This is a genomic window from Mesorhizobium ciceri biovar biserrulae, assembly GCF_001618845.1.
In the GTDB taxonomy this organism is placed as follows: domain Bacteria; phylum Pseudomonadota; class Alphaproteobacteria; order Rhizobiales; family Rhizobiaceae; genus Mesorhizobium; species Mesorhizobium ciceri.
Map to the genome: position 1 here is coordinate 4414146 of NZ_CP015064.1, position 56470 is coordinate 4470615.

General features: G+C 64.2%; 54 protein-coding genes (2 of these 54 only partly in view). 22 read left to right on the forward strand and 32 right to left on the reverse strand.

Going from position 1 to position 56470, the window contains the following annotated elements:
- Positions 1–466, reverse strand: partial view of an ATP phosphoribosyltransferase regulatory subunit gene (locus A4R29_RS20730; protein ID WP_027160985.1) — the beginning only. The gene continues 656 nt to the left of window position 1, outside the view; 466 of the gene's 1122 nt are visible here — the first part of the coding sequence; the start codon lies at positions 464–466; its stop codon lies beyond the left edge, outside the window.
- 60 nt (positions 467–526) lie between these two features.
- Positions 527–2029 carry a histidine--tRNA ligase gene (hisS, locus tag A4R29_RS20735; protein WP_027160986.1) on the reverse strand — a complete coding sequence of 501 codons (1503 nt, stop codon included), beginning with the start codon at positions 2027–2029 and terminating at the stop codon, positions 527–529.
- Positions 2030–2276: 247 nt separating this feature from the next.
- Here hisS and A4R29_RS20740 point away from each other — a divergent pair, with 247 nt between their 5' ends.
- Positions 2277–2528 (forward strand): hypothetical protein, encoded by a 252-nt coding sequence (locus tag A4R29_RS20740; protein WP_024502332.1) that lies wholly within the window; start codon positions 2277–2279, stop codon positions 2526–2528.
- Between the two features lie 2 nt (positions 2529–2530).
- On the opposite strand, the gene A4R29_RS20745 is transcribed toward A4R29_RS20740, so the two are convergent.
- A complete protein-coding gene (locus tag A4R29_RS20745; RefSeq protein ID WP_063172767.1) occupies positions 2531–3169 on the reverse strand; it encodes a DNA-3-methyladenine glycosylase I in 639 nt (212 codons plus the stop codon).
- A 214-nt stretch (positions 3170–3383) separates the two neighbouring features.
- Between A4R29_RS20745 and A4R29_RS20750 the strand changes: the two genes are divergently transcribed.
- Both A4R29_RS20750 and A4R29_RS20755 read left to right on the forward strand, forming a co-directional pair.
- The gene (locus A4R29_RS20750; protein ID WP_032808011.1) at positions 3384–4121 is read left to right on the forward strand and encodes a L,D-transpeptidase; all 738 of its coding nucleotides are present in this window, start codon (positions 3384–3386) and stop codon (positions 4119–4121) included.
- Between the two features lie 260 nt (positions 4122–4381).
- Complete coding sequence (locus A4R29_RS20755) at positions 4382–5302, forward strand: bifunctional 5,10-methylenetetrahydrofolate dehydrogenase/5,10-methenyltetrahydrofolate cyclohydrolase (RefSeq protein ID WP_013530353.1); 921 nt, start codon at positions 4382–4384, stop codon at positions 5300–5302.
- Positions 5303–5320: 18 nt separating this feature from the next.
- On the opposite strand, the gene glcF is transcribed toward A4R29_RS20755, so the two are convergent.
- The 4 genes from glcF to A4R29_RS20775 all read right to left on the reverse strand — a co-directional run bounded on the left by glcF (position 5321) and on the right by A4R29_RS20775 (position 11033).
- A complete protein-coding gene (gene glcF / locus A4R29_RS20760) occupies positions 5321–6646 on the reverse strand; it encodes a glycolate oxidase subunit GlcF (protein ID WP_063172768.1) in 1326 nt (441 codons plus the stop codon).
- Between the two features lie 10 nt (positions 6647–6656).
- A complete protein-coding gene (locus A4R29_RS20765) occupies positions 6657–7862 on the reverse strand; it encodes an FAD-binding protein (RefSeq protein ID WP_063172769.1) in 1206 nt (401 codons plus the stop codon).
- Positions 7863–8085: 223 nt separating this feature from the next.
- The gene (locus tag A4R29_RS20770; protein ID WP_013530350.1) at positions 8086–9582 is read right to left on the reverse strand and encodes an FAD-linked oxidase C-terminal domain-containing protein; all 1497 of its coding nucleotides are present in this window, start codon (positions 9580–9582) and stop codon (positions 8086–8088) included.
- Between the two features lie 128 nt (positions 9583–9710).
- Positions 9711–11033, reverse strand: coding sequence for a DUF3422 family protein (locus tag A4R29_RS20775; protein ID WP_013530349.1), 1323 nt, complete (start codon positions 11031–11033; stop codon positions 9711–9713).
- A gap of 206 nt (positions 11034–11239) precedes the next feature.
- Here A4R29_RS20775 and A4R29_RS20780 point away from each other — a divergent pair, with 206 nt between their 5' ends.
- From A4R29_RS20780 to A4R29_RS20790, 3 genes are read left to right on the forward strand one after another with little or no spacing between them, the layout of a single operon-like run.
- Complete coding sequence (locus A4R29_RS20780) at positions 11240–12043, forward strand: FCD domain-containing protein (RefSeq protein ID WP_063172770.1); 804 nt, start codon at positions 11240–11242, stop codon at positions 12041–12043.
- Positions 12044–12062: 19 nt separating this feature from the next.
- The gene (locus A4R29_RS20785; protein WP_013530347.1) at positions 12063–13208 is read left to right on the forward strand and encodes an alpha-hydroxy acid oxidase; all 1146 of its coding nucleotides are present in this window, start codon (positions 12063–12065) and stop codon (positions 13206–13208) included.
- Positions 13209–13235: 27 nt separating this feature from the next.
- Entirely contained in the window at positions 13236–14009 is a 774-nt protein-coding gene (locus A4R29_RS20790; RefSeq protein WP_063172771.1) for a metallophosphoesterase, read from the forward strand.
- A gap of 38 nt (positions 14010–14047) precedes the next feature.
- On the opposite strand, the gene A4R29_RS35390 is transcribed toward A4R29_RS20790, so the two are convergent.
- Together A4R29_RS35390 and A4R29_RS20795 are read right to left on the reverse strand one after the other, a co-directional pair.
- Positions 14048–14179 carry a hypothetical protein gene (locus A4R29_RS35390; RefSeq protein WP_013893872.1) on the reverse strand — a complete coding sequence of 44 codons (132 nt, stop codon included), beginning with the start codon at positions 14177–14179 and terminating at the stop codon, positions 14048–14050.
- Between the two features lie 293 nt (positions 14180–14472).
- On the reverse strand, positions 14473–15171 hold the full coding sequence (locus A4R29_RS20795; RefSeq protein WP_027162214.1) for a type 1 glutamine amidotransferase: 699 nt from the start codon (positions 15169–15171) through the stop codon (positions 14473–14475).
- Positions 15172–15259: 88 nt separating this feature from the next.
- Between A4R29_RS20795 and A4R29_RS20800 the strand changes: the two genes are divergently transcribed.
- From A4R29_RS20800 to A4R29_RS20815, 4 genes are all read left to right on the forward strand, one after another.
- Positions 15260–15907 (forward strand): hypothetical protein, encoded by a 648-nt coding sequence (locus A4R29_RS20800; RefSeq protein ID WP_063172772.1) that lies wholly within the window; start codon positions 15260–15262, stop codon positions 15905–15907.
- Positions 15908–15938: 31 nt separating this feature from the next.
- Complete coding sequence (locus A4R29_RS20805) at positions 15939–16673, forward strand: 16S rRNA (uracil(1498)-N(3))-methyltransferase (RefSeq protein ID WP_013530342.1); 735 nt, start codon at positions 15939–15941, stop codon at positions 16671–16673.
- A 244-nt stretch (positions 16674–16917) separates the two neighbouring features.
- A complete protein-coding gene (locus A4R29_RS20810) occupies positions 16918–18291 on the forward strand; it encodes a glutamate--cysteine ligase (RefSeq protein ID WP_063172773.1) in 1374 nt (457 codons plus the stop codon).
- A 100-nt stretch (positions 18292–18391) separates the two neighbouring features.
- The gene (locus A4R29_RS20815) at positions 18392–19438 is read left to right on the forward strand and encodes a DUF937 domain-containing protein (protein ID WP_063172774.1); all 1047 of its coding nucleotides are present in this window, start codon (positions 18392–18394) and stop codon (positions 19436–19438) included.
- 160 nt (positions 19439–19598) lie between these two features.
- On the opposite strand, the gene A4R29_RS20820 is transcribed toward A4R29_RS20815, so the two are convergent.
- Entirely contained in the window at positions 19599–19889 is a 291-nt protein-coding gene (locus tag A4R29_RS20820) for a DUF1127 domain-containing protein (protein ID WP_013530339.1), read from the reverse strand.
- 178 nt (positions 19890–20067) lie between these two features.
- Between A4R29_RS20820 and A4R29_RS20825 the strand changes: the two genes are divergently transcribed.
- The 3 genes from A4R29_RS20825 (at position 20068) to A4R29_RS20835 (ending at position 23862) form a co-directional block, all read left to right on the forward strand.
- A complete protein-coding gene (locus A4R29_RS20825) occupies positions 20068–21024 on the forward strand; it encodes a LysR substrate-binding domain-containing protein (protein ID WP_013530338.1) in 957 nt (318 codons plus the stop codon).
- Between the two features lie 83 nt (positions 21025–21107).
- Positions 21108–22739 (forward strand): exodeoxyribonuclease VII large subunit, encoded by a 1632-nt coding sequence (gene xseA, locus A4R29_RS20830; RefSeq protein WP_063172775.1) that lies wholly within the window; start codon positions 21108–21110, stop codon positions 22737–22739.
- Between the two features lie 4 nt (positions 22740–22743).
- Positions 22744–23862, forward strand: a complete 1119-nt coding sequence (locus tag A4R29_RS20835) for a DmpA family aminopeptidase (RefSeq protein ID WP_063172776.1) — start codon at positions 22744–22746, stop codon at positions 23860–23862.
- A 70-nt stretch (positions 23863–23932) separates the two neighbouring features.
- Here the strand turns inward: A4R29_RS20835 and A4R29_RS20840 are convergent, their stop codons facing one another.
- From A4R29_RS20840 to ehuR, 11 genes are all read right to left on the reverse strand, one after another.
- Positions 23933–24187: a DUF768 domain-containing protein gene (locus A4R29_RS20840; RefSeq protein ID WP_013530335.1), complete on the reverse strand. Its 255-nt coding sequence runs from the start codon at positions 24185–24187 to the stop codon at positions 23933–23935.
- Between the two features lie 471 nt (positions 24188–24658).
- Complete coding sequence (gene doeB, locus A4R29_RS20845; RefSeq protein ID WP_024502317.1) at positions 24659–25657, reverse strand: N(2)-acetyl-L-2,4-diaminobutanoate deacetylase DoeB; 999 nt, start codon at positions 25655–25657, stop codon at positions 24659–24661.
- Positions 25658–25662: 5 nt separating this feature from the next.
- Entirely contained in the window at positions 25663–26841 is a 1179-nt protein-coding gene (doeA, locus tag A4R29_RS20850; protein ID WP_063172777.1) for an ectoine hydrolase DoeA, read from the reverse strand.
- A 129-nt stretch (positions 26842–26970) separates the two neighbouring features.
- Positions 26971–27963, reverse strand: coding sequence for an ectoine utilization protein EutC (gene eutC / locus A4R29_RS20855; protein WP_063172778.1), 993 nt, complete (start codon positions 27961–27963; stop codon positions 26971–26973).
- Positions 27960–28952, reverse strand: coding sequence for a hydroxyectoine utilization dehydratase EutB (gene eutB / locus A4R29_RS20860; protein ID WP_167355184.1), 993 nt, complete (start codon positions 28950–28952; stop codon positions 27960–27962). The genes eutC and eutB overlap by 4 nt, the downstream gene beginning before the upstream one ends.
- A gap of 9 nt (positions 28953–28961) precedes the next feature.
- Entirely contained in the window at positions 28962–29738 is a 777-nt protein-coding gene (gene eutA / locus A4R29_RS20865; RefSeq protein WP_063170120.1) for an ectoine utilization protein EutA, read from the reverse strand.
- Between the two features lie 3 nt (positions 29739–29741).
- Positions 29742–30401: an ectoine/hydroxyectoine ABC transporter permease subunit EhuD gene (gene ehuD, locus A4R29_RS20870; protein WP_024502312.1), complete on the reverse strand. Its 660-nt coding sequence runs from the start codon at positions 30399–30401 to the stop codon at positions 29742–29744.
- 34 nt (positions 30402–30435) lie between these two features.
- Entirely contained in the window at positions 30436–31095 is a 660-nt protein-coding gene (ehuC, locus tag A4R29_RS20875; protein WP_013530328.1) for an ectoine/hydroxyectoine ABC transporter permease subunit EhuC, read from the reverse strand.
- Between the two features lie 157 nt (positions 31096–31252).
- Positions 31253–32104 (reverse strand): ectoine/hydroxyectoine ABC transporter substrate-binding protein EhuB, encoded by an 852-nt coding sequence (gene ehuB, locus A4R29_RS20880; RefSeq protein WP_013530327.1) that lies wholly within the window; start codon positions 32102–32104, stop codon positions 31253–31255.
- A gap of 86 nt (positions 32105–32190) precedes the next feature.
- On the reverse strand, positions 32191–32982 hold the full coding sequence (ehuA, locus tag A4R29_RS20885) for an ectoine/hydroxyectoine ABC transporter ATP-binding protein EhuA (protein ID WP_013530326.1): 792 nt from the start codon (positions 32980–32982) through the stop codon (positions 32191–32193).
- Positions 32983–33108: 126 nt separating this feature from the next.
- Positions 33109–34494 carry a MocR-like ectoine utilization transcription factor EhuR gene (ehuR, locus tag A4R29_RS20890; protein ID WP_063172779.1) on the reverse strand — a complete coding sequence of 462 codons (1386 nt, stop codon included), beginning with the start codon at positions 34492–34494 and terminating at the stop codon, positions 33109–33111.
- A gap of 81 nt (positions 34495–34575) precedes the next feature.
- On the opposite strand from ehuR, the gene A4R29_RS20895 reads away from it, so the two are divergent.
- The 4 genes from A4R29_RS20895 (at position 34576) to A4R29_RS20910 (ending at position 39215) form a co-directional block, all read left to right on the forward strand.
- Entirely contained in the window at positions 34576–35067 is a 492-nt protein-coding gene (locus A4R29_RS20895; protein WP_013530324.1) for an Lrp/AsnC family transcriptional regulator, read from the forward strand.
- A 130-nt stretch (positions 35068–35197) separates the two neighbouring features.
- Entirely contained in the window at positions 35198–36691 is a 1494-nt protein-coding gene (locus A4R29_RS20900) for an NAD-dependent succinate-semialdehyde dehydrogenase (RefSeq protein WP_027162226.1), read from the forward strand.
- Between the two features lie 32 nt (positions 36692–36723).
- The gene (locus A4R29_RS20905) at positions 36724–38103 is read left to right on the forward strand and encodes an aspartate aminotransferase family protein (protein WP_027162227.1); all 1380 of its coding nucleotides are present in this window, start codon (positions 36724–36726) and stop codon (positions 38101–38103) included.
- 8 nt (positions 38104–38111) lie between these two features.
- Entirely contained in the window at positions 38112–39215 is a 1104-nt protein-coding gene (locus tag A4R29_RS20910) for an alcohol dehydrogenase family protein (protein WP_013530321.1), read from the forward strand.
- 12 nt (positions 39216–39227) lie between these two features.
- Here A4R29_RS20910 and A4R29_RS20915 read toward each other — a convergent pair whose 3' ends face one another.
- Genes A4R29_RS20915 through A4R29_RS20945 form a run of 7 tightly spaced genes read right to left on the reverse strand, consistent with a single transcriptional unit; the run spans position 39228 to position 46763 of the window.
- Positions 39228–40274, reverse strand: coding sequence for an ornithine cyclodeaminase (locus tag A4R29_RS20915; RefSeq protein ID WP_063172780.1), 1047 nt, complete (start codon positions 40272–40274; stop codon positions 39228–39230).
- Positions 40275–40302: 28 nt separating this feature from the next.
- The gene (locus tag A4R29_RS20920; RefSeq protein ID WP_063172781.1) at positions 40303–40932 is read right to left on the reverse strand and encodes an FMN-binding negative transcriptional regulator; all 630 of its coding nucleotides are present in this window, start codon (positions 40930–40932) and stop codon (positions 40303–40305) included.
- A 4-nt stretch (positions 40933–40936) separates the two neighbouring features.
- Positions 40937–41818: a branched-chain amino acid ABC transporter permease gene (locus A4R29_RS20925; protein ID WP_063172782.1), complete on the reverse strand. Its 882-nt coding sequence runs from the start codon at positions 41816–41818 to the stop codon at positions 40937–40939.
- Between the two features lie 5 nt (positions 41819–41823).
- Positions 41824–42528 carry an ABC transporter ATP-binding protein gene (locus A4R29_RS20930; protein ID WP_063172783.1) on the reverse strand — a complete coding sequence of 235 codons (705 nt, stop codon included), beginning with the start codon at positions 42526–42528 and terminating at the stop codon, positions 41824–41826.
- 4 nt (positions 42529–42532) lie between these two features.
- Positions 42533–43699, reverse strand: coding sequence for an ABC transporter substrate-binding protein (locus tag A4R29_RS20935; protein ID WP_063172784.1), 1167 nt, complete (start codon positions 43697–43699; stop codon positions 42533–42535).
- A gap of 41 nt (positions 43700–43740) precedes the next feature.
- Positions 43741–45597: a branched-chain amino acid ABC transporter ATP-binding protein/permease gene (locus A4R29_RS20940; RefSeq protein ID WP_063172785.1), complete on the reverse strand. Its 1857-nt coding sequence runs from the start codon at positions 45595–45597 to the stop codon at positions 43741–43743.
- Positions 45597–46763, reverse strand: coding sequence for an NAD(P)/FAD-dependent oxidoreductase (locus A4R29_RS20945; protein ID WP_063172786.1), 1167 nt, complete (start codon positions 46761–46763; stop codon positions 45597–45599). Before A4R29_RS20945 ends, A4R29_RS20940 begins: the two co-directional genes overlap by 1 nt.
- Positions 46764–46908: 145 nt before the next feature.
- Here A4R29_RS20945 and A4R29_RS20950 point away from each other — a divergent pair, with 145 nt between their 5' ends.
- The 4 genes from A4R29_RS20950 to A4R29_RS20965 are packed head-to-tail and all read left to right on the forward strand — an operon-like array spanning position 46909 to position 50577.
- A complete protein-coding gene (locus A4R29_RS20950) occupies positions 46909–47847 on the forward strand; it encodes a MurR/RpiR family transcriptional regulator (protein WP_063172787.1) in 939 nt (312 codons plus the stop codon).
- The gene (locus A4R29_RS20955; protein WP_063172788.1) at positions 47844–48491 is read left to right on the forward strand and encodes a cysteine hydrolase family protein; all 648 of its coding nucleotides are present in this window, start codon (positions 47844–47846) and stop codon (positions 48489–48491) included. Before A4R29_RS20950 ends, A4R29_RS20955 begins: the two co-directional genes overlap by 4 nt.
- Entirely contained in the window at positions 48488–49810 is a 1323-nt protein-coding gene (locus A4R29_RS20960) for a type I glutamate--ammonia ligase (RefSeq protein ID WP_063172789.1), read from the forward strand. The genes A4R29_RS20955 and A4R29_RS20960 overlap by 4 nt, the downstream gene beginning before the upstream one ends.
- Positions 49810–50577: an N-formylglutamate amidohydrolase gene (locus A4R29_RS20965; RefSeq protein ID WP_024502302.1), complete on the forward strand. Its 768-nt coding sequence runs from the start codon at positions 49810–49812 to the stop codon at positions 50575–50577. Before A4R29_RS20960 ends, A4R29_RS20965 begins: the two co-directional genes overlap by 1 nt.
- Positions 50578–50763: 186 nt before the next feature.
- Here the strand turns inward: A4R29_RS20965 and A4R29_RS20970 are convergent, their stop codons facing one another.
- The 4 genes from A4R29_RS20970 to uxuA all read right to left on the reverse strand — a co-directional run bounded on the left by A4R29_RS20970 (position 50764) and on the right by uxuA (position 55987).
- Entirely contained in the window at positions 50764–51783 is a 1020-nt protein-coding gene (locus A4R29_RS20970; protein WP_063172790.1) for an NADP-dependent oxidoreductase, read from the reverse strand.
- A 25-nt stretch (positions 51784–51808) separates the two neighbouring features.
- Positions 51809–53131, reverse strand: coding sequence for an LLM class flavin-dependent oxidoreductase (locus A4R29_RS20975; RefSeq protein WP_063172791.1), 1323 nt, complete (start codon positions 53129–53131; stop codon positions 51809–51811).
- A gap of 335 nt (positions 53132–53466) precedes the next feature.
- A complete protein-coding gene (locus tag A4R29_RS20980; protein WP_063172792.1) occupies positions 53467–54486 on the reverse strand; it encodes an isopenicillin N synthase family dioxygenase in 1020 nt (339 codons plus the stop codon).
- 316 nt (positions 54487–54802) lie between these two features.
- Positions 54803–55987 (reverse strand): mannonate dehydratase, encoded by a 1185-nt coding sequence (uxuA, locus tag A4R29_RS20985; protein ID WP_063172793.1) that lies wholly within the window; start codon positions 55985–55987, stop codon positions 54803–54805.
- A 99-nt stretch (positions 55988–56086) separates the two neighbouring features.
- On the opposite strand from uxuA, the gene A4R29_RS20990 reads away from it, so the two are divergent.
- Positions 56087–56470: the start of an SDR family NAD(P)-dependent oxidoreductase gene (locus A4R29_RS20990; RefSeq protein ID WP_063172794.1), read on the forward strand. The gene runs 402 nt beyond the window's last position; 384 of the gene's 786 nt are visible here — the first part of the coding sequence; it begins with the start codon at positions 56087–56089; the stop codon falls past the right edge of the window.

The window sequence follows — 56470 nt, forward strand, 5'->3', positions numbered from 1 at the left end:
GCCCAAGGGCGGCCAGCACCGCCTCGAAAATGGTCTGGTCGCCAAGCGTGATCGCCAATGCCTGGCCAGGCAGCACCAGCGACAGCAGCGCATGCGCGTCGGCCACCGAGCGGGCATCCGCTTGCGCGGTATCGCGGTCGCCGAGATCCTCGATGCCGGCCTGGAAGAACTCGTTGCCGCCTTCGCGGCGCTGGCGAAACACCTCGCCCAGATAGGAATAACGGCGCGGCGTGCCGGCCTGCGAGCTGATGTGGTCGAGACAGACCGGGATGGTGAATTCCGGCCGCAGGCACAATGTCTGGCCGGTCTCGCTTTCGGTCAGGAAAATCCGGCGGCGCAGATCCTCGCCGGCCATGTCGAGGAACGGGTCCGCCGGCTGCAATATGGCGACCTCGACCGCATGCGTGTTGCGCGTGGCGAAAAGGTTGGTGATGTCGGTGGAGATGGCGGGGGTGCGGGAGGTCAACTTGCTGACCTCAGTGCTGCACGACCCTCTGGTCCCAAACCAGAGGCGCCAACGCGGCCTCTACTTGCCACGCGCCCTCTCCTCAGCCTGCGCCGCCAATATCTTCCTCACCTCGACGACCAGCTCGCCCTCCGCCACCGTCACCTGCGCCGGGCGTGCGGCGCGCCATTCGGCGTTGTCTGATATTTCGGCAGACATGCGCGCGCCTTCGATCAAATCCTTGATCTGCAGCTCGCCCTTGGCGCGCTCGTCGCCGCCCTGGATGATGGCGACCGGACAGCCGCGGCGGTCGGCATATTTGAGCTGCGCCTTCATGCCGGCGCCGCCGAGATACATTTCGGACCGAATGCCGGCGGCGCGCAGCTCCGCCACCATCTTCTGGTAGCGGCCGAGGCTGTCGGTGTCCTTGTCCATCACCAGCACGACGACCGGCGCAATCACGTCCGAGGCATCAAGCTTGCCGAGGTTCTTCAGCGCGGTCATCAGCCTGGAGACGCCGATGGAAAAACCGGTTGCCGGCACCGGCTCGCCACGGAAGCGCGAGACGAGGCCATCATAGCGCCCGCCGCCACCGACCGAACCGAAGCGCACGATCTGGCCGTCTTCGTTGGGGATTTCGGCCAGAAGCTCGGCTTCGAAGACAGGGCCGGTGTAGTATTCGAGGCCGCGCACGACCGAGCGGTCCATGGCAATCCGGTCTTCGTCATATCCGGCCGCCCTGACCAGCGCTTCAATCGTGGCGAGTTCGCCGACGCCTTCCTGGTAGATCGCGTTCGAACTGACCATGGAATCCTGGCCGGCCTGTATAGTCCTCGCAGTCGCGAGAAGAACCGCCTCGGCTTGCCCGTTGTTCAACCCGGCGCCCTTGGCGAAGTCGCCTTCGCCCTCCTTGCCGCCGTCCCAGCGGCCCGGGCCAAGCAAAAGCTTCACGCCTTCCGGCCCGAGCTTGTCGAGCTTGTCGATCGCACGCAACACCGTCAGCCGGCGGCCGGCATTCTCCTCGCCGCCAAGGCCGATCGCCTCCAGCACGCCATCCAGCACCTTGCGGTTGTTGACGCGGATGACGTAGTCGCCGCGCTTGATGCCCAGCGCTTCCATGACGTCGGCCATCATCATGGCCATTTCGGCGTCGGCGGCCACACCCGGCGTGCCGATCGTGTCGGCATCGAACTGCATGAACTGGCGGAAGCGGCCGGGGCCGGGCTTCTCGTTGCGGAACACCCAGCCTGAGCGATAGCTGCGGTAAGGTTTTGGCAGCCGCTCGTAATTCTCGGCGACATAACGCGCCGTCGGCGCGGTCAGGTCGTAGCGCAGCGACAGCCACTGATCGTCGTCATCCTGGAAGGAGAACACGCCTTCGTTCGGCCGGTCCTGGTCGGGGAGGAATTTTCCGAGCGCATCGGTGTATTCGATCAGCGGCTGGTCGGCCGGCTCAAAGCCGTAAAGCTCATAGACCGAGCGGATCGTCGCCATCATCTTCTCGACGGCGCGGATGTCCTCGGCGCTGCGGTCGGCAAAGCCGCGCGGCAGTCGCGCTTTCGTCTTTTCCGATTTATCGGCCATGGGGTGTTTGCTCGGCGTTTTATGATGCTTGCAGGTCGGCAATGTTGCGATTTTCGCAACGCGGGTGTCCTAACCGAAGAGGTCGGATGCGGCAAGGGTCAGACCTCTGGCGCTGCCGATGAGAGAAGGCGACGCCGCACCTCCTTGAAACCAATCCGGACCGCAAATGAAACAATCCCGCCATGCGTGCGGCATCGTGCCGACACAATCGCCGCTGATAAAGCGCGGGAAATGAGGGTTCGCGGCCATGACCAGCACAGCAAGATTCCATGCCATCGACAGCGATGCCGGATTGTCCGCACGCTTGCGCCCGGCCGACATCAACGTCCCGAAAATGGTCAGCCAGGCTGCCGGACCGTTCGAAGTACCCGCCGACACCGGCAAGGGACCATCCATGCGCGACGCGTTGATGACCGGCCTGCTGGTGATCTATCCGACCCTGGCCACGGTGGTGGCGATCGTCGCCGGCCTGGTGCTGGCCAGCGCCAACGGCACCTGAGCCTATTTCGGCCGCCTGAAAGCCTTCCGCTGCTTCTCGACCTCTTGGCGGCAGACGCAGCCCTCGAGGTGATCGTTGACCAGGCCCATGGCCTGCATGAAAGCGTAGACCGTGGTCGGGCCGACAAAGCTCCAGCCGCGCTTCTTCAGCTCCTTCGAGATCCGCACCGAGACAGCCGTTGTCGGGTTCGCGCGCAGATGGGCGAGGTCGACGATTTGCGGCCGCTCGTCCTTGCCGGGTTCGAACTTCCAGAACCAGGCGGCCAGTGAGCCGAATTCGTCCACCATTTCGCGGGCGCGCCTGGCGTTGTTGATGGTCGAGACGATCTTGCCGCGATGGCGGATGATGCCGGCATTGCCGAGCAGGCGCTCGACATCCTTGTCGGTGAAGCTTGCTACCTTGTCGAATTCGAAATTGGCGAAGGCTTCGCGAAAATTCTCCCGCTTGCGCAGTATGGTCAGCCACGACAGGCCCGACTGAAAGCCTTCCAGGCAGATCTTTTCGAACAGCCTGCGGTCGTCGGCCACAGGCCGGCCCCATTCATGATCGTGGTAGTGCAGATAGTCGGGCAGATTGCCGTGCCAGAAGCAGCGCGCGACACCGTCGGGGCCGGCGAGCAGGCCGGTGTGTTCCTTGTCCATAGGCCAAAATCCGTTCGTTAACGCGCTTTTGCGCGGCATTTACTGCGGCTTTACCAGATTCCTGAACCCGGCGGTAACCACACCGAAAGGTTTACTGACAAAGCCGCATTTTACGCATTCCGATTCATGTTTCGGTTGCTGCTTGCGCGCCAATGATCGCCGAACCGGGAGGACGTTTCCACCCGTTTGTATCAGACGATCAAGGTGCGTTACGATGAAGACAGTGTTGTTTCCCGTGCTCGGCGCCGTGGCTGTGTTTGCCGCCGGCGTCACACCCTCAACCGCCGGCGACCGCTATGCCGACAGGCCGCCGGTGATGGTGAGCCCCGACCTTTCCGCACCCTGGGTGCTGCAGCTTGGCCATGCGCCCGGCATCGTGCGCCAGAACCGGCAGGTGGTGCAGCAGCAGCGACGCCTGCGCCCGGCGCAGCCCGACCGGGTGCAGACGGCGGCGGTGCAGCCGCCGGCCAAGCGCATGGTCGCGCGTCCCCAGATCAACCCGATCTACCTGCCGCAGGAAGTCGACTATGACGGAGGCCAGAAGCCGGGCACGATCGTCATCGACACCACGCAGAATTTCCTCTTCCTGGTCGAGAAGAACGGCAAGGCAAGGCGCTATGGCGTCGGCACCGGCAAGCCGGGCTTCGAATGGTCGGGTACGCACAAGATCACCAACAAGCGCGAGTGGCCGGACTGGCGCCCGCCGGCGCAGATGATCAAGCGCGAAGCCGCCAAGGGCCGCTATTTGCCGACCTATCTTGCCGGCGGCATGGAGAACCCGCTTGGTGCCCGTGCGCTCTACCTCGGCACCACCGAATACCGCATCCATGGCACCAACCAGCCGTGGACGATCGGCGGCGCGGTGTCGTCGGGCTGCATCCGCATGCGCAATGAGGACGTCGTCGATCTCTATGAGCGGGTCAATGTCGGAACCACGGTCGAGGTGATATAATAGTCCTTGCGAATCACCTGGCCGGCAAAGCAGTCCGCTTTTCGAGGCCAGTTTAGGGATACGGGGGACGGGCCGTATGGGGATGCGGCCGGTCAGGAAGGGCAGCACGGGAAACCGCGCTGCCCTTTCCGTTTTGAGCAGAAATCGAGGGCAAAAGGTCACCCACGCGTCGCGCAACGGGCATAGCGGTTCGCTTTCATGCTGCCCTTTGCCGCATTCTTTTGCTATCTGGGTGGCAAGTTCCACAAAAGAGTTCACCCATGCCTCTGTCCGAAGACAGCCGTTATCTCAAGGGCGGCCCGGTCGCCCAGCGCATCATCGCCGCCGTTCGCGAGGACGCAGCGATCGCCAAAGCCGAGGGTTTTCCGCCCAAGCTGATCTCGATCACCGTCGGCGACACCGATGCGGTGGACGTCTATGTGCGCAACCAGCGCGCCAAGGCTGAGCTCGCCGGCATCGATTTCGAGGAACGGCGCTTTCCCGCCACCATCACAGCAGGCGAGTTGGAAGCTGCGATCCACGGCCTGAATGCCGATCCGCGCGTTACCGGCATCATCATCCAGCGGCCCGTGCCAGCGCATATCCCGATCAAGACGCTGCAAGCGGCGGTGCATCCGCTGAAGGATGTCGAAGGCATGCATCCGGCCTCAATCGGCAACATCGTCTACAACCAGCTCGATCTCGCGCCTTGCACGGCGGCCGCCTCGGTCGAGCTGCTGAAGGAAACCGGCCTCGACCTCAAGGGACTGGAAGTCGTCATCGTCGGCCATTCGGAAATCGTCGGCAAGCCGATCGCCTTCCTGTTGATGAGCGAGGGCGCGACGGTGACGGTCTGCCATCACATGACGCGATCGGTCGCCGCCCATGCAAGGCGCGCCGATGCGCTGTTCGTCGCCGTCGGCAAGCCGCGGCTGATCAAGGCCGACATGGTCAAGCCGGGCGCTGCCGTCATCGACATCGGCATCAATTCCGAAATCGCCCCCGACGGCTCCAGCCGCATCGTCGGCGACGTCGACACTGAAAGCGTGCGCGAGGTCGCCTCCTGGATCACCCCGGTGCCGGGCGGCGTCGGTCCGATCACGGTCGCCATCCTGCTGCGCAACACCATGGTCGCGCTCAGCCGCCAGCGCGCGCTCTACGAGGCGACTTACGGCACGGCGGACAGGCTCGCGGCGGAGTAAGCGCCCGCCAAGGTCGTCCTATTCCGCCGCGATCAGGGTCTCTGCCAGAACACCTTCCGGCCTCGGCCCGCCATAAGCCCAGTCGAGCAGCTTGATCGTGTGCACCACCGGCATCTTCGCGGCGGAAGCAATTTGCGTGATGCAGCCGATGTTGCCGGTGGCGACGATCGAGGCCCCCGTCGCCTCGATGTTTTTCACCTTGCGGTCGCGCAGTTTGGCCGAGATCTCGGGCTGCAGGATGTTGTAGGTGCCGGCAGAGCCGCAGCAGAGATGCCCTTCGCGCGGCTCGCGCACGATGAAGCCGGCCTTGGCCAGCAGTTCTTTCGGCTGGCGGGTGATCTTCTGGCCGTGCTGCATCGAGCAGGCCGAGTGATAGGCAACGACAGTGCCCGGCTTGCGAACCGGTTCGGGTAGGTCGAGGGTCGAGAGATATTCGGTAACGTCCTTGGCCAGTGCCGAGACGCGCGCGGCCTCGTCGGCATAGGCCGGGTCGAGCCGCAGCATGAAACCGTAGTCCTTGATCGTCGTGCCGCAGCCCGAGGCGGTGATGACGATGGCATCGAGCCCGCCCTGGTCGAGGGCGCGTGTCCATGCGTCGACATTCTGCCTCGCCGAGGCAAGCGCGGCCTGTTCGCGCCCCATATGATGGACCAGCGCACCGCAACAGCCTTCGCCCGGCGGCACCAAGACCTCGACGCCGAGCCGTGTCAGCAGCGAAATCGTCGCCTCGTTGATGGCGGGATCGAGCACCGATTGCGCGCAGCCGGTGAGGATGGCGACGCGGCCCCTTTTGGTCCCCTGCCCGGCATGGATGCCCGGCGAGCCCATCGGCGACGCTGCCGGGATCGACGCCGGCGCGAGCTTGAGCATCGCACTGAGCGGCTTCAGCGCCGGAACCTTGTCGAACAGGCCGATGAACGGTTTGCCCAGCTTCGCCAGCTTGAGCGCGGCGCGAAAGCGCTGGGGATAGGGCAGCACGAAGGCCAGCATGGCGCGGGTCAGGCGGTCGAGCAGTGGCCGCTTGTAGGTCTCCTGGATATGGGCGCGGGCATGGTCGACCAGATGCATGTAGTTGACGCCCGACGGGCAGGTGGTCATGCAGGCAAGGCACGACAGGCAGCGATCGATATGAGTGACGATCTGCTTGTCGGCCGGACGGCCGTTTTCCAGCATGTCCTTGATCAGATAGATGCGCCCGCGCGGTGAATCGAGCTCGTTGCCGAGTGTCACATAGGTCGGGCACGTCGCGGTGCAGAAGCCGCAATGCACGCATTTGCGCAGGATCTTTTCCGATTCCGCGACATGCGGATCGGCAAGCTGGGCAAGCGAAAAATTGGTCTGCATCGCTGATGTCCTAGGCCATGCGGCCGGGATTGAAGATATTCTTGGGGTCGAATTCCTGTTTCAGGCGCGCCGATAGTGCAGCAAGAGCGGGCGGCTGCGGCTCGAACACCGGTAGAGCGGCGCGATGCGAGGGTGCGGCGCGCACCAGCGTCGCATGGCCGCCGCCATGTTTCCTCAACAGCCCGCGCAGCAGAGCGGCTTCCGGATCGCCCTGTTCCATGCGCAGCCAAACCAGTCCGCCCTGCCAGTCATAAAAGGCGCTGACGGCGGCCTGCATGCGCAGCGTCAGGACCATCTGGTGGCTCTGAGAAGGCGTCATCGAGATGCGCCAGACCGGCTTCTCGCTGCCGTCGGCGAAAGGCCTGCAATCGCGAACGTCGCGCCAGATCAGCCGTGAAGCCTCGCCGCCAATCTCCTCCAGCGGGCCGGCATTGCCGAGCAGCGTTTTCAGCGCGGCGATGCGGTAGGCGACCGACGGGCCGAAACCCTCGACGCGCAGCAGCGTGGCGGCCTCGCTGCCGAGACTGCCGCTGGCGACGCGCGCGGCGATCCGCTCCGGCAGGTGGGCGGCACTCGATACTTCAGCACTCGAGCCAAGCGCCAGGGCCATGGCGGCGGCCGCGGCATCGTCGAGCAGGCTACGGATGGCGAGCGTGACTTCGGTCTCGGCTGCCGGGAGCACCTTGAAGGTGACGTCGGTGAAGACGGCCAGCGTGCCCCAGCTGTTGGCCATCAGCTTCGACATGTCATAGCCGGTGACGTTCTTGACCACGCGACCGCCCGACTTGAAGGCCTCGCCACGACCGGACACCACATTGATGCCCAGGACATGGTCGCGCGCGGCCCCCGCCTTGAGCCGGCGCGGACCGGAGAGGTTAGCGCCGAGCACACCGCCGATCGTACCTTTGCCCGGTTCGCCACCAAGCAGCGGGCCGTAATCCATCGGCTCGAAAGCGAGCTGCTGGCCGTTTTCCGCCAGCAGTTTTTCGATCTCGGCCAACGGTGTGCCTGCCTTGGCCGACAGCACCAGTTCAGCCGGTTCATAGAGCGTGACGTCAGATAATTTCGACAGGTCGAGCGTGTGTTCGGTTTGCAGCGGCCGGCCGATGCCACGCTTGGAGCCATGGCCGAGGAGTTCGAGCGGCGCCTCTTCCGCCACGGCCCAGGCTATGGTGGAGAGGACTTCGGATGGGGTGGTCGGGGTGAAGGTGGTCATGAAGAGACCGCGCCAGATGCGAGTTCGGATATGCCGAGTTCCCTGGCGCCCCCCTCTGTCCTGCCGGACATCTCCCCCTCAAGGGGGGAGATCGGATGTCGCATATGGCTTCGCCAATCTTCAATGATGACGGAAGGGCGAGGCGCGCAAGCAGCCAATCTCCCCCCTTGAGGGGGAGATGTCCGGCAGGACAGAGGGGGGTGTTCACGCGCCGTCATCACCCTCAAAACCTCGGAATGTCCGGAAACGCCACCTGCCCGCGGTGCACATGCATCCGCCCAAGCTCGGCGCATCGCCGCAGCTGCGGGAACACCTTTCCCGGGTTGAGCAGATGGTTGGGATCGAAGGCGCATTTGACCCGCATCTGCTGGTCGAGATCGATCTGGGTGAACATCTCCGGCATCAGGTCGCGTTTCTCCACGCCCACACCGTGTTCGCCGGTCAAGACGCCGCCGACCTTGACGCAGAGCCGCAATATATCGGCGCCGAAACTTTCGGCCTTGTCGAGTTCGCCCGGTACGTTGGCGTCGTAGAGGATCAGCGGATGCAGATTGCCGTCACCGGCATGAAAGACATTGGCGACGCCGAGACCGTATTTTTCCGACAGCTCGCGCATGCCGGCGAGCACGCGCGGCAACTCCTTGCGCGGGATGGTGCCGTCCATGCAGTAGTAGTCGGGCGAGATGCGGCCGACGGCCGGAAACGCCGCCTTGCGGCCGGCCCAGAAGCTCAGCCGTTCCTGTTCGGACTGCGAAATGCGGCAGGTGGTCGAGCCGTTCTTGTAGGCGATCGCCTCGACCAGCCCGATCAGATGATCGACCTCGACGCCCGGCCCGTCGAGCTCGACGATCAGCAGCGCCTCGACATCGAGGGGATAGCCGGCATGAACGAAATCTTCCGCCGCATGGATCGCCGGCCGGTCCATCATCTCCATGCCGCCCGGGATGATGCCGGCGCCGATGATGTCGGCAACGCACTGGCCGCCCTGCTCGCTGGTCGGGAAGCCGATCAGCAGTGCACGTGCCGTCTCCGGCTTCTTCAGGATGCGCACGGTGACCTCGGTGACGACGCCGAGCAGCCCTTCGGACCCGGTCATGACGCCGAGCAGGTCGTAGCCTTCCGCATCGAGGTGACTGCCGCCCAGCCGCACCACCTCGCCATTCATCAGCACCATCTCGATGCCGAGCACATTGTTGGCTGTGAGGCCGTATTTCAGGCAGTGCACGCCGCCGGAATTCTCCGCGACATTGCCGCCGATCGAGCAGGCGATCTGGGAGGATGGATCGGGGGCGTAGTAAAAGCCCTCCTGCTCGACGGCGGTGGTGATGCCGAGATTGGTGACGCCCGGCTGGGCAACGACGACGCGATTGGGAAAATCGATCCCGAGGATACGGTTGAAACGGCTCATGACCAGCAGCACCGCGTCCTCGAGCGGCAGCGCCCCGCCCGACAGCGAGGTGCCGGAGCCGCGCGGCACGACGCGGATGTTGCGGTCGTTGCAGTATTTCAGCACGCGCGAAACCTGCGCCACCGTTTGCGGCAGCACGACGACCAGCGGCAGCTGCCGATAGGCGGTCAGGCCGTCGCTCTCGAAGGCGCGCATGGAATTGGCGGCGTCGACAACGCCCTCACCCGGCACGATGATGCGCATGTCGGCGACGATCTCGTCGCGCCGGCGCATCGTGGCATCGTCTGGTTTCGGCATGGCCAGGCCGGACATCAGCAGCCTCATTTCGCTTGACTGGTCAAAATCTTTTACCAGTGAAGCGCGTTGGGTGCAAATCCTGTAATGGCGGCGAATCCAACTTCAAGGCAGAGACAGGCTTACGCAGCGGCAATCTGCCGCTGCTATTCGCCGGGCGGCTTGCCGGGTTCGGAGTGCATCCGGCGCACGCGGCGCACGCCCCACCAGACCAGCAGGATGGCGACAGGCACCGAAGCAGCGGTAATGATCTCCGGGGCGAAGGCATGGCCGAAGATCGAGGCGCCCTTGGCGACATAGCCGACAAGGCCGACCACATAATAGGAGACGGCGGCGACCGAGAGCCCCTCGACGGTCTGCTGCAGGCGCAATTGCAGGCGGGCGCGGTTGTTCATCGAGGCAAGCAGGTCGCGGTTCTGCTTCTCGACCTCGACATCGACCCAGGTGCGCAGCAGCGTCGTGGCGCGGGTCAGTTTTCGCGATAGATTTTCCTGCCGCTCCTCGACCGAGCGGCAGGTGCGCATTGCGGGCGCCACACGGCGCTGCAGGAACCCGCGCCATGTGTCATAGCCGGGCACAGCCTCTTCCTCGAGTGCGTCCAGCCGTTCGCCGACGATGCCGTCATAGGCGCGGCTGGCGCCGAAACGGTAAAGGCTCGACGCCGCGTCCGCCTCCAGCTCCGCCGCAAGTTCGGTCAGATCGGCCAGCAAGGTCTGGCTGTCCCGTGTCCCGGCGACCTTCATCTCCAGCGTGGTCTGCGCCAGCCGATCCTCGATGCGGCGGGCGCGGCCGGACAAGGTCAACGCCAGCGGCAGGCCGAGCATGGCCAGCGTCCGATAGGTTTCGATGTCGATAAGCCGCTGCGACAACGCGCCGGTGCGCGCCGGGGTCAAGCCGCGATCGAGCAGCAGCATGCGCGTCAAGCCATCGCCATCCTGGCGAAAATCGGTAACGATGGCGGCGTTTCCGCGCTCGACCAGCGAGTAGCACAGGCTGGTCGGATCGAAACCGGCTATCAGTTGCTCGCTCGCTTGCGTCCATTTGCGGATTTCGAGCCTGATGCCGGAGATGCAGGTTCCCGGCGGGGAAAACCCGTTGCCGAAGGGTGAGTCCTCCTGCGTCCTGCCGCTTTCGGAAAGCGGCCCTTCCCACAAATAGGTCGAGAATTCGGTGTGCCGCTCCCAGCGCAGCGAGCCCTTGCCCCATTTCATGGCATGGTGGCGGGCCTGGCGGTCGGGCGCGGCGATGCCGAGGCGCCGCGACAGTTCGGAAAGCACCGCGTGGTCGACGCCGGAGCCGCCCTCCGTCATGAACGCGAGTTGCATCAGGACGCGTGGCTTTTCGATCAGCGGATGCGGCCGGGCATGAACCTCGCCGAGTGCGCCGGGCCGGCCCTCATGCGCGGGAAAGCCCATGACGCTGCCCTTGGCGCGCGGCTGGAATTCGAGATCGGACGGGTCGTCTGACACGGCTTGTTCCCCGGGGGTTTCCTTGAACCCGCTTGCACTCGCGTCCCTCTAGTGCCAATGGCCTGACGACGCAAACGGCAAAGTTAGCCGAAGATCACGGGATCGGGCGGGAAATCGGCCTGCTTTTTGTCAATTGGATAAATAATTTGACCAGTTGGCGAGGCAGGCTCTATCCTGCGGCACCGGTTCACCTTCCAGGCATTCTGTTGAGCGACATTTTTTCCAAGATCGAGCATTCGCGCACCGCCGACGAGGTGGTGCAGCAGATCGAGAGCCTCATCCTCGAAGGCGTGCTGCGCACCGGCGACCGGCTGCCGGGCGAGCGCGAGCTTGCACGCCAGTTCGACGTATCGCGGCCGATCCTGCGTGACGCCCTGAAGGCACTGGAAGGACGCGGCCTTTTGACGACAAGGCCCGGCGGCGGCACGCATGTCGCCGATGTCATCGGCCAGCTCTTCACCAAACCGGTGACGGACCTGATCTCGATGCACCGCAAGGCAGTGACCGACTATCTGGAATACCGCCGCGAGATCGAAGGGGTTGCGGCTGAATATGCGGCACGGCGCGCCACCCCAGACGACATGGCGCTGCTCGACAAGATCATGGCACGCATGGACGATGCGCACCGGACCGGCGACTTCGACGACGAGGCCGAGATCGACGTCGAGTTCCACCACGCGATCTGCGAATGCGCACACAACATCATCCTTTTGCACACGCTGCGCTCCTGTTATCGGCTGCTGTCGGAGGGCGTGTTCCAGAACCGGCTGCTGGTGTTCACCGTACCCGGCGCGCGCGACGCCCTGCTCGCGCAGCACCGGGCGATCCATGCGGCGGTGAAGGCCGGCGACCCGGCCACCGCCCGCCAGGCGGCGATGGACCACATCACCTATGTCGAACGGTCGATGGCGGAGGCCGAGCGCAGCGGCGACTGGCAGCGCGTCTCGCGGCTGAGGTTGAAACAGCGCGTTGACGCCACCGATACAGAACCAGCACGCAAACGCTCCTAGCTATCGAAACGGGAAGCCCATGAGCCAGATCCTGACCATCGCCGACCTCAAGGACCTCGCACGCCGGCGTGTGCCGAAGATGTTCTTCGACTATGCCGATTCCGGTTCGTGGACCGAAAGCACGTATCGGGCCAACGAGGAGGATTTCCAGAAGATCAAGTTCCGCCAGCGCGTCCTCGTCGACATGGACAACCGTTCGCTGGCATCGACGATGATCGGCGAAAAAGTGTCTATGCCGGTGGCATTGGCGCCAACCGGCATGACCGGCATGCAGCACGCCAATGGCGAGATGCTGGCGGCGCAGGCGGCGGAGGAATTCGGCGTGCCGTTTACCTTGTCGACGATGAGCATCTGCTCGATCGAGGATGTCGCCTCGGTTACCACGAAGCCGTTCTGGTTTCAGCTCTATGTGCTGCGTGACAAGGATTTCGTGCTCAACCTGATCGACAGGGCAAAGGCGGCGAAATGCTCGGCGCTCGTGCTGACGCTCGACCTGCAGATTCTCGGTCAGCGTCACAAGGACATCCGCAACGGGCTTTCGGCGCCACCCAAGCTGACGCTGACCAACATCGTCGACATGGCCATCCGCCCGCGCTGGTGCGCCGCCATGGCCGGCACCAAGCGGCGGACCTTCCGCAACATTGTCGGCCACGCCAAGGGCGTCGGCAACATGGCCTCGCTGGCATCGTGGACGACGGAGCAGTTCGACCTGCATCTGTCGTGGAAGGACGTCGCCTGGATCAAGGAGCGCTGGGGCGGCAAGCTGATCCTCAAGGGCATTCTCGACAAGGAGGACGCGCTGATGGCGGCCAAGACCGGCGCCGACGCGATCATCGTTTCCAACCATGGCGGGCGCCAGCTCGATGGTGCGTCGTCGTCGATCGGCGTGCTGGAAGAGATTGCCGACGCGGTCGGCGACACGATCGAAGTGCATATGGATGGCGGCATACGCTCCGGCCAGGATGTCCTGAAGGCGCTTTGCCTCGGTGCCAAGGGAACCTATATAGGCCGGCCGTTTCTTTACGGCCTGGGGGCGCTTGGCAAGGAAGGGGTTACCAAGGCGTTGGAAATCATCCGCAAGGAGATGGACATCACGCTGGCGCTGTGCGGAAAGCGTCTTGTCACCGACATGGGCAAGGACCAGCTCCGGCGCCAGGTCCCGTGACCGCCTGACCACGGAGACACCGAAAAGTTGGCAGAATCCGGCATCCATTTTCTCGACGCGCATGGGCCGGACGGCATCCGTCTCTATGCGATCGGCGACGTCCACGGCCGGCTCGACCTGCTGGCCGCCATGCATCTGCGCATCAGGGCCGAGATCGAGCAGGAGGCGCCTGCCGACTGGCGCGTCATCCATCTTGGCGACTATGTCGACCGCGGGCCGGACTCGAAGGGCGTCATCGATTTCCTGATCGAAGCGCAAGAGCGAGACCCTCGTCACCTGATGCTGGCCGGCAACCACGACATCGGCTTTCTCGATTTTCTCAAGACCCCTGACCCGGAAGGGCTTTTCATCCGGTTCGGCGGCATCCAGACGGCACAGTCTTACGGCGTAACGATCAGTGAAGGCACAAGCGTGTGGTTCGGCAAGGCCGAATCGGCCGTGCGCAGAGGACATCAGGCACTGGTCGAGGCCGTGCCGCAAAGCCACATCGACTTCCTGCGATCGCTGCCGTTTTCCGTGACTTTCGGGGACTTCTTCTTCTGCCATGCCGGCATCAGGCCGGGCATTCCTCTGGAGAAGCAAAACCCGCAGGATCTGATCTGGATCCGCGACGTCTTCCACAACCACCCCGACCTCTATCCGAAGATCGTGGTGCACGGCCACACGCCGGTACCGGAGGCGGAAGTGATGGCAAACCGCGTCAATGTCGACACGCTTGCCTGGCAATCAGGCATGCTGAGCGCGCTCGTCGTCGACGGCGCGGACAAACGCATCCTGACAATGACGATCAAGGAAGCTTGAGCGCCGCGCGTCGGAGGACGCGAAAGACGCTTCCCGCTTTAGCGCAGCGAGGCGGTGACGCCGTAACCGTCGACGGCGTTGTGGTTGTTGGCTGCGTCGGCGGCATAGATGCCGAGACCGCACAGCACGATGGCGGACAACATGGCAAAGGACAGAAGCGCTGCTTTCACGGAGGTCATCTCTTGTTGAGCTTTCTGCATCTGTGCACCAGGCGGTTACCAATGCGTTGAAACGGAGAATTCGCTTCAAAGTTTCGACGATTTTGCGCTTCTAGGCATGTTCTGTATCAACGGTGTGTCGCGCGGGTCACACAAAAGGTTCATAGCCGTTGCACAGAAGATGCAGAGCGCGCGCCTTCTAGGATGGCGGGCGGACACAAGCCAAGAATGAAACCGTTTTCCCCAGGCGGTTTCACCGCCGCGTGCCAATTATGTCACGCTGGAGGGTACGGAGAGACCAACGCTCAGATGGTCGCTACCCAGGCCCGGGCAATGGCGAGGCCAGCGGCATCCGCATCGGGCCCGTTGCGGGCCATTTCGCCATCGAGCTTGCCGGCCCAGTCGGGATGGCGCGCAGCGATGGTCGGGGCAAAGGACGCGCTCCAGTCCTTGACCATCGGCCGGTCGGCCTCGAAATGAAACTGGAAACCGTACACGGCGCGGCCGACGCGAAACGCCTGGTTCTCGGCGACATCGTTGCCGGCAAGCCGCACGGCGTTTTCGGGCAACACGAAGGTGTCGTCGTGCCATTGGAAGATCGGGAACTTTGCCGGCAGAGCGCCCAGCACCGGATCGGCCTTGGCGTCAGGCGTCAGCGACACGCCGTGCCAACCGAACTCATTGGCGCCGCCGATACGGTTCTCGCCACCAAAGGCACGAGCGACGAGCTGGCTGCCCAGGCAGATGCCGAGCACGGCGCGATCCTTGTCGGCAAAGTCGCGGGTCAGTTCGAGCAGTGCCGGGAAATAGGGATACTCATCATCGGCCAGCGCATTCTGGCCCCCGCCGAGCACCACCATGGCATCATGCCCGGCCGCGTCATCCGGCAGGGGATCGCCCCTGTAAGGGAGACGCAGGTCGAGATCGGCGCCCGCTTCCGCAAGTGCTGCGCCGACCTGGCCGAGGCCGGTATTGTCGTAGTTCTGGACCACCAGCACCCGCATCGCAAAACCCTGCTGACATGAAAAAGCTGCGACGAGCGATATCATGCCGCTCGCATTGCAGCCAAGATGCGTGTCCGGAGAGAAAACTATGCCACTGCAGAACCGGGTCGATCCGTTCGGTATCATCCACGCGGTGCCCGATCGCGGCATGTTCACCGGCAATCGCGGCATCATCCACGACCCCGAGACGAAGACGCTCAAGAAAAAGCGCTGGGCGCTTCAAGCCTGGATCGTCTGCGTCTGCCAATTCCGAAATGTGCAGCGCGAACCGATGGGCCGCAACCGGAAGGGCGGTAAAGCGGGCTGGACCGAGCTGTTCTTCCTCGACGAGGTGACCGCATTGGCGGCCGGGCATCGCCCCTGCTTCTTTTGCCAGCGCGAACGGGCCAGGGATTTCGTCGGCCGCTTCGGCGAAGCCTTCGGCATCGCCGAACCGCGCGCGCCGATGGTCGACAAGCGGCTGCACAAGGAGCGGCTGGCGTCAGGCGGCAAGCCGCCGGTGATTGCGGTTGAAGACCTTGCCGGCCTGCCGGACGGCGTCGTGGTTGCGGATGGCGGCACTGTTTATGCCTTGCGTAGCGGCAAGGCACTGCGCTGGTCCTTTGCGGGATATGAGCACCCCAACGATTTCGACATGCTCAAAAGCAAGACACTCTCGCTACTGACGCCGGCCACGACGCTCTGCGTGCTGCGGCACGGCTTTCGGCCGGTGTGGCATCCGACCGCCGAGGCTTGACGCCGGCGGCCGGCTCGCTCATTCCTCGGCGATGCGCGCCAATTACAAAATGCAACGTCTGTTCGTGACCGACGATCTCGCGCCGGACATCGAATTCGAGGCCGGCCAACAGCAGAGCCACTATCTCCTGCATGTGCTGCGGCTTGGCGAAGGCGCCGAAATCCTGGTGTTCAATGGCCGCGACGGCGAGTGGTCGGCGGCCATATCGGCGAAGACGAAAAGGGCGGTGCGGCTGAAGGTGTCGGCGCTGCAGCGGCCGCAGCCGCCTCTGCCCGATCTCGTCTACTGCTTTGCGCCGCTGAAGCAGGGCCGGCTCGATTATCTCGTGCAGAAGGCGGTCGAGATGGGCGCCGGCATCCTGCAGCCGGTCATTACCCAGCACACGCAAGTGGCCAAGCCGTCGATCGATCGCCTGCGCGCCAATGTCGTCGAAGCCGCCGAGCAATGCGGCATCCTGGCGGTGCCTCAGGTGCGCGAAGCCGAAAAATTCGACCGCCTGTTGACCGGCTGGGACACAGAGCGACGGCTGATCTTCTGCGACGAGGATGCTTCGACCAACAATCCGCTGGCCGCGCTGCAGGCGGTCAAGGAAAAGAAGCTTGGGCTGCTGGTCGGGCCGGAGGGTGGCTTTTCCGACGATGAGCGCAAGATGCTGCGCGCCCTGCCCTTCGTCACCGCCATTCCGCTCGGCCCGCGTATCCTGCGCGCCGATACGGCGGCGGTGGCCGCATTCGCGGTCATGCAGGCGACAGTCGGAGACTGGTGAGACGTCATCCCTTGCAAGGGACGGAGAGCGGAGTAACGTTCAATTCCTGTTGACCTCTGGCTCAGGATTTTTCGCTTGATCGTATGCTGACATTTCGTCCATTTAGCGCCGGCGATCGTCCGATCGTCCTACAGCGCCCGCCTCCTTTCGGACGTGCAAAGGACACTGTAGCATTCCATTGGGGCACATGATCCCGGCGAAAGTCGAAAGCCGATTTTCGGGGTCATGTGCAGAGGGTTCATAAATGGCGCGCGATACGACCGATTTCCGCCCGATCGAAGGTGTCGACGAACTCGTCGAGCACCTGGCCGAAGGCAACAAGCCGCGCGACAAATGGCGCATCGGCACCGAGCACGAGAAATTCCCCTTCTATGTCGACGGCAATGCACCGGTCCCCTATGGCGGCGAGCGTGGCATCCGCGCCATCCTCGAAGGCATGCAGGAAAAGCTCGGCTGGGATCCGATCGTCGATGACGGCCGCATCATCGGCCTGGTCGAACCGACCGGCCAGGGTGCGATTTCGCTGGAACCCGGCGGCCAGTTCGAGCTTTCCGGCGCACCGCTGGAGACGATCCACCAGACCTGTCGCGAGGGCAACGCCCATCTGGCGCAGGTGCGCGAGATCGCCGAGCCGATGGGCATCCGCTTCCTCGGCCTCGGCGGCAGCCCGAAATGGTCGCTAGCCGAGACGCCGAAAATGCCGAAATCGCGCTACGAGATCATGACGCGCTACATGCCCAAGGTCGGCACCAAGGGCCTCGACATGATGTACCGCACCTGCACGATCCAGGTGAATCTCGACTTCGAGAGCGAGGCCGACATGCGCCGCAAGATGCAGGTGTCGTTGAAGCTGCAGCCGCTGTCGACGGCCTTGTTCGCCAATTCGCCTTTCACCGAAAGCCACCCGAACGGCTTGCAGAGCTGGCGCGGCGACATATGGCGTGACACCGACAACCAGCGCTCGGGCCTGCTCGAATTCTGCTTCTTGCCCGATTTCGGTTTCGCCGACTATGTCGAATGGGCGCTCGACGTGCCGATGTATTTCGTCATCCGCGACGACCGCTATCACGACATGACCCACATCACCTTCCGCCAGTTCATGGCCGGGGCCGCGCGCAATGAAGTGCCGGACGGGCTGCCGACAATGGGCGACTGGGCGAACCATCTGTCAACGCTGTTCCCGGATGTGCGGCTGAAGCGCTTCCTCGAGATGCGCGGCGCCGATGGCGGGCCATGGCGGCGCATCTGCGCGCTGCCGGCCTTCTGGGTCGGATTGCTTTATGATGAGGCCGCACTCGATGCCGCCGAGGCGCTGACCTCGAGCTGGACGTATGAAGAAACGCTGGCGATGCGCAATGCCGTGCCGGAACAAGGCATCTCCGCACCGTTCCGCAACACCACGCTGCGCGAGATCGCGCGTGACGTGATGGTCATTTCCCGCATGGGACTGAAGAACCGTGGCAAGAAGAACCGCGACGGCTACGACGAGACCTCCTTCCTCAACACGTTGGACGAAGTGGTGGCGCGGGGCACCACCAGCGCCGAGGAGATGCTGTCGGCCTATCACACGCGCTGGGGCGGCTCGATCGAGCCGGTTTTCATGGAATACGCCTATTAACCCTCGGATTTGGCAAAGCTGACCGGCCGGCAAAAGTCGCTTCAATCGGAAGTGGAAACAAACTAGGCTTCTTCGGCGAGGATTTCCGGAGGAGACGCCGATGCCCACCTTGTTCGACATGCTGACGCAGGCCCAGAACGGCAATGGCATGCAGGCCCTTGCCCAGCAATACGGGCTTTCGATGCAGCAGACGCAAGCCGCGGTCGCTGCATTGCTGCCGGCCTTTTCGCAGGGGCTGCAACGCAACACCGCCGACCCCTATGGGCTCGGCGCCTTCATGACGGCGATGGCCAGCGGCCAGCACGCCAAGTATTTCGAGGACGCAACCCGGGCCTTCTCGCCGCAAGGCGTCGATGAGGGCAACGGCATTCTCGGGCACCTGTTCGGTTCGAAGGATCTGTCTCGCGCCGTGGCCAGCCAGGCGGCGCAAGCCAGCGGCGTCAATCAGCAGATCCTGCAGCAGATGCTGCCGGCGATCGCCTCGATGGTCATGGGCGGGCTGTTCAAGCAGACGGCAAACCAGATGCAGGCCGCCGGTGGTTTTGGCGGCGGCGGCAACAATCCGCTCGGCGAGATCATCGAGCAGATGATGCGGCAAGGCGGCAGCATGCAGGCCCCGGCGCCGCAGCCGCGCCAGGCGCCGCCGCCCCAGAACCCGATGGACAACCCGCTCGGCAAGGTGTTGCAGGACATGTTCGGCGGCGGCGCGGCTCAGCCACAGCCGCAAAGCCAGACGCAGCCGGCACCCAATCCCTACGGCGACAATCCGCTCGGCAAGGTGCTGCAGGACATGTTCGGCGGTGGCGCGCCTCAGCCGCAGCCGCAGGGGCGGGCGCAGCCGCAGCCCCAGCAGACGCAAAGCCCCTACGGAGACAATCCGCTGGGGAAAATCTTCGAGGAGATGCTGCGGCAAGGTGGCGGTGGCTTAGGCGGCATCCCCGGCGGACAGCCGGCGCCGCAACAGCCTCAAGCGCCCCCGCAACGTCAGGCACCGCAGCCACAGGCCAATCCGAACGGCCGTCCGAAAAACCCGTTCGACGACCTGTTCGGCAAGATGTTCGAAACCGGCGCCCAGCAGCGTGATGACTACCAGAAGGGCGTGGAGACAATCTTCGACCAGTTTAAGCGGGACATGGACCGGCGGTAGGCGGTCTTCGCTGAGGTAGAAAGAGAAAAGCCCGGTCCTGGGAGGACCGGGCAGAGTGCAGGCGGGCCGGGGGGATCCGGCAGGGAGTGGGAGCCTGCATACTCGTCAGTCGCGTCGAACCCTGAAAAGGTTCACGGCAACCCAAACAACAAGCAACCGATCAGGCCACCTTGCGGGCGAAATCCTCGATCGTTTCGATGCGATCACTGGCGATCTCGCGCAACATCGCCGTCGGGTCGCGGCCAAACGGCACGTCGATGGCGACATGCAGGTCGGCGCGCGTCAGGCCGATATCGGCGAGTTCGGCGTCCGACATCTCGCCAAGGCGATAAAAGGCGCGGCGGTTTTTCCAGGCGCGGTAGATGTTGGAGACGGTGTTGGCCACGCGCGTCGCAACGGCCGGACGCGAGGTGATGCGCGAGGTCTCGGTGGCGAAATCGAACGTGGTCATTGTCGGTCTCCTTCAGACTCGAACGGGCAAAGCCTTGCGATCGGCGCTGGCGACAGCGGCCGTTCCGGCTTCGATTCACATGCCTTCATGTGGACAATGCCAATTTGCCATCGGCCGATTGATTAATCCAACGAATGTTTCTAATCTTTACCATCAACACCAGTGATGGATCATATCGATGAAATCGCCGCTCGATCTCGATCAATTGCAGACCTTCATCTCGATCGCCGATACCGGCAGCTTCACGCGGGCAGCCGAAGAGGTGCACCGGACCCAGTCGGCGGTGTCGATGCAGATGCGCCGGCTGGAGGAGCGGATCGGCAAGCCGCTGTTCGAAAAGGACGGGCGCACCAACAGGCTGACCGAGGAAGGCGACAAGCTGCTCTCCTATGCGCGGCGGCTGCTCTATCTCAACCGCGAGACCCTGGCGGCCTTCGACGACCGGCGGCTCGAAGGCACGATCCGCATCGGCACGCCCGACGACTACGCCGACCGTTTCCTGCCCGAGATCATGGCACGGTTCACCCGCTCCAATCCGCGCGTCGAACTCACCGTCATCTGCGAGCCGACGCCGGGGCTGGTCGAGCATATCAAGCGCGGCAATCTCGATCTAGCGCTGGTGACGCACAACGACGTGCGCGGCCAGTCGGAGGTGGTGCGGCGCGAACCGCTGCTGTGGGTCACCTCGGCCAACCATGCAACGCATGAGCAGGAAACGCTGCCGATGGCCTTCGGCCGGCCGAACTGCATCTGGCGGCGCGCCGCCGTCGATGTGCTCGACCAGCAGAACCGCGACTATCGTATCCTGTTCACCAGTTTCTCGGCCACCGTCATCACCGCCGCGGTGCTTTCCGGGCTGGCAATCTCGGTGCTGCCGGAATGCGCGCTCAGACCCGGTATGCGGGTGCTGGGCGAAGCCGACGGCTTCGGCGCCCTGCCCGATTGCCGCATCGGCATCATGCGCGGCCAGACGTCGCGGCCGGAGATCGTCGATGCGCTCGCCCGCCATATTTCGGAAAGCCTGGACAACATCTCGGTGCCGGTCGGCGAAGACCCCGGAACGTTCGATTTCGCAGCGCTCGCCTTCACCAAGCTGCGGCGAACCAAGCCGAACCAGATCCTGCCCGGCTGGTAGGCAGGGCCAGGTGTGCGGGTTATGAACGGCTGGCCCGACGCAACCGCCTTGACGCGGGCGCCCAACCGTTCCCCAATCGGCCGATGAGCGAAGCAGCATCCGAATCACGCACCAACGCCGCCGAATATACGGTGAGCGAGATTTCCGGCGCGCTGAAGCGCACGGTCGAGGACGTTTTCGGCAATGTGCGGGTGCGTGGCGAGATATCAGGCTATCGCGGGCCGCATTCCTCAGGTCATGCCTATTTCGCGCTGAAGGACGACCGCGCGCGGCTCGACGCCGTGGTGTGGAAAGGCACGATGAGCCGGCTGAAGTTCCGTCCCGAAGAGGGCATGGAGGTGATCGCCACCGGCAAGCTCACCACCTATCCCGGCAAATCCAACTACCAGATCGTCATCGACAATCTGGAGCCTGCCGGCGCCGGCGCCCTGATGGCGCTGCTGGAAGAGCGCAAGCGGCGGCTACAGGCCGAGGGTCTGTTCGACACCGGCCGCAAGCGACTGCTGCCGTTCATGCCGCGCGTCATCGGCGTCGTCACCTCGCCGACAGGGTCCGTCATCCGCGACATCATCCACCGCATCAAGGACCGCTTTCCGCTGCACATCCTGGTTTGGCCGGTGCGTGTTCAGGGCGAGACGTCAGGCGCGGAAGTGACTGCCGCGGTCAACGGCTTCAACGCGCTGGCATGGGATGGCGCCATCCAGCGGCCCGATCTGTTGATCGTGGCGCGTGGCGGCGGCAGCCTCGAAGACCTCTGGGGGTTCAACGACGAGGCGCTCGCCCGCGCGGTTGCCGCTTCCGGCATTCCGGTGATCTCGGCTGTCGGCCACGAGACCGATTGGACGCTGATCGACCTCGTTGCCGACGTGCGAGCGCCGACACCGACAGGCGCGGCCGAAATCGCCGTGCCGGTGAAGGCCGACCTCGAAGCAACGCTTGCCAGCCTCGGTGCGCGGCTGAAAGCGGCGGTGCTGCGCAATTTCGAGCGCAAGCGGCAGGCCGCCCGTGCCGCCGCCCGGGCTCTGCCCTCGCCCGATCAATTGCTGGCGCTGCCGCGCCGGCGCCTCGATGAGGCGACATCCAGGCTCGGCCGGGGCCTGTTGGTCTCCACCGAACGCAAGCGTGCAAGGTTTTTTGCCGTGAAACTGACACCGGCAATGCTGTCGCAGCGCATTGCAGAGGCCCGGCGCACCAACGAACGCAATCTTTTGCGAGCACAAGGGGCACTGCGTGCGATGGCAAGAGCCCGGCGTGCGGAGCTTAACCGGGCGGCGGATCAATTGCCAAAATGTGCAAGGGCATCGCTGCAGCGGCACAAGCAGCAATTGGCCATGCTGCAAGGCCGAATCACGATCGAGCCGACGGCACGGCGGCAACGCGTGCAGAGGGATTTGCTGACAGCTTTGACAAGACGCGGCACGCAAGCAGTGGTGCTCAGGCTGGAGCGCCTGCGCGGCCGCGTCGTCCAGGCCGACAGGTTGATGGCGTCGCTGTCGCACAAGGCCGTCCTGGCCCGCGGCTTTGCGCTGGTGAGGGATGCGGACGGCGCCGTCGTCAAGCAGGCTGCCGACGTGGCGTCGGGAATGGCGCTTTCGCTCGAGTTCGCCGACGGGACCGCCGATGCGGTGGCAATCAGCGGCACGGCAAAACCGAAAGCCGTGGCCAAGCCGGCGGCCAAGGCCAAAGAGCCTGGCAATCAGGGATCCCTATTCTGACACCATGACCGACAATCCGCATCATCTGGCAACGCCCTCAGGCAAACCGCGCGCGCGAAATTTCGGCATCGGCTTCGACGGACGGCCTGGACCGTTCAACGCGATCACCGATGTGCCCGGCGTCGCGGTCGGCTATGCGACGCTGATCTCGGGCGATGGCACGCTTGTCGTCGGCAAGGGACCGGTGCGCACCGGCGTGACCGCGATCCTGCCCAGGCCGCTTGCCGACCTCGCCAACCCGGTCTTCGCCGGGATCTTCAGCCAGAACGGAAACGGCGAACTGACCGGCTCGCACATCGTCGAGGAAACCGGCGCTTTCAACTTCCCGATCACCGTCACCAACACGCATTCCTGCGGTGTTTCCCGCGACGGCACGCTGCGCTGGATGCAAAGCGTGCTGCCGGCGGCGCTCGACAGCGGCTGGGGACTGCCGGTGGCGGCGGAGACCTATGACGGCTTCCTCAACGACATCAACGGCCACCATTTGACGTCGGAGCATGTTGCGCAGGCCCTCGACGGTGCCGCCGGCGGACCGATCGAGGAAGGCAGCGTCGGCGGCGGCACCGGCATGATCACCTTCGGCTTCAAGGCCGGCTCCGGCACGGCATCGCGCATCGTCGAATGGCACGGCCGTGCCTATACGGTCGGCGCCTTCGTGCAGTCCAATTTTGGCAAACGGCGCAATATTGCCATTCGCGGCCTGCGCGCCGGGCCGCAACTCGTCGAACCGGCTGTCCGCGAAGGCACACCGCGCGCCGAAAAGGGTTCGATCATCGCCGTCATCGCCACCGACGCACCGTTCCTGCCGCATCAGATGAAGCGGCTGGCCCGACGGGTGCCGCTTGGCGTCGCCATGACCGGAGGCTTCGGGTATCACAGTTCAGGCGACATTTTCATCGCCTTCTCGACCGCCAATGCGAGCGCCGCGCGGGCGCCATCCGGCCGCATCGCCAGTGCCGATTTTATTCCCGATACCGACATCGATCCGTTTTTCGATGCGGTGATCCAGACCGTAGAGGAAGCAATCCTCAACGCGCTGGTTGCCAATGACGATATGACCGGACGCGACGGGAATTTCGTGCCGGCGCTGCCGAAGACGTGGCTGAAGGAGACGTTTGGCTGAAGACAAAAACGCGGGCCAGAAGCCCGCGCTGCAACAATGTCGCCGCTATGCGATCATTCGGCGGCTTTGATCATTCCGCGGCTTTTCTGGGGGCCTGCTGGCTTTCTTCCGCCTCGGCCGCTTCCTCAAGCCGGGATGCGATAAGTTCCTGGATATCGCCGACTTCTTCCTGGATATCCTCCAGCGGAATGCCGACCTCGGCCGCCTCGGCGGCGCACTCCTTGGCCAAGGTTTCGGCCTGCTTGTCGATCCTTGCCTGGGAGGACTGGCAATGGACTTTTTCGCCGATCCATCCCCGCAAGAATTCGATGGCGTGTTCGCTCATACTGCTGTTCCCTGGCGGCAAAGCCGGTTGGTAATCATAAACGTCGACATCCCGCAAAGGATGCATGTCCCCATTCCAGCCGAGTCGCGGTCAGCCGGCAAGCCAATGCCGTCCAAGGTCCACAGAGCCATAGGAAATCGAGGGGTCAAGGGCATTTTCTGATTCTGGAGGGGTCGGTACCGTTGGCTGGGTCACACCCAGCGCTGCGCCACTGTTTCTATTTGCTTTTTTCCGGTTTCCGAGCCGATTTCCGTCACAATAGATGGCGCAAAACACTACACATTCACAGTTGCTTCGAGGTGCTGCCCTCGGGCGCGCGGGTCGAAGCCGCCGCTATATAGTGACATCCTCCTGCAATGTCGACTCCGCCCGCCATCCTGCTTCTTTCCGCCGCGCCGAAGGGCTCCGCGACGGACGCAGAACAAGTGACGATGGACCCGAACCGGGTGGAGCAGGCCCCGGCGGAGCCGCTCAGACGTGCACAGCCACCACCGCCGCGCAGTCGCCGGCCTTAACCAGCCCGGGGAAATGCCGCGCCGCAAGCATGCCCGACATTTTTGCCCGGATCTCCTGCGGAGCGACGCCGGTGCGGCCGGTGGAATGAATGCGCGCCAGCACCGAGCCTTCTTTGACGGGCTCACCGAGATCGACCATGGTTTCGATCATGCCGTCGTCTTCGGCGAACGAGAAACAATCGCCCGACGGCATGTCGAGCCACTGGGTTCGAGTCTTCTCGACCGCACCATCTACAATGCCGGCATGACGCAGCACGTTGAGAATGCCGCGCCTCGCGATCCGCACGGTTTGCGCGCGCGACGTGCCGCCGCCGCCAAGTTCGGTGCTGACGAAGACCTTGCCCATCTCCTCGGCTGCCGTGTCGTACATGCCGACGGCGTCGATCTCGATCATGCGCATCGAGAACGGAGCGGCAAAGGCCGCGACCGCGTCAAAGGCTTTCTGTTCCAGCGCCTTGTCGGGCAAAGTGTGCGCCGCGCAGAACGGCACGAAGTCCAGCGTCTTGCCGCCGGAGTGGAAGTCGAACACGATGTCGGCGCGGGGAAGCAGCTCACGCTGGAAATAATCGGCGATCTTCTCGGTCACCGTCCCGTCCGGCCGGCCGGGAAAGCTGCGGTTCATGTTGCCCTTGTCGATCGGCGAGGTGCGCGTGCCGGCGCGGAACGCCGGATAGTTCATTGCCGGCACGATGATCACCGTGCCGCTGACTTGCCTGGGATCGAGGGTCCTGGCGAGATCGTAGAGGGCCAGCGGCCCCTCATACTCATCGCCATGGTTGGCGCCGGACAGCAGAGCTGCCGGCCCGTTGCCGTTGCGGATGACGCAGATCGGGATCATCACCGAGCCCCACGCGGAATCGTCGCGGCTGTAGGGCAAGCGCAGGAAGCCGTGCTGGACGCCGTCGCGGTCGAAATCGACGGTCGGCGCGACCGGTGATGAGCGTAGATTCGACATCGGGCTCAATCCTTCACCACCAGCTTACGCGGCACATTGGCCAGGCACTCCACACCGGTTTCGGTGATCAGGATGGACTCGGTGATCTCCAGTCCCATCGTTTCCAGCCACAGGCCGGTCATGAAATGGAAGGTCATGCCGGGCTTGAGTTCGGTGCGGTCGCCGGGACGCAAGCTCATCGTGCGCTCGCCCCAGTCCGGCGGATAGGACAGTCCGATCGAATAGCCGGTGCGGTTGTCCTTGACGATGCCATACTTCTTCAGCACGGCGAAGAAGGCGTTGGCGATGTCCTCACAGGCGTTGCCGGGTTTGGCCGCGGCCAGCCCCGCTTCCATACCTTCCAGCGTCGCCTTCTCGGCATCGAGGAATTCCTGCGTCGGCTTGCCGAGGAAGACGGTGCGCGACAGCGGGCAGTGATAGCGGTTGTAGCAGCCGGCGATCTCGAAGAAGGTGCCCTCGTCCCGCTTCATCGGTCTGTCGTCCCAAGTCAGATGCGGCGCCGAGGCATCGGCACCCGACGGCAGCAGCGGCACGATCGCCGGATAGTCGCCGCCGATGCCATCGACGCCGCGCGTGCCGGCATCATAGATTTCGGCAACGAGATCGCATTTGCGCATGCCGACCTCGATCTTGTCGAAGATGCGCTGGTGCATCGCCTCGACGATGCGAGCCGCCTTGCGCATATAGTCGATCTCGGTCGGGCTCTTGATCGCGCGCTGCCAGTTGACCAGCGCGGTGGCATCGACAAAGCGGGCATTGGGCAAATGCTTCTGCAGCGATGCGAAGGCGGCGGCCGAGAACCAGTAATTGTCCATCTCAACGCCGACTGTCAGCTTGCCCCAGCCGCGATCCGCAAGCACGCTGGCCAAAAAATCCATCGGGTGGCGCTCGGTCGACTGCACATAGTGATCGGCATAGCCGACGATGTTATCATGCGCGAGATAGGCAGTGCGCTTGGCACCGTTGGCGTCCTGGCCGCGGCCGTACCAGACCGGCTCGCCCGATGGCGGCACGATAACCGCCTGATGCACGTAGAACGACCAGCCGTCATAGCCGGTCAGCCAGGCCATATTGGACGGGTCGCTGATAACAAGAAGATCGACGCCCTTCACCTCCATGGCTTTGCGTGTCTTGGCGAGGCGATCCGCATATTCGCCGCGCGAGAATCTCAGGTTCGGTTGCATTGTTCTTGGTCCTCGTTTGTTGGGCCTTGAGCCTGTTTCAACTTCGTTGAAACCGGCCCGTCGTTCTTGTTTGGGCGTGATCTTTCGGAAAACCGGTTCCCACTTTTCCGGATCACGCCTTGGCCAGCATCAGCTTTCGAAAATGGCCCCGGAACCGGCCACCCGCGCCCGATCGCGGGCGAACGTAGCTATCGCCGTATCCTGAACGCCGGTGCCGGTCAGATCGGCGATGGTGATGTCGCTGGCCGAGCGCCGACCGTGCCGTTTACCGGCGATAATCTGGCCAAGTTCGGTCACCTCTTCCTCAGCGGCCATCACGCCCGCCGCGATGGCGTGATGCAGCTCACCCAGCCGCCGCGTCTGACGGGCGCTGTCCGCGACATAGAGATCGGCCATGCGCAGGATTGCCGGCGCGATCTCGTTCTTGTGCTCGGCGTCGGAGCCCATCGCCGTGATGTGCTGGCCGGCGGAAACGAAACCCGCCTTGATCAGCGGCTCGGTCGAAGGCGTGGTGGTGACGATGATGTCGGCGCCGACAACTGCGTTTGCCGCGTCGGGCTCGGCATGCACGAGAATGCCGAGCTTTTCGCGCAGGGCTCCGGCGGTTGCCTCGGCCTTTGCCACATCGCGCGCCCAGATGCGCGCCTCGGCAATCGGCCGCACCAGCATAAGGGCTTCCAATTGCAACCCGGCCTGGACGCCGGCGCCGAAGATCGCGGCAACTGACGAGTCCTGCCGCGACAGATGTTTGGAGGCGACGGCGCCGGCAGCAGCGGTTCGGATATCCGTGAGATAGCCGTTGTCGAGCAGCAGTGCTTCGACCAGGCCGGTTTTGGACGACAGCAGCACCATCATGCCGTTGACGCTGGGCAGGCCGAGCTTCGGATTGTCGAAGAAGCCGGGGCTGATCTTGATGGCGAAACCGTCGATATCAGGCACGTAGGCGGTCTTCACGTCGACCTCGCCGCGATGCTCGGGAATGTCGAGCCGCAGGATCGGCGGCATCGCCACCGGCAGGGTGGCAAGCGCACGGAAGGCGTTTTCGACGCAGGCGACGGCATCGAGATCGAGTGTCACGATCACGCGCAATTCTTGCTCGGTGAGGATCGTCATCCGGCTCATGCGGCGTGCTCCTTGAGCGATGGCGCCTCGCCGCAGACGATCCTGCGGTGCGCGTCCATATCGATGTTGCGGCCGGAGAGAAGCACGACCACCGGCCCGTCCGACCTGACCTTGCCGGCGAGCAGCGCGGCGATGCCGACCGCGCCGGCGCCCTCGACGATTTCGCGTTCGCGCGCATAGGCGTGACGGATGCCGGCGGCGATCTCGTCCTCGCTAAGCAGGACGATACCATCGAGCAGGTCGCGGCACATGGCGAAGGTCAGCCGGTTGTCGAGGCCGATTCCGCCGCCGAGCGAATCCGCCAGCGTTGCCAATTCTTCCACCAGCACCGGGCGGCCGGCATCGAGGCTGGCCTTCATCGCCGCGCCACGCGCCATCGAGACACCGATGATCTTTGTGCCGGGGCTGACGCCTTTGATGGCCGCGGCAACGCCTGAGGCGAGCCCGCCACCCGACAACTGCACCAGGACGAGGGCGGCATCCGGGACCTGTTCTATCATCTCAAGCCCGAGCGTGCCTTGCCCGGCGACAATGTCGGGATGGTCGAAGGGCGGCAGCATAACCAGCCCCTCTTGCGCCACCAGCCGATCGACCTCCTGCTGGGCATCGTCCTGGCTGTTGCCGATAATGCGAACCTCCGCGCCCAGCCGGCGGATCCCGTCGAGCTTGTTTTCAGGCACCAGCCGCGACATGCAGATCACGGCGCGCATGCCCTCAAGCTTCGCCGCATGCGCCAGCGCGCGGCCGTGGTTGCCGGTCGAGGCCGCGACCACGCCACGCGTCTTCTCCGCGGTGCTGAGCGAAGCGACGGCATTCGAGGCGCCGCGCAGCTTGAAGCTGCCGGTGGTCTGCCGGTGTTCGAGCTTGAGGTGGACGGGGACGCCCAGCTCTTCGGAAAGACTTTGGGACAGCACGGTCGGCGTGCGCTCGACCTTGCCGGCAATGCGCTCATGCGCGGCGCGAATGTGCTCAAGAGTGACCTGTGTCATGATCATCAATCAGGCGGCAAATGGCTGCGTCATCAGACGGCCGAATTCGGGACGCGGCGTGTCATCTCCGCACAGCCGCAGACAATTCCAGGCGGTCGCCTGGTTGCTGGTCACCACGGGACGTCCAATAGTTTTTTCCATTCCGGTGACCGCGAGGGCGCTACGCAGCGCCGTGCAGGAGACGAACAGCGCATCGGCGCTGGTGTCGGTCGCCTCACGCGCCAGTTCGACGAGGGCCGCCGGTGCGATGCGCGCCATCTCGCGGTCGTCCTCGAAACCGAGGCAGGTGAAGCTGGCGATCTCGAAGCCGTGCGCCGCGAAATAGGCGGCCATCGGCCTGGATGTCTCGACCGTGTAGGGAGTGAGGATGCTGATCTTGCTTGCGCCCAGCGCACGCAGCCCGCGCACGCCCGCCATCGGCGGGGTGATTACCGGCACGCCGGGCTTTGCGACCTGGATCGCCGCCTCGATCTCGGCATCGCCGATCACCACCGAGGCCGAAGTGCAGGAATAGCAGACGGCATCGAGTGGCTCATCCGGCAGGATCAGGGCCGCGCCCGCCGTCAGCGCCGGCTGCATCTTGCGCAGGTTTTCGGGCGTCGTCGGGTTGGCATAGGGAATGCGCGCGACATAGACGCCGACGCGTTCGCTCGCCACCATGCGGCGGAAATCCGGCTCGCTGGTGTGGTCGGTGGCCAGGATGATCAGGCCGATGCGCCGCTCCAGCGGACGCGCATCCAGTGCCGGCCGTTTCGGATACACCTTGATCTCGGGCAAGGGTTTCATCGGTTACCTCTCGATCTTGCCGTAGCGGCGTTCCAGCCAGCGCAGCAACACGACCGAAAACAGACTGATGACCAGGAAGAAAGCACCGACCAGGGTGATCGGCTCGATATAGCGATAGTAGGTGTTGGCGACGCTTTTGGCCTGGTTCATCAGTTCCAGCACGGTGATCGCCGACAGCAGCGGCGTTTCCTTGAACATGGCGATAAAGTAATTGGCGAGCGCCGGAATCATCGGTGGGATAGCCTGCGGAACGATGATGTGGGTCCAGGTCTGACTGGCGCTCAAATTGCACGCCTTGGCGGCCTCCCATTGGCCGCGCGGCACATTGTCGATGCCGGCACGATACACCTCGGCCGTATAGGTGCCGTAATGCAGCCCGAGCCCGATGACACCGGCGACCAGCGGCGGCAGCAGGATGCCGATGTCGGGCAGCACGTAGAAGATGAAATAGAGCTGCACCAGCAGCGGCGTGCCGCGGATGAATTCAGCCGCCCAGCCGACCGTGCGCGACAACGCCTTGTTGGGCGAGCGGCGCGCCAGCGCAATGCCAAGCCCGACGATCGCCGCCAGCACCGAGCCGAGCAGCGTCGCCAGGATGGTGATCTTCACGCCCTGGATCAGCGTTGGCATGATTTCCCAGACGAAATTCCAATCCCATTCCATCAGTAGGCCCAATTTATCAGAAGGGAGTTGGCCATCAGGCACGCACCCCGTCGAGGCCGCGCGCCATGCGTCGTTCCAGCGAGCGCACGCCCCACGAGATGAGCAGGGCGAGGATGAAATAGATGATCAGGATGGTGGTGAACGGCACCAGGGTGTTGCCGGTCTGGGCGCGCACCACCTGCGCCTGGAAGGTCAGGTCGGTGAGCGAGATCAGCGACACCACGGCGGTCGCCTTGAGCAATTCGATGGCATTGTTGCCAAAGGTCGGCAGCATCACCAGCAGCGCCTGTGGCAGGATGATGTGGCGCATGCCTTGCCAGCGGCCGAGATTGAGCGCTGTGCAGGCCTCATACTGTTCGCGGCCGATCGACTGGATGGCACCGCGCACCACTTCGGCGGCGTAGGCGCCGACATTGAGGCCGAGCGCCAGCACGCCGGCCTGCAACGGGGTCAGCGAAATGCCGATGAAGGGCAGCACGAAATAGGCCCAGAACAACTGCACGAAGATCGAGGTGCCGCGGAAGAACTCGATGTAGGCGGTGGCCAACCAACGCAGCGCAAAGAAGCGCGACACGCGCCCCATGCCGGCGAGGAAGGCCATGATCAGCGCCAGCACCGACCCCATCAGCGTCAGCTCGATGGTGACAAGCGCTCCCTGCAATATCAGGCCGAAATAGCCGGACCACTGGGTCATTCGGTTTCCAACGTTGGGTTTAGCTCCCTCTCCCCGTTTACGGGGAGAAGATGCCGGCAGGCAGATGAGGGGCGGCGCGAAATTGCGAAGGTATGGCGCCGCCCCTCATCCGTCACTTCGTGACACCTTCTCCGCGTTGAACGGGGAGAAGGAAGGATCACTTCGCCGCGCAGAGCTTGTCGCGGCTGGTCGACATCGCGGCTGCCGCCGAGAAGCCGTAGGGCTCGATGATCTTGGCGAACTCGCCTGATTTCTTCATCTTGGCCAGTTCCACATCGAAGGCGTCGCGCAGTGCCTCGTCGCCCTTCTTGAAAGCGGCGCCGTCGCAATAGACCGGTGCGCCCTGCACCGGAGCGATGACTTCGAGGTTCGGATCGTTGGCCTTCTTGACCAGATCATTGATCGACAGGACGGGCAGCGAATAAGCGTCGATGCGGCCATCCTGGAGCATCTTCACGCCGCTCTGGCCATCCGGCACGACGATGACGCGATCGCGTGGCACGCCGGCATTGAGCGCGAGCTTCTCCTCGGTGCCGCCGCCCGGCGCGCCGATGGTCGCAGTCGTATCCTTGGCGACATCCTCATAGCTCTTGAAACCCTTTGGATTGCCTTTCTTCACCAGCATCGCCTCGGCGTCGCACAGCACGGGTTCCGAATAGGCGACCGCAGCACAGCGCTCCGGCTTCATGAACAGGCCGGCGGTGACGACATCGAAGCGACCGGCCTGCAGGCCGGGGATCATGGCGCCATATTCGGAGATCGAAGCGGCAACGTCGGCGACGCCGAGCCGCTTGAATATCTCGCGGGCCACATCAGGCGCGGCACCCGAAACCTTGCCGTCGGCGGCGACCGCCGTATAGGGCGGCTCGTTGGCGATGGCGAGGCGGGCGAAACCTTGCGCCTTGAGCTGCTCGAGCTTGCTGTCATCGGCCGAACCGGGGATCGAGGCGGCCAGCACCGCCGTCAGTGCAAGACCGGCAACGCCGGCCAGAATGCCAAGTTTGTTCATTGTTCCCAACTCCTTGTTTCTTGTCTTGCTTTGTTGCATGGCGGCCCTCGCCGCCTCGGGACGACTTCGTCGCCCTGGCATTGCGGTCAGACCCGATGTCCGGCCGCGATGATCTTCTTCAGGAAACCTTGCGTGCGCTCCTGCTTGGGATTGCGGAAAATCTCGTCCGGTTTGCCTTCTTCGACGATCCTGCCGCGATCGAAGAACAGCACCCGGTCGGCGAAATCATGGGCAAAGCCCATCTCGTGGGTGACCAGCAGCATGGTCATGTCGGTCTCGGCGGCGAGCTTGCGCATGACGTTCATCACCTCCTCGACCAGCTCTGGATCGAGCGCCGACGTCACCTCGTCGAACAGCATGATCTTCGGCGACAGCGCCAGCGCCCGAGCGATCGCCACGCGTTGCTTCTGTCCACCGGACAGCTGCGCCGGCATGTTCTTGGCCTTGTCGGCCATGCCGACCATTTCGAGCAGTTCCATCGCCCGCTTTTCGGCGGCGGCACGCGGCGTGCCCTTGGTCAGCATCGGCGCCAGCGTGACATTGTCCATGACGCACTTGTGCGGAAACAGGTTGAACAGCTGGAACACCATGCCGATCTTCTGGCGCATCCTTGTCAGATGCCGCTCATCGGCGGGCAACAGCTGGCCATTGCGCTCCATGTGATAGAGCTGCTCGCCGTCGATCTGGATATGACCGCCATCGATGCGCTCCAGCGTCATCAGGATGCGCAGGATCGTCGTCTTGCCCGAACCCGACGGGCCGATCAGTGCCAGCTTCTCGCCGGGCATGACTTGCATCGACAGGCCGTCCAGCACCTTGAAGCTGCCGAAGCTTTTCGAGATGCTGTCGATCTTGATGATGGGCGCTGATGCGGACAAATGTATTTCCCCGTGCTGGAGAAGCCTATGCCCCTTAACGATGCGGAACGCGCCAAATCATGTCAATTGGGAAAATAATATCATGACAATTATTCTGATTCCGCACAATTTCCGGGCAAACCGGACCTAGATTGCGAGCAGCAGATGCTCCGGATCGCCAAGCAGCAGCTTGGTGACAACGCCGAGGCCGGCGCGCAGTTCCCCCTCGGTGGTCGAACCCAGCGAAATACGCACCGCCGGGTGCCAGGGCGCACCCGAAATACGGAAGGATGTTCCGGGCGCGATAGCCACGCCTTGCAGGCGGGCCTGGGCGACAAAGCTTTCCTCGGCACGGTCCGCGGGCAGTTGAAGCCAGACATGCAGCCCGTCTCGCCGGGCGCGATAGTCGACCCCCGCCAGCACCTGCGCTGCAATATCCTGCCGGCGCCGCAAAGCCGCGCGCTGCCAGTGGACAAGCTCCATCGCCGTGCCGTCGGTCACCCATTTGGTGGCGATCTCGGCCACCAGCGGCGTCGCCATCCAGTTCGAAACCAGATGCCGGTTGGCGACGGCGGCGACGTAGCGGTCGGGTGCGGCCAGATAGCCGATGCGCAGGCCGGGCACGGTGATCTTGGTGAAGGAGGTGACGTAGAGCGTGCGCTCCGGCGCGAACGCGGCAACCGGCGGCGGCCGGTCTTCGACCAGCGGACCCAGCACATCGTTCTCGATGATGGCGATATCGTGCTTGCGCGCAACCGCCGCGATCTCTTCTCGCCGCCGCGCATCCATCAGCGCCGCCGTCGGATTGATGACCGAGGGCTGCACGAAGACCGCGCGGATGTCGGAAAGCCGGCAGGCCTCGTCCAGCGCTTCCGGAATCAGGCCGTTGTCGTCGATCGGCAGGCCTTCCAGGTTGAAGCCGAGATAGCGTGCCAACGGCACCAGCGTATGGTGGCCGATCGCCTCCGTGGCGACCGTAGAGCCCGGCGGCGCGACGCTCATCAGCGCCACTGTCATGCCGGCGGTGGCGCCGTTGGTCAGGCTGACGTTCTGCGGCGATGCATCGAGGCCGCACAGTCTCAACCATTCGACCGCCACCGCGCGGTGGCGGGGAAACACCATGTTGGGCCGGAACGAAAGTGCTGAACTCGACGGCAGGTTCTCAGCCAGCCATCCCAGTGCCTGCTTCAGCCGCTCAAGATGCATCGGCTCGCAGACCGGTTTCAGGATCGAAAGGTCGATGACTTCACCGAGCCGCTCCGGCAGATAGGGCGGCTCGGGCTCGCGGCGCTGCGTCTGGACGAAGCTGCCGCGGCCGATCTCGCCCGAAATCAGGCCGCGCCGGATCAGTTCCTCATAGGCGCGGCTGACCGTCTGCACCGAAAGCTTGAGGTCGTCGGCCAGCCTGCGATGGGTCGGCAACCGCGCGCCATTGGCAAGGCGTCCGTCATGGATGGCGCGCGCGAACTGGTCGGCCAGCGACTGATAGGCCGGCCGCCGGATAAGCGCGGGATCGGGTTGCCACAATGTCATGACTTATTAGAGATCGAAATCAGTGCAATTGACAATCGAAATAATGCGCCGTCATGGTACTCGACGAAAAAGTGAGCCCTGATGACATCAGCGAAACTCGACCCGATCGACCTGAAAATCCTCGACGCCATCCAGCGCGACGGGCGCATCACCAAGCTGGCGCTGGCCGAGCAGGTCGGCCTGTCTCCGACGCCGTGCTGGATGCGGTTGCGCAAGCTGGAAAAGGCCGGCATCGTCTCGGGCTATCACGCCAGGATCGCCATGCGCGTCGTGGCACCCGTTGCCACCGTGCTGATGGAGGTGACGCTGGCCAACCACCGCCAGGCCGATTTCGACCGCTTCGAGCGCGTTATACGCGATGTTCCCGAGATCGTCGCCTGCTGGTCTGTCGGCGGCGGCGTCGACTATCTGTTGAAGGTAATGGCGCGCGACATCGACGCCTATCAGCGGCTGGTCGATGGCTTGCTGGACCGCGAGATCGGCATCGATCGTTACTTCACCTACATCGTCATCAAGACCGTGAAGGACGAGGTGGCGCTGCCCATCGCAGAGCTTTTGCCGGCGTCGTCATAGGAGCGGAGAGATTCTCTCGCCGGGCAACCCGATAGAGAGAGTCTCTCTACGCCAGGACTTCCAAACAGCCTCTCTATCTGCATCGGGCGGATAGTCTTCCCGCATCAGTCCGAACCGGGAGGCCTTGACCATGTCCGCGCATTTCGCCCGCTCGCATCGCCATGAAGCGCTCGACGGCCTCGCCGACCGCCGGCTGCTGCGCGAACTCGCCTATGTCGATGGCCACTGGACCGCAAGCGAGGCTGCCGAAAGCTTCGAGGTCACCGATCCGGCCACCGGCACGACCGTCGCTTTCGTCGCCGCGCTCGATGGCCGGCAGACGACAAAGGCGATCGATGCCGCGGCGCGCGCCTTCCCGGCCTGGCGGGCGCTGTTGCCGCAGGAGCGCTCGACAATTTTACGAAAATGGTTCGAGCTGATCGTCGGCGCCAAGGATGATCTGGCTCTGCTGATGACGCTTGAACAGGGCAAGCCACTGCAGGAATCACTGGGCGAGATCGACTACGCCGCCTCCTTCGTCGAATGGTATGCCGAAGAAGCAAAACGCCTGAACGCCGAGAGCGTCACCAGCCATCTCCCGAACGCCGAGATGATGGTGCGGCGCGAGCCGCTCGGCGTCGTCGGCGTCGTCACGCCGTGGAATTTTCCGTCGGCCATGCTGACCCGTAAGGCAGCCGCCGCCCTTGCCGCCGGCTGCACCATCGTCGCGCATCCGTCCTCGGAAACGCCGCTGTCGGCGCTGGCGCTGGCCGAACTCGGCGAACGCGCCGGCCTGCCCGTGGGCGTCTTCAACATCGTCACCGGCAAGGCTTCGACGATCGTCGGCCGGATGTGCGAAGATCCGCGCGTGCGTGCCATGAGCTTCACCGGCTCGACCGAGATCGGCCGGCTGATCGCCGCCCAGAGCGCGCCGACCATGAAGCGGCTGGTGATGGAGCTTGGCGGTCATGCCCCGCTGATCGTCTTTGCCGATGCAGATCTGGACAAAGCGGTTGATATCGCCATCGACGCCAAATTCGCCACGTCGGGCCAGGACTGCCTCGCCGCCAACCGCATCTACGTCCAGCGTCCGATCTACGATCGGTTCTGCGCCGCCTTCGCCAAGCGCATCGAGACGCTGCGGACCGGCAATGGCCTTGCCGAGAAGATCGACATCGGGCCGCTGATGCATGAGCGCGCCATCAAGAAGGTGGAGGAACAGGTCGCCGATGCCATCGCTCACGGCGCGCGCTGCCTCACCGGCGGCAAGCGGCACCAGGCCGGCCCGCTGTTCTACCAGCCGACGCTGCTGGCCGATGTCAGTGACGAAGCGCTGATCATGCGCGAGGAGACGTTTGGCCCGGTTGCCGCCGTGACGCCGTTCGACAGCGAGGATGACGTGATTGCCCGCGCCAACGCCACCGAGTATGGCCTCGTCGCCTATGTCGTGACCGAGAATGGTGGCCGGCAGCAGCGCATGGGCCGCGCGCTCGACTACGGCATGGTCGCCATCAACCGCGTCAAGATCACCGGCGCGCCGATCCCGTTCGGCGGCGTCAAGCAATCGGGCATCGGGCGCGAAGGCTCGCGCCACGGGCTCGAAGCCTTCACCGATCTGAAGTATCTCTGTCTGGACGTCGCCTAGGTTCGTCCTGCCATCCCTAAAGGAGTCAAAAAATGCTCGACCAGTCCAACGAACTCGCCGCCTGGGATCGCGACCACTTCTTCCATCCCTCGACCCATATGGGCACGCATGCGCGGGGCGAAAGCCCGACACGCATCATGGCCGGCGGTGAAGGCGTCACCGTGTGGGACAACAATGGCAGGAAGAGCCTCGATGCCTTCGCCGGGCTCTATTGCGTCAATGTCGGCTACGGCCGCCAGAAGATCGCTGACGCCATCGCCGCCCAGGCGAAGAACCTCGCCTATTACCACGCCTATGTCGGCCACGGTACCGAGGCCTCGATCACGCTGGCCAAGATGATCATCGATCGCGCGCCGCAGGGCATGTCGCGGGTCTATTTCGGCCTCTCCGGTTCGGATGCCAACGAAACCAACATCAAGCTGATCTGGTACTACAACAACGTGCTCGGCCGGCCGGAGAAGAAGAAGATCATTTCGCGCTGGCGCGGCTATCACGGCTCGGGCGTGATGACGGGATCGCTGACCGGGCTCGACCTGTTCCACAACGCCTTCGACCTGCCGCGCGCGCCGATCCTGCACACCGAGGCACCCTACTACTTCCGCCGCGCCGACCGCTCGATGAGCGAGGAGCAGTTTTCGCAGCATTGTGCCGACAAGCTCGAGGAGATGATCCTGGCCGAAGGCCCGGAAACCGTCGCTGCCTTCATCGGCGAGCCGATCCTCGGCACCGGCGGCATCGTGCCGCCGCCGGCCGGCTATTGGGAAAAGATCCAGGCGGTGTTGAAGAAGTACGACGTGCTTCTGGTCGCCGACGAAGTGGTGACGGGCTTCGGCCGACTGGGCACCATGTTCGGCTCCGACCATTACGGCATCAAGCCGGACCTGATCACCATCGCCAAGGGCCTGACATCGGCCTATGCGCCGCTGTCGGGCGTCATCGTCGCCGAAAAGATGTGGCAGGTGCTGGTTGAGGGTTCCGACAAGCTCGGTTCGCTCGGTCATGGCTGGACCTATTCGGCACATCCGATCTGCGTTGCCGCCGGTGTGGCCAATCTCGAGCTGATCGACGAGATGGATCTTGTGACAAATGCCAAGGAGACCGGCGCCTATTTCCGCGCCGAGCTGGCCAAGGCGGTCGGCGGCCACAGGAATGTCGGTGACGTCCGCGGCGACGGCATGCTGGCAGCGGTGGAATTCGTTGCCGACAAGGACGACCGGGTGTTCTTCGACGCTTCGCAGAAGATCGGACCGCAGGTGGCGACAGCGCTTGCCGCAAGCGGCGTCATCGGCCGCGCCATGCCGCAGGGCGACATTCTTGGCTTCGCGCCGCCGCTCTGCCTGACCCGCGAGGAAGCCGACATCGTCGTGTCGAAGACCGCCGATGCGGTCAAGAGCGTGTTTGCCAATCTCTGAGATCGACTATGAATGCCATGACCAGAACCCTCCCCGCCACCATGGCCGCCGTGCTGCTTGTCGGGCACGGCGGGCCGGAAAAACTCGTCTACCGTAGCGATGTGAAAGTGCCCGCGCCTGCGCCAGGTGAAGTGCTGGTCAAGGTCAGCGCTTGCGGCATGAACAACACCGATGTCTGGGTGCGCCAGGGCGCCTATGGCACGGAGGAGGACGCTGCCGCCGTGTCGACATGGCGGCGCCAGGGCAACACGCTTGTTTTCCCGCGCATCCAGGGCACCGACACCGTCGGTACCATCGCCGCCGTCGGCGAAGGCGTGTCGCCGGAGCGTATCGGCGAACGGGTGATGGTCGATTTCTCCATCTACAATCGCGACGACGATTCGCTCGCCGACATCGACTATATGGGCCACGGCCGCGACGGCGGCTACGCCGAATACCAGGCCGTGCCGGCCGAGAATGCGCATGTCGTCGATACCGACATGAGCGACGTCGAACTCGCCACCTTCTGCTGCGCTTACCTGACCGGTGAACAGATGCTGGAGCGCGCCGGCTTGAAGGCCGGCGAGCGCGTGCTGGTCACCGGCGCCTCGGGCGGCGTCGGTTCCGGCATCGTGCAACTGGCACGGGCGCGCGGCGCCATTCCCTATGCCGTCGTCGGCAAGGGCAAGGAACAGGCGGTGCTGGACATCGGCGCCGAGGCGGTCATCACCCGTGGCGTCGCAGACCTGCCGCAAGCCGTGATTGAAGCGACCGGCGGCCAACCGATCGACGTGGTGGCCGACCTGGTCGGCGGCGCGATCTTCAACGACCTCTTGCGTATTCTCAGGCCCGAAGGCCGCTACACGACCGCGGGCGCGATTGCCGGTCCGGTCGTGCAACTCGATCTCAGAACCATGTATCTCAAGCAGTTGCAGTTGCATGGTTCGAGCCAGGGCACGCGCGCGGATTTCCGTCGCATCGTTGGTTACATCGAGGCGAAGAAAATCCGGCCGCTGGTCGGTGGCGTCTACAAGCTCTCCGATTTCCACCATGCGCAGGCGGATTTCATTGCCAAGGATTTCGTCGGCAAGCTGGTGGTGGTGCCGGATGCCATGTGGGGTTCGGCTGGCTGAACACTCTATGCCTCAACCCTGCTGGGCCGCCCTCAACAGCATGCCGAACAGATCGCGCGTTTCGTCGGGGTCGGCCAGCATGTCGAGTTCCTGGTAGAGGCCGGTCGAGCGCAGTTGATCCCTGACATAGCGCAGCGCCGAAAAATCCTCGATGGCAAAGCCGACCGAATCGAACAGCGTGATCTGGCCGGAATCGCGCCGGCCTTGCACGGCGCCTGACATCACCTGCCACAGCTCGATCACCTCATGATCCGGCGCAAGCTGCTGGATCTCGCCCTCGATGCGGGTCTGCGGCGGGTATTCGACGAAGATGTCTGAGCGCAGCAGGATATCGCGATGCAATTCGGTCTTGCCGGGACAGTCGCCGCCGACCGCGTTGATGTGCACGCCGGAGCCGACCATGTTGTCGGTGAGGATGGTGGCGTACTGCTTGTCGGCGGTGACGGTGGTGATGATGTCAGCCCCCTCGACCGCCTCCTGCGCGGTGCCGCAGGCGACCATGTCCAAGCCTAGATCGGCGAGATTGCGGATGCATTTTTCGGTGGCCGTGCGGTCGATATCGTAAAGCCTCAGCCTGTCGACGCCGAGCAGCGCCTTGAAGGCCACCGCCTGGAATTCGGCCTGGGCGCCGTTGCCGATCAGCGCCATGCAGCTGGAGCCGGCCGGCGCCAGGTACTTGGCGGCCAGAGCCGACATCGCCGCCGTGCGCAGCGCCGTCAGGATGGTCATTTCGGACAGCAATACCGGGTAGCCATTGTGGACGTCGGCGAGCATGCCGAAGGCGGTCACGGTCTGGCGTCCCTCGCGCATGTTCTTGGGATGGCCGTTGACATATTTGAAGCCGTAGACCTCGCCGTCGCTGGTCGGCATCAGTTCGATGACACCCTCGGCGCTGTGCGAGGCGACGCGCGGCGTCTTGTCGAACAGCTCCCAGCGGCGGAAATCATCCTCGATGTAGTCGGCGACTTCGACGAGGAAGCGTTCGACGCCGATCTTCAGCACCAGCTTCATCATATGGTCGACGCTGACGAAGGGCACGATGTTGAGATTGGGGATCATTTTTCTTTTCCTTGCCGCATGCAGGCGGTCAGTCCTGGCGATGCGCGTTGTGTGCCTTCATCATCGTTGCCAGCGCCGGATCGTTTTGCTCCAGCACCCTGATGGCTCCGCCTGTGTCGTAGTGGCGCTCATCCTGGCCCATCTTGAACTTGGCTTCGAGCCGCCCGATCGGCAGGTCAAACCCTATGATACCAGGTATGCGCCGCTCCATGCCGCCTGGTCCGAGCTCACGCGTGCGCCAGCGATCGTCGCGATCCTTCTCCAGCACGTCGACAAGCTGCAGGAGATGCCGGGCGGTGCCGTGATCGTCGAGCGGCACCGGATGTCCATGACAATGCACGACGGCAAAGTTCCAGGTCGGCGCGCTGTCGCGCACCGGATTGCGCGGATACCAGGACGGCGAGATGTAGCCATGCGGGCCGTGGAAAACAGCGATCGTCTCCCTGCCTTCGCTGATCAAGGTGCTGTGCGGATTGGCCCGGGCGAGATGCGAGACCAGCGTTCCGTTTTCACCCCGCGCGCGATCGAGCACGAAGGGAAGATGAGAGACGACAAGGCCCTGCGGTCCCGCTGTCACCACCGTGGCAAAGGCCGCGGCCTCGATCAGGCCGAACACCTCGTCGCGCGACAGTGGCGCGAACTCGGGCTTGGTATACATCAGGTCAGCTTCGCTGGGCGCGAACCGCCGGGATCAGGCCTTGCGGACGAACCAGCAGCACGGCGATGACGCCCGACAGCACGATGGCGTCGCGATAGGGCGCGATCGCTCCCGGCAATGTCGCTTGCAGCAGCACCTCGATGATGCCGAGCAGGAAGCCGCCGGCGACAGCACCGGGCAAGCTGCCGAGCCCGCCGACGACGGCGGCGATAAACGCCTTCAGCACCGGCGTGAAACCCATCAGCGGGTCGACCGAGGCACGCTGCGCCACCCACAGCATGGCCGCCACCCCGGCGAGCAGGCCGGAGAGCAGGAAGGCGGTGGCGATGATGCGGCTGGCCGGAATGCCCATCAGGCGCACGACGTCGAAATCCTCCGCTGCGGCACGCATCGCCGTCCCGGTCACCGAGCGGCGCAGGAAGACTTCCAGCGCAATCAGCGCCAGTGCGGAGACGACGATGGAGATGCTGGGACCGACGCCGATGGTGAAATCGCCGAAGGAGAAAGCGCCGGTCATCCAGCCAGGCATGGCGACAGCCTGCGGCCGCGCCGAGATGCCGTTCTGGAAGACGACCTTCAGCAGGCTGGAGACAGCGAAGCTGGTCAGCAACAGACTGGTGACGCTGGCGCCGCGCATCGGCCTGAACGCGATGCGCTCCATGGCGACAGCGGCGAGCGCGCCGCAGGACACGGCGACAAGCACGGCTACGGGGAACGGAAAGCCAAGCACCAGCGAGGCGAGCAGCGCATAGCCCGACAGCGTCATCAGTTCGCCATGGGCGAAGTTGATGAGGCCGACGATGGAAAAGACGATCGCCAGCCCGAGCGCCAGCAGCGCATAGACGCCGCCGAGGCTTACCGCATTGATGATCTGCTGCGCGATCATGCTTCTTAAGCTCCCAGATAGGCCTGGCGGACGAGGTCCGAAGAGGCGAGTTCTTTTGCCGTGCCCGACAGCACCACCCCGCCATTGGCGAGCACGACGGCGCGGTCGGCGATTTCGAGCGCCAGCGCCACATTCTGTTCGACCAGAAGGATGGTCAGGCCCTTGCGGCGCAGTTCGGCGATCAGATCGAAGACGGTGTCGATCAGTTGCGGGGCGAGGCCGAGCGAGGGCTCGTCGAGCAGGATCATGCGCGGCTTGCCCATCAGCGCGCGGGCGATGGCCAGCATCTGCTGTTCGCCGCCCGACAGATTGCCGCCCTTGACGCGGTGGTAGCGGCGCAGGATCGGGAACAGCTCCAGCATCTCCTCTTCGCGCAGCCGCGCCTCGGCCGCCGGCTGATGCACCGCGCCGCCGAGACGCAGATTGTCGGCCACCGTCAGGCTGGCGAAGATGCGGCGGCCTTCCGGAACCAGCGCGACGCCCTTGCGGGCGATCGCCTCCGGCGCCAGGCCGGTGATGTCGACACCGTCGAAGACCACCTTGCCGGATGCCGCCGGCACCAGCCCGGCGACGGCGCCGAGCGTCGAGCTCTTGCCGGCGCCGTTGGCGCCGACCAGGGCGATGATCTCGCCGCTGTCGACGGCGAGGTCGACGCGGCGCACCGCCTCGACCTCGCCGTACCGGATTTTCAGGGCTTCGACGCTCAGCATGACATCACGGCGCCGGAACGTCGGCGGCTTCGGGGATCAGGGTCTCGACATGCTTGCCTTCGCCGCCCTCGTAGCGCATCAGCGCCACTGGCCGCAGCGGCATGCGGTCCGTGCCGGCATAGGTGATCTTGCCGGTGATGCCCTCGAAATCCTTGAGGCCGGCGATGGCGTCGCGGATCGCCTTCGGGTCGTCGGAGCCGGCCGTCTTGACCGCCTGGTCGAGGATCAGGCCGATCTCGTAGCCATTGACCTCATAGGTCGATTCCGGCGCATGGCCGGCATATTTGGTGAAGGCGGCGTTGAAGGCTTCGAGCTTGCTGCCCGGCTCGGCATAGCCGGCCGCGGTGTAGACGACGCCGTCGACCAATTTGCCGAGCGCCTTGATGGTCGGCGTACCGATGGCATCGGCTCCATAGACCGGGATGGTGACGCCGGCGCCGCGCAATTGCTGGATGAAGGCTGGGAAATCGGGCTCATAGGCCGCCGTCATGATCAGGTCGGGCTTATCGGCCAAGCCCTTGATGTTGGTGATCTCGGCGGAAAAGTCGGGCTGGCCCATGCTGAAAGTGCCGCGGCCGACAATGGTGCCGCCCTTCTTCTCGAACACCTTGCCGAAATATTCCGGCAGATTGGCGGTGTAGGTGGAGTCCGGCGAGGTCAGCAGGAACACCTTCTTCTTGCCTTCGGAGAGGGCGAAGTCGGCAACCGCCGTCGCCTGTACATTGTCGGCGGGATAGGTGCCGAACATGACATCGCCGACCGCGCCGGTGAGCACCGGGGCGGAGCCGCACAGCGTCAGGGTCGGAATGCCGAGAGGCTGGGTCAGCTGGCCGGCGGAAATCGAGGGATCGGCATCGCACGGCGTGATCATGATCTTGGCGCCGGCATCGATCAGCTCCTGCGCGACCGTGGCGGTCTGCGCGGTGTCGGAGCGGGTGTCCTTGATCAGCAGCTTGACGGTGTATTTGCCGCCGAACCCGCCCTTGGCGTTGAGTTCGTCGAGCGACATGCGCAGGCCGGCAAGTGCCGGCTGGTCGTAAGGGGCAAGACCGCCTGTCTGCGCGGTCGCGGCACCGATGATGATCTCCTCGGCGCTGGCCGTCGAAATGGTGGCGATGCCGAACACGGCAGCGCAGAAGGCGGCGCGATGGAGGCGATAGAGGCTTGGCATGTCGGTTCTCCTTCTGGATTTTTGTCGTTGGTCGTTGCGGTCTATGCGGTCTGGTTTTCAGGCGTTGCGGTCTTGGCGCGCGCCATGCGGCTGCCGAGATAGGCTGCGATCACGGCGGGGTTCTTCTGAACGTCGCCCGGCGTACCGTCGGCGATGACGCGGCCATGATCGATGACGACAATGCGTTCGCACAGGTTCATCACCAGCCGCATGTCGTGCTCGATCAGGACGACGCCGATGCGGCGCTCGATGCGGACTGTCGAGAGGATGGAAACCAGTTCGGCGGTCTCGACGGCGTTCATTCCGGCGGCTGGCTCGTCGAGCAGCAGGAAGCGCGGCTTCAACGCCAGCGCACGTGCCACTTCCAACCGGCGTCGCTGGCCATAGGCAAGCCTGGCGGCCGGCTGATCGGCAAATCTCTCCAGCCCCATGCGCGCAAGTTCACCCATTGCCGCCGCCTCGGCATGGACGAGATCAGGCTCTACCTGGCGTGCGGCGACGACGACGTTTTCCAGCACCGTCATGTGCGGGAAGACGCGGATGTTCTGGAAGGTGCGGGCAACGCCGGAGCGCGCGAAGCGGAAGGCAGAAGCCTGCCGCACCGCGCCACCCACCGACACAGTACCGGCACTTGGCTTGACATCACCGGCCAGCATGTTGAGCAGCGTCGTCTTGCCGGCGCCATTGGGGCCGATGATGCCGGTGATGCTGTCGGTCTCGAAGTTCAGGCTGACGTCGTCGACGGCGACGACGCCGGCATAGCGGCGCGACAGACGCTCGGCGGAGAGCCGGTCACTCTCGACACGCTGCGGAGGTGCCGCCGAAGCCGTCACGGCCTGGCGTCCGGGCCGGCGCAGCAGGTTCAGTTCACGCTCGCCGAACAGGCCGGTCGGGCGTCGCCAGATGACCAGGATCATGGCGATGGCAAGCACGCCCTGGGTCAAGCCGAACAGGACAGGCAGATGCAGGCCGAGCACTTCGCCGCCGCCTTCGAAGCGGCGCACCACTTCGACCAAAACGATGGTGACGATGACGCCGGCGAAAGCGCCGAGCGACGAGGTCATGCCGCCGACGATCAGCATGGCAAGCATGGTGAAGCCCAGGTCGAAATAGAAATCGCGTGGCGAGAACGCACCCAGAAACTGCGCCATCATGGCGCCGGCAGCCATGGCGGCGACGACACCCGCCACCCAGGCGGCCAGACGCGCCGTGCGTTGGTCGACGCCGACGGCGGCCGCACCACGCTCGTCATTGGCGGCGGCTCGGCTGGCAAGGCCGAAAGAGGTTTCGCGAAACAGCCTCGCCGCCACCAGCGCCACCGAAGCGACTGCGGCAGCGGTCCACAGCCCGACCTCACGCGGCACGCCGTAGAAAGGCTGGCTGCCGCGGGTGATCTCGCGCCCGGCGACCAGCAGCGTGTAGACGATGATCAGCATGGCCAGCGTGGCGATCGAGGCGCTCGATCCGGAAAGCCTTAGCAGCGGCGCACCGGTCAGCAGGCCGACGACGACCGCCAGAGCCAGGACGATGGCCAGCGCTGCGACGAAGGAGAGTTGATGGCCGGCGAGGAATTGCGGCAGGTCGCGCAGCGCCGTTCGCTGCAGTGCCGTCGGCATGGTGAGGATGCCTGTCGCATAGGCGCCGAGGCCGACAAAGGCCGCCTGGCCGAACGAGACGATGCCGCTGTTGCCGGAGAATATCTGCAGGCCGAGCACCGCCGTCAGCATGATCGCGGCATAGGTGACGACGCGTTGCATGGCGGCGCCGCCGAAGATGAAGGCGGCAAGCGCCACCAGCAACAGCACCGCGACCATGCACAGGGCATCGGCCGTGGCGTTGCGGAACGCGGCGGGCATGAAGCCGGAACTCTTGCTCTCGCTCGTCGTCACCGACGCCATCACGCGGCCCTGAAGCGATCGGGTGAAAACGGGGCCAGGATCGGTTGCGCGCCTTGGGTGACCAGCCTGGCCACCGCCTCGCCGACTGCCGGCCCGGTCTTGAAGCCGTGGCCGGAAGACCCCGCCGAAACGACCAGCCCTTCGACATCAGGCATGGCGCCGATGACCGGCAGATCGTCGGGGCTCATGTCGTAGAGACCAGCATAGCCCGGCCGGATGCCAAGCTCGGCCATGGCCGGCACGCGGCTGGCGAAGGTCTCCAGGATCTCGACCGATTCCTGCTCCTCGACACCTTCCATGTAATCATCGGGATTTTCGACGAAGCGTGGACGGCCCGCATGTTCGTGGCGCAGGCCGGTGCCGCCGCCGGCCCAGGTCCCGGCGAGGATGACGCCGTCATTGTCTGGCCGCGCATAGTTGCAGGAAATGTCGTCGCACCAGGCGAACGGCATGACCTGCCTTGCCTTGCCGGCAGCGTCGAGTACGGCCATCGGATGGCGCTCGACATGCAGCGGCAGATCGAGGCCCACTGTCGCCAGCAGCCGGCGCGTCCACGGCCCGGCGGCCAGGACGACCGTATCGGCCTCCAGCATCGTTCCATCGGTCAAGATGACGCCCGTGATGCGGTCGCCCTGCCGCTGGAGGCTCTCGACCAACGTGTTCTGCATGATCCTGGCACCACTGGCGCGGGCGGCACGGGCAATAGCATTGGTGGCGCCGAAGGCATCGGCATAGCCATACTCGGGTTCCCACAACGCCAGCGCGACATTGTCCAGGGCAAAGCCCGGTGCGGCATCGGCAAAGGCCTGCGGCGACAATATCTCGATGCGCGCGCCCTCGGCGCGGATGCGTTCGGCTGCCGACGTCCAGCTCGCCTTGTTGTCGTTGCCGCAGACCCACATCATGCCGATTTCGGTGACAAAGGATCCTTCGCCCGCGACTTCGGGCAGCGACACCAGGATCTCTCGGCCACGGATGGATAGCTGCGACAGTTCCGGCATCAGGTAGAAGGCGTGCAGCAGCGCCGACGATTTGCCCGACGGGCCGCCGGCGGGATGGGTCTTCTCGACCAGCGTGACCTTCACACCGGCTTTGGCCAGATCATAGGCCGCGCTCGATCCGACAATACCGGCACCGACGACGATGACGTCGCTTCCATTTCGCATGGCTGTTCCCCACAGTCTCTTGGCTGCTTTTCGACAAGGTAGGGCCAGCGATCGCGCAATGTCAACATCTCTTCATTGTTGACCGAGATTTAAATCTCTGTAATAAACTCGACAAAACAAGAGAACACGGATTCCGGGGAGGCCCATGGCGATACGCGATGTTCTGATGCGCGGGGATCTTGCGCTGACGCCGTCGGAGGAGAAGATCGTCCGACTGCTGTTGACGGACTATCCGACCTCCGGCCTCGGTACCGCCTCATCGCTCGCCCGGCGCGCTGGCGTCAGCGATCCAACCGTGGTGCGGCTGGTGATGAAGCTCGGCTATGAAGGGTTTCCGGATTTCCAGGCGAGGCTTCTGGCCGAAGTCGAGGCAAGACTGCACTCGCCGCTGCTGATGATGGAGGCCAAGCGGCAGAGCGGTTCCAACGACAGCGCCGTGCTGGCCTATCTCGATAGCGTCACCACGGCCTTGCAGAAAGCCACCGCCGCGACACCCGTCCAGACTTACGAGCGGGCGGCCCGCTTGCTGATGGAGGCCAAGGGCGAGATCGTGATGGTTGGCGGCCGGTTCAGCCGCCACATCGCCGGCATGCTGGCCGGCTATCTCGTGCAGTTCCGCTCCGGGGTTCGCGATCTCGGCGTGCTCTCTCCGCAGATCTTCGACACGCTGGCCGACCTCGGCCGGCGCGACGTGCTCGTCGTCTTCGACTACCGCCGCTACCAACTCGATGTGATGGCCTATGCAAAACAGGCGGCGGCGCTCGATGTGCGCATCCTCCTGTTCACCGACCAATGGCTGTCGCCGATATCAGATCTCGCCGAAGTCACCATCGTCAGCCCGCTCGAAGTCGCCTCACCTTACGACACGCTGGCGCCGGCGATCGCACAGATGGAAGCGTTGGTCGCCCATATCGTTTCGACGCTGGGCGACGAGGCCCGCGCCCGCATCGAACGACTCGAAAAGGTGCGGCATGCCAATGCCGTGACGCTCGACAGCGAACCGCAAGAGAACGGTGCGCGCAAGACACCCGGCCCCCGCAAGACACCGGGACCCAAATCAGCAAAGCAGGACGACAAAGCATGACCCAGGCCCTACCCAAACGAGACGAAGCCTTCCGTGCCGGCGAAACGGCACTGCTGCTCGTCGACATGCAGCGCATCTGGCTGGAGCCGGGCGCCGATCCGTCACATCCGGAACGTGGCCGCGATCATTATTTTTACCGGCAGACATCCTCGCAGACGATCCCCAACCAGGAGCGCCTGCTGGCGGCGGCGCGGGCCAATGGCGTCGAGGTGCTGCACACCATCATCCAGAGCCTGACCGAAGACGGCCGTGAGCGCTCGCTCGACCACAAGCTGACACCGATCCATGTTGCGCCCAGTCTCCCCGAAGGACTGCCGGTGGCATCGCTGGCGCCGGTTGGCGACGAGATCATGCTGCCGAAGACGTCGTCGGGCATCTTCAATTCGACCAATGTCGACTATCTCCTCAAGAACCTCGGCATCCGCTATCTCGTCGTGGTCGGCGTGCTGACCGATCAATGCGTCGACATGGCGGTGCGCGACGGCGCCGACCGCGGCTATCTTGTCACCTGCGTATCGGATGCCTGCGCCACCATCACCCAGGAACGCCACGACATCGCGCTCAAGGCCTTCGGCGGCTACTGCTGGGTGGCCGACACCGACACGGTCGTCGACCGCTTCAACGCTTTGGGAAAACCGGCATGACATCGACTGTCGAGCCTCTGGTTGCCGTCGTCACCACGGATCTCTCCGCCGTCACGCGGGGCCGTTTCGTTGCCGAAAGCAAGTTGCAGAAGACCGCCACGACCGGCGTCGGTTGGCTGCAGGCCAATCTGTCGCTGACACCGTTCAACTCGATCGTCGATCCCAACCCCTGGGGCTCGTCGGGCGACCTGCGGCTGATCCCCGATCTCGAGGCGCGCTTTCGCACGACACGCACCGGATCGGCAACGCCATTCGACATGGTCGCCGGCGACATCGTCGAGCTCGACGGCAGCTCATGGCTCGGCTGCACCCGCACGATGCTCAAAGACGCGCTGGCCGATTTGAAAGCCGCAACCGGCCTGTCGGTCATCGCCGCCTTCGAGCATGAATTCAACGTCGCCGACGGCGGCTTCGCACAGGCGCATTCAATGTCTTTCGCCGCACTGCGCCGCGCCGACCCTTTCGCGCCCAATCTGATGGCGGCGCTCGAGGAAGCCGGCGTCGTACCCGAGGTGGTCATCGCCGAATTCGGCGACGAGCAGTTCGAGGTGACGCACGAGCCGGCGGACGCGCTGACGGCGGCCGACCGCGCCGTCGCCATCCGCGAAATCACGCGCGAGTTGGCGCGCAATGCCGGCTGGCGTGCTAGCTTCGCCCCCAAGACAGCGCCAACCGCCGTTGGCAACGGCGTCCACATCCATTTCAGCTTCGTCGACGAGGCCGGCAAGCCGATGACTTACGATCCGGCACTGGCGGGCGGCCTTTCCGCCAAAGCGGGCGCCTTCTGTGCCGGCGTGCTGCGCCATCTGCCTGGGATGACCGCCATGACGGCGTCGAGCGTGTCGTCCTTCTACCGGCTGAAGCCGCACAGCTGGAGTTCTTCCTACACCTGGCTTGCCGACCGCGACCGCGAGGCGTCGCTGCGCATCTGCCCGACGGTGACGATCGGCGGACGGGATCCGGCGCGGCAATACAACATCGAATACCGGGCCGCCGACGCCACCGGCAATCCCTATCTGTCGCTGGCGGCGATCATCCGCGCCGGGCTGGAAGGGCTGAAGGCGGGCCTGCCGTCGCCACCTTTGGTCACCGGCGACCCGACACTGATGAGCGAGGCGGAGCGGGCAAGTCTCGGTCTGGTGCGCCTGCCCGAAACCCTGCCCGCGGCACTGGACGCGCTGCTGGCCGACGGCACCGTGACGGGATGGTTCGCGCCCGTCTTCATCGAAACCTTCGTCGGCCTCAAGCGACATGAAGCCGAGCGTCTTGCCGGTCTCGATCCGGCCTCCATCTGCGATCTCTACCGGACGCTCTATTGATGACCGCAGTGACAAAAAAAGATTGGCCCGAGGCCGTCGAGGCCCTCAACGAGCACGGCCGTTCCGATATCGTGCTGTTGTGCGAGCATGCGTCCAACCACATGCCGGTCGAGTATCGACAGCTTGGCCTCGATGCCCACCATCTGCAGCGCCACATCGCCTGGGATATCGGCGCCGCCGAAGTGACCCGCCTGCTGTCGTCGAAGCTCGATGCTCCGGCCTTCCTCAGCGGCTATTCGCGGCTGCTGATCGACCTCAACCGGCCACTGGGCACGCCAGGCAGCATTCCGGTACTGTCGGAAGACACCGACATTCCCGGGAATGTCGGCATCGATGCGGCGGAGCGGACCCGGCGCGCCGAGATCATCTTTTCGCCGTTCCATGACCGGGTGACCGCTTATCTCGACCGCCGGGCACAAGCAGGCCGGCAGACGCGGATCGTGACGATCCATTCTTTCACGCCGGTCTTCCTCGGCGTCAGCAGGCCCTGGCATGCCGGCGTGCTGCATGACCAAGCAAGAGGTCTCGCCGAAGCGATCCTTTCGGGCCTGCGCACCGATGCGGCGCTCAATGTCGCGGCCAACGTGCCCTATGTGATCAGCCGCGACGCCGACTACGCCGTGCCCATTCATGGCGACGATCGCGGCATCGCCGCCGTCCTCGTCGAGATCCGGCAGGATCTTTTGTCGACACGGTCCGGCATCGAGGAATGGGCGGACCGGCTGGCGGCGGCACTGCCGGCACTCGAGACAGAAACCGTGCCGTGAGCAATCCAAGCCTGCGCGAGCGCGACGCCGCGACCATCGCCCAGATCGGCAAGTTGCGTTTCTCGCCGCTCAGCGTCATCGGCAGCCGGGGCAACCGGCTGATCGGCGGCTGCTGGCAATCACGCCCCGCGGCCACGGCTGCGGCAGAAATTACCCAAGCAGCCCCGCCTGATCGTTGCGCGGCATTTATTCCGCGATACGCACGATCAGCTTGCCGAAATTCTTGCCATCGAGAAGGCCGAGAAAGGCCTGTGGTGCATTTTCGATGCCATCGACGATATCTTCCCTGTAGCGGACGCGGCCGGACGATATCCATTCGGCCATCTCACGATAGAAGGCCGGGCGCTGGTCGACAAATTCACGCTGGATAAACCCCCTGATCGTCAGGCTGCGGTGCAGCACTTGCTGCATCAATACCGGCAACCGGTCGACGCCGGCATCCGCGATGACGTTGTACTGCGCCATCAGCCCGCAGACCGGCACACGCGCAAATTCGTTCAGCAGCGGAAACACCGCGTCCCAGACAGGACCACCGACATTCTCGAAATAGATGTCGATGCCACCGGGGCAGGCTGCCTTCAACTGCTCGGCAAAATCATCGGCACGGTGATCGACGACCGCATCGAAGCCGAGTTCGTCTCGCACGAAGGCGCACTTGTCGGCACCGCCGGCAATGCCGACGGCACGCGCGCCCTTGATGCGCGCGATCTGGCCAACGGCCGACCCGACCGCGCCGCTGGCGGCCGCCACGACGACCGTCTCGCCAGGCTTCGGCTGCCCGATGGTGAGCAGACCGGCATAGGCCGTGAAGCCCGGCATGCCGAGCACGCCAAGCGCCGTAGTGATGGGTGCCGCAGCGGGATCCAGCTTGCGCAGCCCGACACCGTCGGACAAGGCAAAACTCTGCCAGCCGGAATGGGACAACACGATATCCCCTTCGGTAAATTCCGGGTGGCGAGAGATCACGACGCGCGCAACGGTACCGCCTTCCATCACGCCGTCGACATCGACGGGCCTGGCATAGGATTTCGTAGCGTTCATGCGCCCGCGCATATAGGGATCGAGCGACAGATAGAGGATCTGCAGCAGCAGTTCGCCCTCTCCCGGCTGGACGACATCAACCGTCTCGATGCGGAAATCATCCGGCTTTGGCCGGCCTTGTGGCCGCGCCGCGAGCACGATGCGGGTGTTGGACTGGATCGACATCGAAAATCTCCCTGCGAAGAAGGCTCTACTCGAAAAACCGGTTGGGCGGACGCTTCAGGCCGAGATTCTCGCGCAGTGTCGACCCTTCATATTGCCGCCTGAAGATCCCTCGCCGTTGCAATTCCGGCACCACCTTCTCGGCAAAATCATCGAGCCCGGCGGGCAGGTATGGAAACATGATGTTGAACCCGTCGGAACCCTCGCCGATCAGCCATTCCTCCATCTCGTCGGCGATTGTTTCAGGCGTGCCGACAAAAGCAAGGCCGGAATAGCCGCCCAGCCTTTGCGCAAGCTGCCTGACGGTCAGGTTCTCCTCGCGTGCCAGTTCGATGACGCGCTCGCGGCCACTCTTCGAGGCATTGGTCTCGGGGATTTCGGGCAAGGGCGCGTCGGGATCAAAACCGGACGCGTCATGTCCGATGGCGATCGACAGCGAGGCGATGCCGCTCTCGTAGTAGACGAGACTGTCGAGCTTCGCCCGCCTGGCCTGCGCGTCCTCGATGCTGTCGCCGACAACGACAAAGGCGCCGGGCAGGATCTTGATGTCGTCACGCGACCGGCCAAGCCTTTCCGCACGGCCTTTGACGTCGGCGAAGAAGCGCTGCCCCGCCGCGAGATCGGCATGGGCGGCGAAAATGACCTCCGCTGTCTCCGCCGCCAGTTGGCGTCCTGCCTCCGAGGCGCCGGCCTGCACGATGACCGGCCAGCCCTGGATTGGCCGCGCGATGTTGAGTGGGCCGCGCACCGAGAGATGCTCACCCTTGTGGTCGAGCACATGCAGCCTGGCCGGGTCGAAATAGAACCCGCTTTCGGCGTCGCGGATGAAGGCATCGTCGGCAAAGCTGTCCCACAGGCCGGTGACGACATCGTAGAATTCCCGGGCCCGCCGGTAGCGCTCGTCATGCTCGACATGCTCGTCGAGGCCGAAATTGAGCGCCGCATCCGGATTGGACGTGGTGACGATGTTCCAGCCGGCGCGTCCGCCGCTGATATGGTCGAGCGAGGCGAAGCGGCGGGCAACATGATAGGGCGCGTCGAACGTCGTCGATGCGGTGGCGACCAGCCCGATATGGTCGGTGACGGCGGCGAGCGCCGACAAAAGCGTGAACGGCTCGAACGAGGTGACCGTGTGGCTGCGCCGCAGCGCCTCGATCGGCATGTTGAGAACGGCCAGATGGTCGGCCATGAAGAAGGCGTCGAACTTCGCCGCCTCCAAGGTCTGGGCGAAGCGCTTCAGATGCGCGAAATTGAAATTGGCGTCGGCATAGGCGCCCGGATAGCGCCAGGCGCCGGTATGCAGGCTGACGGGGCGCATGAAGGCGCCGAGGTGCAATTGTTTTTGTGTCATGAAAGTCGTTTCGACCGATCGATACAGTCGAGCACTAGCGCTCGAATCCTAAACTCAGGATCGGACGGTCCGCGCAACTCGGGAAGATATCCTGTTCCTCCACGCCGGCCTTTTGCAGCATAGGTTTTGCGCTGTCCGGGACCAGGACAAAAAATGGCCGGGCTCGAATGCGGCCCGGCCAAAAGAAGGTTTGAACCTTCAGAGGGGAACACCGTCCAGCGGAATGGGAGGAAACCGCTAAACGATTTTACCTTTTTGCGCCTATCTCGAAGCCTTGGCGACGAATGGCATTCCAAAAAACATATGAAACGGCGAAAATTCGTGCAGAGCTGAGCTCACGAGCCCGCCGCTCCGGCCTGGAGAAGATCGGCATAGTGGCGGCGCGCCACGTCGGGATGTGAACGCAGTCGGCTTTTGAGCACATTGGTGCCGACATCGCGGAACAACGGATTGTCCGGATCGCTTGCCGGCCCGCGCGCTTCGGCCGCCAATTCCTCGGGCAGGGTCAGAAGCGGTATGGTCGCGTCCAGCCGCGCACTGAAGAAGAAGGGAACGGAGATCCGCTCGACGCCGGCAGGCGGCGTCACGACGCGGTGAACGGTGGCACGCAAATACCCATTCGATGCCAGTTCGAGCAGTTCGCCAATGTTGACGACCAGCGTTCCAGGGAGCGGATCCACATTCACCCAGCTTCCGTCATATTCGACCTGCAGGCCCTTGTTGTCGTCCTGCAGCAGCAGGGTGAGGAAACCGCCATCCTTGTGCGCGCCGACGCCCTGGTCGCCTTCGGTCGCGTCACGGCCGGGATAACGGACGATCTTCATGCGATGGTTGGGCGAGTCCCGATAGATCGCGTCGAAGGCGTCCTCGGGCTGATCGAGCGATAGTGCGAAGGCTTTCAGCAGCCGAATGGCCACCGCGGTCGCCTTGGCCTGCCATGCAAGCAGTGCCGGCTTGAGCTCCGGCAGTGCAGACGGCCACTGGTTCGGCCCCTGCAGCCGTGTCCACGGTGCAATTCCAGGTTCCTGCGCTATGGGCTGGCGCTCGACGCCGATGTCGAGTTGCTCACGCCAGTCGGCCGCGCCCTTGGTCAGTTCGCCGCCGGCGCGGGTGTAGCCGCGAAACTGCTGGGATTTGACCATTTCGATGGCCAGCTTGTCGGCCTCCGGCAACGCGAAGAACCGTCGCGAGGCATCGAGCACGTCGTCGATCTCCGGGGCGGAAATTCCGTGGCCGCTGAGATAGAAGAAGCCAACGTCCCGGGCTGCCGTACGCAGGTCCAGGAGAAAGGTACGATACTCGGACGCACCTTGTTCGAGGCGGCTCAGGTCAAGCACCGGCACAATTCTGGGCATGGTCAGCTTCCTTCTTTTCTCTGCCCTGGCTTAGGAGAAGTAGAAGCGACCACCGGCAAGAGCTTCGAGCATGAATGCATCTCAAAGTGACACGCAAGGCGTGCCGATCAAAGCAACAGGAAGTCCAATCCGGGCCGGATGGAAGAACGTCAGCGCTGCATATTATGACCTGTCGGCAAATAATTTCCCGACAAGTGCTTTACCCGCCATGCCTCTCGTGGACCGCACTTTCCAGTGCGACAGCGTATAAGTCGCAGCGGAAGCGCAATCGCGCGTGATCGTCTGTAAATCCCGCCAGCCGACCGGCAAGACGGCTTCAAGCCAGCTCGAACCGCTCGATGGCGCGCATGATGCCGCGCAGCTCGGCGAGGCCCTTCAGCCGGCCGATCAGCGAATAGCCGGGGTTGATCCTGGTCTTGCCGATGTCGTCGGCAAGCAGATGGCCATGGTCTGGTCGCATCGGAATGCGCCAGTCGGCACGGCCTTCCCCGCGACGGCGCGCCTCTTCCTGCATCAGAGCGAGGATAACATGCGCCATGTCGGTGCCGCCTTCGAGATGCTCGGCTTCGTAGAACGAGCCGTCATCCTCGATGGTGATGTTGCGGAGGTGGACAAAGTGGATGCGGTCCGCGAATTCCTTGACCATGGCGACGATGTCATTGTCGGCGCGCGTGCCATAAGAGCCGGTGCAGAACGTCAGGCCGTTGGCGGGGCTGTCGACGGCGTTAAGGATGAAACGCGCATCCTCGGCTGTCGAAACGATGCGTGGCAAGCCATAGAGCGAGAAGGGCGGGTCGTCGGGATGGATGCACATGCGCACCCCCTCCTCTTCGGCCACCGGAATGATCTCGCGCAGGAACCAGGCAAGGTTTTGGCGCAGCTCCTTTGGTCCGATCGCATCGTAGTCCGCCAGGGCCTCGCGAAAACTGTCCCTGTCATAGCTGCGCTCGGTCGCCGGCAGGCCGGCGATCAGGTTGCGTTCGATCCTGTCGATCGCTTCGCTGCTCAATTCCTTCAGCCGCGCTTCCGCTTCGGCGATACGGGCAGCGGTATAGCCGGCTTCGGCATTGACGCGCTTCAGCACGAACAGGTCGTAGGCTGCGAAATCGATGGCGTCGAAACGCAGCGCATAGCCCGTCGTCGGCAGCCGATAGGCGAGATCCGTGCGGGTCCAGTCGACCACCGGCATGAAATTGTAGCAGACCGTCGCAATGCCGGCCTTGGCGAGCGCGCGGATTGAGTCGCGATAGTAGCCGGCGTAGCGCTCGCGTTCCGGCGCGCCGATCTTGAAGGAGTTGTGGACCGGAATGCTCTCGACCACCGACCATGTCAGGCCGGCAGCCTCGATGACACGCTTGCGCTCCAGAATGCTCTCGAGCGGCCAGGTGCGCCCGTCATAGATATCGTGCAAGGCGCTCACCACGCCGGTCGCACCGGCCTGCCTGACATGATCGAGCGTTACCGGGTCGTTTGGTCCATACCAGCGCCAGCACTGTTCCATTGCCGCTTCCTTCTGCGAGAGGATGGCAACCTATTGTTGGACCACAATGGGTGTCAAACTCGGAACCGGTTTCGGACAGCGAATGAAGGAGTTTTCCCAATGAAGGATTTCGACGGCAAGGTTGCCTTGGTGACGGGGACGACCGGGATTGGCCTCGCAACCGCCAGACGCCTCGCTGCAGGGGGCGCCGCGATCATCGCCTGCGGCATCGACCGCGCGGCCAACGCTGCGTTGAAAGCGGAACTGGAAAGCTCCGGAGCCGGGGCGCTGGTGATAGGCGCCGACGTCTCCGTGCCCGATCAGGTTCGCGACGCGGTCGCGGCCGGCGTGGAGCGGTTCGGCGGCCTCGATATCGTCGTCAATTCGGCGGCGGTGCATCCGTACGGAACCGCCGTCAGCACCGATTTCGAGACCTGGAACAAGGCGATGTCGGTCAATGTCGGGTCGATCTATCTGACCGCGCATTTCGGCATCCCGGAAATG

Excerpts from the sequence above, each read along its gene's own strand:
- hisS (WP_027160986.1), bottom strand. The coding sequence starts at position 2,029 with ATGGCCGATAAATCGGAAAAGACGAAAGCGCGACTGCCGCGCGGCTTT.
- A4R29_RS20740 (WP_024502332.1), top strand. The coding sequence starts at position 2,277 with ATGACCAGCACAGCAAGATTCCATGCCATCGACAGCGATGCCGGATTG.
- A4R29_RS20745 (WP_063172767.1), bottom strand. The coding sequence starts at position 3,169 with ATGGACAAGGAACACACCGGCCTGCTCGCCGGCCCCGACGGTGTCGCG.
- A4R29_RS20750 (WP_032808011.1), top strand. The coding sequence starts at position 3,384 with ATGAAGACAGTGTTGTTTCCCGTGCTCGGCGCCGTGGCTGTGTTTGCC.
- A4R29_RS20755 (WP_013530353.1), top strand. The coding sequence starts at position 4,382 with ATGCCTCTGTCCGAAGACAGCCGTTATCTCAAGGGCGGCCCGGTCGCC.
- glcF (WP_063172768.1), bottom strand. The coding sequence starts at position 6,646 with ATGCAGACCAATTTTTCGCTTGCCCAGCTTGCCGATCCGCATGTCGCG.
- A4R29_RS20765 (WP_063172769.1), bottom strand. The coding sequence starts at position 7,862 with ATGACCACCTTCACCCCGACCACCCCATCCGAAGTCCTCTCCACCATA.
- A4R29_RS20770 (WP_013530350.1), bottom strand. The coding sequence starts at position 9,582 with ATGTCCGGCCTGGCCATGCCGAAACCAGACGATGCCACGATGCGCCGG.
- A4R29_RS20785 (WP_013530347.1), top strand. The coding sequence starts at position 12,063 with ATGAGCCAGATCCTGACCATCGCCGACCTCAAGGACCTCGCACGCCGG.
- A4R29_RS20795 (WP_027162214.1), bottom strand. The coding sequence starts at position 15,171 with ATGCGGGTGCTGGTGGTCCAGAACTACGACAATACCGGCCTCGGCCAG.
- A4R29_RS20800 (WP_063172772.1), top strand. The coding sequence starts at position 15,260 with ATGCCACTGCAGAACCGGGTCGATCCGTTCGGTATCATCCACGCGGTG.
- A4R29_RS20805 (WP_013530342.1), top strand. The coding sequence starts at position 15,939 with ATGCGCGCCAATTACAAAATGCAACGTCTGTTCGTGACCGACGATCTC.
- A4R29_RS20810 (WP_063172773.1), top strand. The coding sequence starts at position 16,918 with ATGGCGCGCGATACGACCGATTTCCGCCCGATCGAAGGTGTCGACGAA.
- A4R29_RS20815 (WP_063172774.1), top strand. The coding sequence starts at position 18,392 with ATGCCCACCTTGTTCGACATGCTGACGCAGGCCCAGAACGGCAATGGC.
- A4R29_RS20820 (WP_013530339.1), bottom strand. The coding sequence starts at position 19,889 with ATGACCACGTTCGATTTCGCCACCGAGACCTCGCGCATCACCTCGCGT.
- A4R29_RS20825 (WP_013530338.1), top strand. The coding sequence starts at position 20,068 with ATGAAATCGCCGCTCGATCTCGATCAATTGCAGACCTTCATCTCGATC.
- xseA (WP_063172775.1), top strand. The coding sequence starts at position 21,108 with ATGAGCGAAGCAGCATCCGAATCACGCACCAACGCCGCCGAATATACG.
- A4R29_RS20835 (WP_063172776.1), top strand. The coding sequence starts at position 22,744 with ATGACCGACAATCCGCATCATCTGGCAACGCCCTCAGGCAAACCGCGC.
- A4R29_RS20840 (WP_013530335.1), bottom strand. The coding sequence starts at position 24,187 with ATGAGCGAACACGCCATCGAATTCTTGCGGGGATGGATCGGCGAAAAA.
- doeB (WP_024502317.1), bottom strand. The coding sequence starts at position 25,657 with ATGTCGAATCTACGCTCATCACCGGTCGCGCCGACCGTCGATTTCGAC.
- doeA (WP_063172777.1), bottom strand. The coding sequence starts at position 26,841 with ATGCAACCGAACCTGAGATTCTCGCGCGGCGAATATGCGGATCGCCTC.
- eutC (WP_063172778.1), bottom strand. The coding sequence starts at position 27,963 with ATGAGCCGGATGACGATCCTCACCGAGCAAGAATTGCGCGTGATCGTG.
- eutB (WP_167355184.1), bottom strand. The coding sequence starts at position 28,952 with ATGACACAGGTCACTCTTGAGCACATTCGCGCCGCGCATGAGCGCATT.
- eutA (WP_063170120.1), bottom strand. The coding sequence starts at position 29,738 with ATGAAACCCTTGCCCGAGATCAAGGTGTATCCGAAACGGCCGGCACTG.
- ehuD (WP_024502312.1), bottom strand. The coding sequence starts at position 30,401 with ATGGAATGGGATTGGAATTTCGTCTGGGAAATCATGCCAACGCTGATC.
- ehuC (WP_013530328.1), bottom strand. The coding sequence starts at position 31,095 with ATGACCCAGTGGTCCGGCTATTTCGGCCTGATATTGCAGGGAGCGCTT.
- ehuB (WP_013530327.1), bottom strand. The coding sequence starts at position 32,104 with ATGAACAAACTTGGCATTCTGGCCGGCGTTGCCGGTCTTGCACTGACG.
- ehuR (WP_063172779.1), bottom strand. The coding sequence starts at position 34,494 with ATGACATTGTGGCAACCCGATCCCGCGCTTATCCGGCGGCCGGCCTAT.
- A4R29_RS20895 (WP_013530324.1), top strand. The coding sequence starts at position 34,576 with ATGACATCAGCGAAACTCGACCCGATCGACCTGAAAATCCTCGACGCC.
- A4R29_RS20900 (WP_027162226.1), top strand. The coding sequence starts at position 35,198 with ATGTCCGCGCATTTCGCCCGCTCGCATCGCCATGAAGCGCTCGACGGC.
- A4R29_RS20905 (WP_027162227.1), top strand. The coding sequence starts at position 36,724 with ATGCTCGACCAGTCCAACGAACTCGCCGCCTGGGATCGCGACCACTTC.
- A4R29_RS20910 (WP_013530321.1), top strand. The coding sequence starts at position 38,112 with ATGAATGCCATGACCAGAACCCTCCCCGCCACCATGGCCGCCGTGCTG.
- A4R29_RS20915 (WP_063172780.1), bottom strand. The coding sequence starts at position 40,274 with ATGATCCCCAATCTCAACATCGTGCCCTTCGTCAGCGTCGACCATATG.
- A4R29_RS20920 (WP_063172781.1), bottom strand. The coding sequence starts at position 40,932 with ATGTATACCAAGCCCGAGTTCGCGCCACTGTCGCGCGACGAGGTGTTC.
- A4R29_RS20925 (WP_063172782.1), bottom strand. The coding sequence starts at position 41,818 with ATGATCGCGCAGCAGATCATCAATGCGGTAAGCCTCGGCGGCGTCTAT.
- A4R29_RS20930 (WP_063172783.1), bottom strand. The coding sequence starts at position 42,528 with ATGCTGAGCGTCGAAGCCCTGAAAATCCGGTACGGCGAGGTCGAGGCG.
- A4R29_RS20935 (WP_063172784.1), bottom strand. The coding sequence starts at position 43,699 with ATGCCAAGCCTCTATCGCCTCCATCGCGCCGCCTTCTGCGCTGCCGTG.
- A4R29_RS20940 (WP_063172785.1), bottom strand. The coding sequence starts at position 45,597 with ATGGCGTCGGTGACGACGAGCGAGAGCAAGAGTTCCGGCTTCATGCCC.
- A4R29_RS20945 (WP_063172786.1), bottom strand. The coding sequence starts at position 46,763 with ATGCGAAATGGAAGCGACGTCATCGTCGTCGGTGCCGGTATTGTCGGA.
- A4R29_RS20950 (WP_063172787.1), top strand. The coding sequence starts at position 46,909 with ATGGCGATACGCGATGTTCTGATGCGCGGGGATCTTGCGCTGACGCCG.
- A4R29_RS20955 (WP_063172788.1), top strand. The coding sequence starts at position 47,844 with ATGACCCAGGCCCTACCCAAACGAGACGAAGCCTTCCGTGCCGGCGAA.
- A4R29_RS20960 (WP_063172789.1), top strand. The coding sequence starts at position 48,488 with ATGACATCGACTGTCGAGCCTCTGGTTGCCGTCGTCACCACGGATCTC.
- A4R29_RS20965 (WP_024502302.1), top strand. The coding sequence starts at position 49,810 with ATGACCGCAGTGACAAAAAAAGATTGGCCCGAGGCCGTCGAGGCCCTC.
- A4R29_RS20970 (WP_063172790.1), bottom strand. The coding sequence starts at position 51,783 with ATGTCGATCCAGTCCAACACCCGCATCGTGCTCGCGGCGCGGCCACAA.
- A4R29_RS20975 (WP_063172791.1), bottom strand. The coding sequence starts at position 53,131 with ATGACACAAAAACAATTGCACCTCGGCGCCTTCATGCGCCCCGTCAGC.
- A4R29_RS20980 (WP_063172792.1), bottom strand. The coding sequence starts at position 54,486 with ATGCCCAGAATTGTGCCGGTGCTTGACCTGAGCCGCCTCGAACAAGGT.
- uxuA (WP_063172793.1), bottom strand. The coding sequence starts at position 55,987 with ATGGAACAGTGCTGGCGCTGGTATGGACCAAACGACCCGGTAACGCTC.